Origin of the sequence: Rhodococcus sp. T7 (assembly GCF_009872365.1) — a bacterium.
GTDB lineage: Bacteria > Actinomycetota > Actinomycetes > Mycobacteriales > Mycobacteriaceae > Rhodococcus_F.
Window position 1 is genome coordinate 1 of record NZ_WXYH01000332.1, and the last position, 56089, is coordinate 56089.

Here is a 56089-nt window from a genome sequence, read left to right on the forward strand (position 1 = left end):
GCCTTTTTGGTAGCTGGAGCAACCAGAAAGGCGCACGGGCGGCGAAGCCGCCTACTCCGGTGCGTCGATGTTCAACTCGTCCGGGTGCGCGCCGACGCGGGCGCCGTCGTCCATCGTCTCGATCTCGCTGAGGTCCTGCTCGCTGAGTTCGAAATCGAACACGTCGATGTTCTCGCGGATCCGCGACTCGTGGACCGACTTGGGGATGACGATCAGCCCGCTCTGCAGATGCCAGCGGATCAGCACCTGGGCCGGGGATTTGCTGTGCCGGTCGCCGATGCGGGTGATGATCGGATCGGTGAGCAGGATGTTCGGCTTGGAGTCGTCGCCCCAGCCCGAGTTGCTGGTGCCGCCGAGCGGGCTCCACGATTCGACGGCGATGCCGTGCTCGACGGCGAATCCCCGGACCTCTTGCTGGGCCAGATGCGGATGCAACTCCACCTGGTCGACCGCCGGGACGACGCCGCCCCGGTCGATCAGCAACTGCAGGTGACGCGGCTCGAAATTGCACACGCCGATCGCCTTGGCGCGCCCGGACTCGGCGATCTTCTCCAGCGCATCCCAGGTGCGGAGGATGCGGTCGTCGTCCTGCAGCGGCCAGTGGATCAGGTACAGGTCGACGTAGTCGACACCGAGGCGTCCGAGGCTGGCGTCGAACGCCTTCAACGCCGGCTCGTAGCCCTGGTCCGAGTTCCACAACTTGGTGGTGAGGAAAATGTCCTCGCGCGGGACTCCCGAGTTCGCGATGCCGCGGCCGACGCCCTCCTCGTTGCCGTACGCGGCGGCTGTGTCGATGTGCCGGTAGCCCGCCTCGTCCAGGGCGAACCCGACGGCGTGTTCGGTCTCGTCGTTGTCGGCCTGCCAGACCCCCAAGCCGAGTTGGGGGACGATGGTTCCGGAATTCAGCACGATGCTGGGTACTCGAGGACTCATGCTGTCCAGGCTATCGACTGGGTACATGCGCCGCCTGGCATCATGCGGAGGTGACCCGAATTCGGCTACTGGCGACGGACCTCGACGGCACCCTGCTGCGATCGGACCGCACGATCTCCCCGCGCACCGCCCAGGCCATGGAGGATGCGCGACGGTCGGGGGTCGAGGTGGTGTGGGCCACGGCCCGTGCCCGGCATTCGGTGCACGAACTCGCGCAGTCGTGCGGATTCCGCGGCAAGGCGATCTGCGCGAACGGTGCCGTCGTCCTCGACCTGGCCGACGGAACCCCGGTGATCACGGCGACGACGACCATCGCGATGGCGTCGGCCGCGGCGGCGATGGACCGGGTGCGGACGCTGATGCCCGGCGTGGTGTTCGCGAACGTCGGCCCGACGCGGTTCGTCGCCGAACCGGCGTACGCGGCGTTGTGCGAGTTCGCCGACCACCACCGGCATCCGCACGAGATGACGCTGTCGGAACTGCTGCCCGACATGGACGAGCCGATGGTGAAGATCGTCGCCCGGCACCCCGAGGTGCCCAGCGCCGCCCTGTTCCGCGCGGCGGTGGCCGCCGGCGTCGACGGCGTCGAGCTGACGCATTCCGGTGCGCCGTACGTCGAGATGGCGGCGTCCGGTGTGTCCAAGGCGAGCGCCCTCGCCGCACTGTGCGCCGTCGACGGGATCACCACGGCAGAGGTCGCGGTCGCCGGCGACGCCATCAACGACGTCCCGATGCTGACGTGGGCAGGCACGGCACTGTGCCCGTCGAACGCGCTGCCCGAAGTCCTCGCCCTCGCCGACCACGTCCTGCCCAGCAACGACGAGGACGGGGTCGCCAGCTATCTGGAGGGGCTGGCGGGCGCTCCGCACCCGTGAGCCTTTCTGGTTGCTGGAGCTACCAAAAAGGCGCACGGGCGGCGGAGCCGCCTACAGCCCCGCCGCCGTCGCCAGGTGGGGGAGGAACTCCCGCGGCTGCCCGAAGAGCTGTGCACTCCCGTGGGCGCGTTTGAAGTACAACTGCGCGTCGTGCTCCCAGGTGATGGCGATGCCGCCGTGCAGTTGGATGGCCTCGGCCGCGACCTGTTGCAGCGCCTCGGAGCAGTACACCTTCGCGACGACGGCATCGTCGTGCGTCCCCGACAGCGCCGCCGCGTACGACATCGACCGGGCCGTCTCGACGAGCGCGTACATGTCGGCCATGCGGTGCTTCAGCGCCTGGAACGATCCGATGGCACGCCCGAACTGCTTGCGCGACTTCGCATATTCGACCGTCTGTTCCAGCGCCGCCGTCGCCGCGCCGACCTGCTCGGCCGACAGCGCGACCAGTGCGATCGTGCGCACCTGCTCGACGAGGTCGGTGGGGGAGACCAACCGACGCGCCGCGACACCGTCGAACGTCACCTCCGACAGCGACCGCGTCGGGTCCATCGCCGGCACCCGACGCCGGGTGACACCGTCGGCCGCCGGGTCGACCTCGAACAGTCCGTCGGACGTGAGGACCAGCAGCACGTCCGCGACGTCACCGCCGAGGACGTACGACGCCGTCCCGGACAGCGTCTCGCCCGACGCCGTCACGCCGAAGTCGCTCCACCCGTCCGGACCTGCCCAGCACAGTGCCGCCACCGAGCCCGCCGCGATGGCGGGGAGTAGCCGGGCGCACGCGTCGTCGTCCCCCGACAGCACCAGCGCCTGCGCGGCCAGCACAGCGCTGCCGAGCATCGGCGACGGCGTCAGCCTGCGACCCAGTTCCTCCTGCACCACATGGACTTCCAGCAGTGATGCGCCGACACCGTCGTATTTCTCCGGGACCGCGAGCGCGGCGACGCCGATCTGCTCGCACAATTTCGACCACAGGGACTCGTCGTAACCGTGTTCGGTGGTGATCGCCCGGCGGACGGCGGCGGAGTCGGAATGCTTGCCGAGCAGGTCCCGCACCGACTCCCGCAGCGCGGCCCGTTCCTCGTTGTCGAAACTCACGATGCCTCCACCAGTGAATCGACGACGCGCCCGCGGTGGAAGGCCGGTGTGCCCCACGCGGACACGAGCGCGCGGACCTTCGTCAGCCACAGCGACAGGTCGTGCTCCTGCGTGTACCCGATGGCGCCGTGCACTTGGAGCGCCACCCGCGCCGCCCGGTACGCGGCATCCCCGCACGCCACCTTCGCGGCCGACACGTCCCGCGACGCGTCGGCGGACCCGTCCCGCACGGCCAGCGCGGCACCGTGCAGCAGCGGCCGCGACATCTCCAGCCCGACAGCCACTTCCGCGAGGTGATGCTTGATGGCCTGGAACTGTCCGATCACCTTGCCGAACTGCTTGCGCTGCTTGGCGTAATCGGTGGTGACGTCGAGCAGGGTCTGCCCGAGACCCTGCAGTTGCGCCGCGGTCGCGAGTGCGCCGAGGTCGAACGCCGGCGCGAAATCGACGTCGCCCAGCGCGTCACCGGCGGTGAGCGGGAACAGTCGCCTCGACTGATCCACGGACCTCTGCGCGTTGCCGGGCGCGCCGATACTCACGGTCGCACCGTCGACGAGCAGGACCATTTCGGCCGAGTCCGCGTCCACGGCGAACGGCACGTGCGGCGCCGCGGCCACGGTGGTGAGGGACCCGGATGCCAATGCCGCCAAACGGTCCGGGGACACCTGCGCGAGAAGGGCCGGTGCGACGGCGAGGGTCTCGGCCACCGGCCCCGGGACCGCATGGCGTCCGAGTTGTTCGACGGCCACCACGAGGTCGACGGCGTCGGCGCCGAGTCCGTCGTGTTCCTCGGACACCAGCAGTCCGTTCACGCCCGTCTCGGCGAGGCGCTGCCACACCTTCAGGCCGGGGCCGGTGTCGCCGGTGTTCCACGACCGGATCACCGCAGGCATGTCGGCCTTCGACAGCAGTGCGTCGATACTCGACGCGAAGTCCGTCCGGGAGGAGTCGAGTGTGAATCTCATCGGTCTGCCTTCGGTAGGCCGAGCAGCCGCTCGGCGATCACGTTCTTCTGAATCTCGTTGGTGCCGGCATAGAGCGGACCGGAGAGGGAGAACAGGTAGCCGTCCATCCAGTTGTCGGCGAGCTCCGCCGACGGGCCCTGCAGCTCGAGCGCGGTCTCGTGGGTGGTGATGTCCCACTCCGACCAGAACACCTTGTTGATCGACGACTCGGCGCCGAGCTGTCCGCCGTCGGCGAGCCAGGTGACGGTCCCGAACGTGCTGAGCTGGTACGCGCGGGCGCCGATCCAGGCGTCGGCGACCCGATTGCGCAGCGCGGTGTCGTCGGTGCGGCCGCTGTCCCGGAACAGCGCGACGAGCCGGTCCACCGTGGCGAGGAACCGTCCGGGGCTGCGCAGCGACAGCCCGCGTTCGTTCGACGCCGTGCTCATCGCGACCCGCCAGCCCTCGTTCACGCCGCCGATCACACCCGACTCTCCGGGGTTCGCAGGGTCGTCCGGGACGAAGACGTCCTCGAGGAAGATCTCCGCGAAGCCGGGTTCGCCGTCGAGCTGATCGATCGGGCGGACGGTGACACCCTGCGACCGCAGGTCGAACATGAAATACGTGATGCCCTTGTGGCGCTGGGCATCCGGGTCGGACCGGAACAGCCCGAAACCCCAGTCCGCGAAGCTCGCGCGCGAACTCCACGTCTTCTGCCCGTTCAGCACCCAGCCGCCGTCAACGCGGCGGGCGGTGGAGCGGAGCGACGCGAGGTCGCTGCCCGACTCGGGTTCCGACCACGCCTGCGCCCAGATGTCGTCGGCGCGGGCCATGCGCGGCATGATCCGGGCCAACTGCTCGGTGTCGGCATGCTCGAACAGCGTCGGGGCGAGCAGGAAGATGCCGTTCTGGCTGACGCGTCCCGGCGCGCCGGAGCGGTAGTACTCCTCCTCGAACACCACCCACTCCAGCAGGGACGCGTCCCGGCCGCCGAGTTCCTCCGGCCACGACACCACGGACAGCCGCGCGTCGGCGAGGGTGCGCTCCCACCGGCGGTGCGCCTCGAACCCCTCGGCCGTGTCCATCGACGGCAGCGGTTCGGCGGGAACGTTGGCCTTCAGGAACGCCCGGACCTCGTCGCGGAAGGCGAGGGTGGCGTCGTCGTACTCCAGATCCACTTACTTGGCCCCGTTCTCGTTGCGGGCGCTCGCCGCCATCGACTTGGCGTCCATGCCGCCGAGGGAATCCGAGTCGACCTCGGCGTTGTGTGCGTGCGCGAAGTGATGCAGTCCGAACACCGAATCCATCCCGTTACGCATGCCCATCTGGTCTTCGCACTGGTTGACGGCCTTCTTGGTGAGCGCGAGACCGAACCGGGGCATCGCGGCGATGCGGCCGGCGATCGCCAGGGTCTCCGTTTCGAGGTCCTCGCGCGGCACGACGCGGTTGACCATCCCCACCTCGTACGCGCGCTGCGCGGTGAACCGGTCACCGGTGTAGAGGATTTCCTTCGCGAACCGCGGTCCCAGCATCCACGGGTGCGCGAAGTACTCGACCCCGGGAATGCCCATACGTACGACCGGATCGGAGAAGAAGGCGTCGTCGGACGCGACGATCAGGTCGCACACCCACGCCAGCATCAGACCGCCGGCGATGCAGGCGCCCTGGATCATCGCGATCGTCGGCTTCGGGATCTCCCGCCACCGCCGGCACATCCCCAGGTACACCTCCATCTCGCGGGCGTAGCGCTGGTCGCCGCCGGGCTTGTCGACGTGGTCCCACCACATCACGGCCTTGTTGTCGTAACGGACGTGATGGTCGCGGCCCGGGGTACCGATGTCGTGCCCGGCGCTGAAGTGCTTTCCGTTGCCCGCGAGGACGATCACCTTCACGTTGTCGTCCTCGACGGCCCGCTCGAACGCGGCGTCGAGGGCGTACGTCATCACCGAGTTCTGGGCGTTGCGGTAATCGGGGCGGTTGAGCGTCACGAACGCGACACCGTCGCGCACGTCGTAGGTGACGACGTCACCCTCGTCCGGAACCGTCATTTCTTCTCCTCACGCAGAACGTTTTTCATGACCTTCCCGGAGGGGTTCCGGGGCAGGGAGTCGACGAAGCGCACCGAGCGGGGCACCTTGAAGTTGGCGAGGCGCTCCTTGCAGAACGCGATCACGTCGTCCTCGGCGAGCGCGGTACCCGCCTTCGCCACGACGAACGCGCGCCCGACCTCGCCCATCCGCTGGTCGGGAACACCGATGACGGCAGACTCCGCGACACCGTCGAGCCTGGCAAGGGCGTTCTCCACCTCAGCGGGATACACGTTGAACCCGCCGGAGATGTACATGTCCTTGAGACGGTCGGTGATGTCGACGTACCCGCGGTCGTCGAGCGTCCCGACGTCGCCGGTGTGCAGCCAGCCGTCGGCGTCGATGGTCTTGGCCGTCGATTCGGGGTCGTCGAGATAACCGAGCATCACGTTCTCGCCGCGCACCAGGATCTCGCCGTGGTCGCCGATCCGGACCTCCATCCCGGGGATCGCGCGACCGGACGTGGTCGAGACGGTCACCGGGTCGTCGTCGGTCCGGCACATGGTGACCACCACGGCCTCGGTCTGGCCGTAGGCGGTGAGGACGGCGTCGAAGCTGAGTTCCGACTGCATGCGTTCCACCAGCGCGACGGGCACGGCGGCCGCACCGGTGATCGCGACCCGCAGGCTGGACAGGTCGTACTTCGGGCGGTCGGGGTGGTCGAGGATCGACTGGAAGATCGTCGGGGCACCGGGCAGCACGGTGATCTGCTCGTCGTGCACGGTCGCCATCACCTTCGGCACGTCGAACACGGCCATCGGCACCACCGTGGCGCCGTTCAGCAGGCACACCAGGAAGCCGGCCTTGTAGCCGAAGGTGTGGAAGAACGGGTTGATGATGAGGTAGTTGTCGTCCGACGTCACGTCCGCGCACTCGCCCCACGCCCGGGCGATGCCCACCGACTGCCGGTGCGCGCTCATCACCCCCTTGCTCCGGCCCGTGGTGCCCGAGGTGAACATGACGTCGGAGACGTCGTCGGGGGAGACGGCGGCCGCGCGGGCGTCGGCCTCGGCGCGGGTGTCCTCGTCGGCGAGGGCGAGGAAGTCGTCGAAGTCGACGACACCCGGGGTCGGGGCGTCGCCGCCGTCGACCGGCACGCGGACGACCGTCGGCAGGTCGAGGGTGCTCGACTCGTCGCGCAGCAACGCGTACCGGTCGGTGCCGAGGAAGTTGCCCGCGACGACGAGCGCGGTCGTCTTGGTGCGCTCGAGGATGTCGAGGGTCTCCGGTGCGGTGTACCGGGTGTTGATCGGGACGAGCGTCGCGCCGGCGTAGTGGATGCCGAGCGCCGCGACCACCCAGTGATACGTGTTGGGCGACCACACCGCGACGTGGTCGCCGGGCCGCACGTCCTGTGAGCAGAGTGCGGCGGCGAAATCGCGGACACGGTCATGCAGTTGTGTGAAGGTCAGACGGACGTCGCCGTCGGACACCGCCGGAAGCTCGCCGTATGCACGCGCGGCGTGGATGACGGCGGACGGGATGGTTCTCGGATGTTCGGTCACTGGGCTCCCTACCTACCTAGCAAGTGCTTGGTAGGTTATCTTACAGACGTGGACCAGAGCGAGAGCCCGGACGGGCTGATCACCGACGACGACTTCGCCGAGAGCGTCAGAACGTGGCTGAACAACAACCTGACCGGCGACTTCGCCCGACTGAAGGGCAAGGGTGGCCCCGGCAGCGAGCACGAGTTCTTCGAGGAACGGCTCGCCTGGGACCGGCACCTGGCCGCCGCCGGATGGACGTGCCTCGGCTGGCCGAAGGAACACGGCGGACGCGGCGCCACGCTGGCGCAGCAGGTCGTGTTCCACCAGGAATACGCGAAGGCGGGGGGACCGGCCCGCGTCAGCCACGTCGGCGAGGAACTGCTCGGGCCTACGCTCGTCGCGTTCGGCACCGAGGAACAGAAACGACGCTTCCTGCCCGGGATCAACACCGTCACCGAACTGTGGGCGCAGGGCTACTCCGAGCCCGGCGCCGGCTCCGACCTCGCCAACGTCGCGACCACTGCACGGCTCGACGGCGACAGGTGGGTGATCAACGGCCAGAAGGTATGGACGTCGCTCGCGCACGTCGCGCAGTGGGCGTTCGTGCTGTGCCGCACGGAACCCGGGTCGAAGCGGCACCAGGGACTGAGCTTCCTGCTGGTGCCCCTCGACCAGCCCGGCGTTACTGTCCGGCCCATCCAGCAACTCACCGGCACGTCCGAGTTCAACGAGGTGTTCTTCGACGACGCCGTCACCGACGCCGACCTGGTGGTCGGCGAACCCGGCGACGGCTGGCGGGTCGCGATGGGACTGCTTACCTTCGAACGCGGTGTGTCCACACTCGGGCAGCAGATCGGATTCGCCCGCGAACTGCAGGGCGTCGTCGACCTCGCGAAAGCCACCGGCGCGGCATCCGACCCGAACATTCGCGAGAAGATCGCCCGCGCCTGGGTGGGACTGCGGGTGATGCGCGCCCACGCCCTGCGGACCCTCGAGGCCGTCGACGCCGGAACGTCCGGGCCCGAGGCGTCCGTCGCGAAACTGCTGTGGGCCAATTGGCACCGCGACCTCGGGCAGCTCGCGATGGAGGTGCAGGGCGCGTCGTCACTCCTCGCCCCCGTCGAACCGGCGTCCGACGTCACCGACCCCGAACATCTCGAACTCGGCGAATGGCAACGGCTGTTCCTGTTCACCCGCGCCGACACCATCTACGGCGGATCCAACGAGATCCAGCGCAACATCATCTCCGAGCGCGTGCTCGGACTCCCCCGAGAGGCACGACCGTGACCAAACCCGCACCGCTCGCCACCGCACCCGTCGAGACACCGGGCCACGACCTGCTGAAAGGAAAGAAGGTCGTGGTCACCGCCGCCGCGGGCACCGGCATCGGCTTCGCATCCGCGCGTCGTGCCCTGCTCGAGGGTGCCGACGTCCTGGTGTCGGACTGGCACGAACGCCGCCTCACCGAGACGAAGGAGAAACTGGCCGCGGAATTTCCCGGGCAGGCCGTCGAGGCGCTGACGTGCGACGTGTCGAGCACCGACCAGGTGGACGCGCTGATTTCCGGGGCGGCCGACAGCCTGGGCCGGATCGACGTCCTCGTCAACAACGCCGGACTCGGCGGCGAGACGCCGCTCGTCGACATGACCGACGAGGAATGGGACCGCGTCCTCGACATCACCCTGAACGGCACGTTCCGCGCCACCCGCGCCGCGCTGCGCTACTTCAAGGGCGTGGAGCACAACGGCGTCCTCGTCAACAACGCGTCCGTCCTCGGCTGGCGGGCGCAGCACTCGCAGGCCCACTACGCGGCGGCGAAGGCCGGTGTCATGGCCCTCACCCGGTGCAGCGCGATCGAGGCCGCCGATTACGGGGTCCGGATCAACGCCGTCGCACCGTCCATCGCGCGGCACGCGTTCCTCGCCAAGGTCACCAGCGAGGAATTCCTCGACAAACTGGCGTCCGACGAGGCCTTCGGGCGCGCCGCCGAGGTGTGGGAAATCGCCGCCACCATCGCCATGCTCGCCAGCGACTACACCACCTACCTCACCGGCGAGGTCGTGTCGATCTCGTCGCAGCGGGCGTAGGCCGGCTTCGCCACCCGTGCGCCTTTCTGGTTGTTCCAGCTACCAAAAAGGCGCACGGGGCCGAAGGCCCTAGCAAGCGCTTGGTTGATAGGATGTGACGATGACTCCACCCCCCGAGGACACCACCGGCAAGTCCGGACGCAGGGCCGAACTCCTCGACATCGCGGCCACCCTCTTCGCCGAACGCGGCCTGCGGGCCACCACCGTCCGCGACATCGCCGACGCCGCGGGCATCCTGTCGGGCAGCCTGTACCACCACTTCGACTCCAAGGAGTCGATGGTCGACGAAATCCTACGGGGCTTCCTCGACGACCTGTTCGGCAAGTACCGCGAGATCGTCGCATCCGGACTCGACAGCCGCGCGACCCTCGAAGCGCTGGTCACCACGTCCTACGAGGCGATCGACGCGTCGCACTCGGCGGTCGCGATCTACCAGGACGAGGTGAAGCATCTCGTCGCCAACGAGCGCTTCACGTACCTGTCCGAACTGAACACCGAATTCCGCGACCTGTGGATGGGTGTGCTCGAGGCGGGGGTGAAGGACGGCAGCTTCCGGGCCGACATCGACGTCGAACTCGCCTTCCGCTTCCTCCGCGACACCGCCTGGGTCGCCGTCCGCTGGTACCGGCCCGGCGGTTCCGTCACGGTCGACACCGTGGCCAAGCAGTACCTCTCGATCGTCCTCGACGGACTTGCGAGTCCGTAACACCGACGACTCGGGAGTCCCCAACACTGACTAGGAGTTTCACATGACCGAGGCCTACATCGTCGACGCTGTTCGCACCCCGATCGGCAAGAGGAACGGTGGCCTGTCCGGCGTGCACCCAGCAGACCTGGGTGCGCACGTCATCAAGGCCGTCGTCGAGCGCACGGGCATCGACCCGGCTGGTGTCGACGACGTCGTCTTCGGTTGTGTCGACGCGATCGGCGGGCAGGCGGGCAACATCGCCCGCACCGCGTGGCTCGCCGCCGGCTACCCGGAAGAGGTCCCGGGTGTCACCGTCGACCGGCAGTGCGGGTCGAGCCAGCAGGCCGTCCACTTCGGGGCGCAGGCGATCCTCAGCGGCACCGCCGACCTGATCGTCGCCGGCGGTGTGCAGAACATGAGCCAGATCCCGATCGCCTCGGCGATGGTGGTCGGGCAGCAGTACGGATTCGACACCCCGTTCGGCGGATCGACGGGCTGGGCCGAACGCTACGGCGACCAGGAAGTGTCGCAGTTCCACGGCGCCGAACTGATCGCGGACAAGTGGGACATCAGCCGCGAGGCACTCGAACGCTGGGCGCTGCAGAGCCACGAGCGGGCGCGGACCGCCATCGCCGAAGGTCGCTTCGACCGCGAGATCGTGCCGGTCGGCGACTTCACCACCGACGAGGGTCCGCGGGAGACCAGCCTCGAGAAGATGGCGGCGCTGAAGACCCTCACCGACGGTGGTCGTCTCACCGCCGCGGTCGCGAGCCAGATCTCCGACGGCGCGAGCGCGGTGCTGCTGGCCTCACCGGAAGCGGTCGAGCGGTACGGCCTGACGCCCCGTGCCCGCATCCACCACCTCAGCGCCCGCGGCGCCGACCCGATCTTCATGCTCAGCGCGCCGATTCCCGCGACTCGCTACGCGCTGGAGAAGACCGGCCTGAGCATCGACGACATCGACCTCGTCGAGATCAACGAGGCCTTCGCGCCGGTGGTCCTCGCGTGGCTCGCGGAGACCGGCGCCGACCCGGCGAAGGTCAACGTCAACGGCGGTGCGATCGCCCTCGGCCACCCACTCGGCGCGACCGGCACGAAACTGATGGCGACGCTCCTCAACGAACTCGAACGCACCGGCGGCCGCTACGGCCTGCAGACCATCTGCGAAGGCGGCGGCACCGCGAATGCCACCATCATCGAACGCCTGTGAGTACTTCTTAACCGCCGGCGGTTAACAAGTACTCACGGGTGCGAAGCGCTACGCTCGAACAGGATAGAGACGAGTCCTGAACGGGGCCGTGATGCACGAATTGGCAATCACCCAGAGCGTCGTCAACGCCGTCTGCGAGACCGCCGCGGGACGGACGGTCCACAGCGTGCGGGTGCAGGTGGGGGCGCTGACTGCGGTGGTCGCCGATTCGATGCAGTTCTGTTTCGAACTGGTCACCGAAGGGACCGTCGCGCACGGTGCCCGTCTCGACATCGACCACACTCCGGGCGGTGCGCACTGCCGTGCATGCGGCGACGACTTCGTGCTCACGGACCTGGTGTTGCTGTGCCCGTGCGGAAGTGCGGACGTGGAGGTCACGTCGGGTCGGGAACTACGAATCCTCTCGATGGAAGTGAGCTGACGCAAATGTGTGCCACCTGTGGATGCGGAGACGAGACCGGGACCAGGATCACGGTGCCGCACGACCACGAGCACCCGCACGACCACGAGCACCCGCACGACCACGAGCACACTCACGAGCACCCCCACGACCAAGACCACGACCACGACCACCCACACACTCACGAACACCCCCACGAGCGCGCGACCGAGACGGTCACCCTCGAGCAGAAGGTGCTCGCGAAGAACGACCTCACGGCCGAGCGCAACCGGGGTTGGCTGGCGGGGCGCGGGGTGCTCGCCCTCAACGTGATGAGTTCGCCGGGGTCGGGGAAGACGACGCTGCTCGAACGCACCATCGCCGACATCGGCGGGCAGCGTCGGGTCTCGGTGGTGGAGGGCGATCAGGAGACGATGCTCGACGCCAACCGCATCAAGGCGACGGGATGTGCTGTGGTGCAGGTGAACACGGGAGCCGGGTGTCATCTCGACGCCGAGATGATGCGGGACGCGCTGACCGCCCTCGACCCCGAACCGAATTCGCTGCTGTTCGTCGAGAACGTGGGGAATCTCGTCTGTCCGGCACTGTTCGATCTCGGTGAGAAGAGCCGGGTGGTGGTGATCTCGGTGACCGAGGGGACGGACAAGCCGCTGAAGTATCCGCACATGTTCGCGGCGGCGAACCTGGTGATCGTGAACAAGGCGGACCTGTTGCCGTACGTGGACTTCGACGTCGACCTGTGCACGAAGTACGCCCGGTCGGTGAACCCCGACCTGCAGATGATCACATTGTCGGCGAAGACCGGTCAGGGCATCCAGCAGTGGTACGACTGGATCGCGAAGCAATGACGCCTTTACACGACGCGGCCGGACGACGCGGCGCGACGCGCCGGGGACCGTTGACATCCGCTCGGCGGCGGAGCTAAATAAATATCAGCGCCACGCAGGTGGGCCGACGGTCGACTCCGGTGGCGACAGGAGTTGTGTTCACTCCGGAAAGCGACCTGATATGCCGACACAGGAAGCAATCAACGCCGAGGACACCCTGATTCACGTGCTGTGGATCAATGCGGGACTCAGTTGCGACGGCGATTCGGTGGCCTTGACGGCTGCGACGCAGCCCAGTGTCGAGGAGATTGCCCTGGGAGCCCTGCCGGGCCTGCCCAAAGTGGCCGTGCACTGGCCGCTGATCGACTTCGAGAACGGTCCGGAGGGCGGCGCCGACGACTTCCTGGAGTGGTTCTGGAAGGCGGACCGCGGCGAACTCGAACCCTTCGTGCTGGTGGTGGAGGGTTCCATCCCGAACGAGCAACTTCACGACGAGGGTTACTGGTGCGGCTTCGGCAACAATCCCGAGACCGGTCAGCCGGTGACGACGAGTGAGTGGCTCGACCGTCTGGCACCGAAGGCGACGGCGATCGTCGCGGCGGGCACGTGCGCGACGTACGGCGGTATCCACGCGATGGCGGGCAATCCGACCGGTGCGATGGGTGTTCCCGATTATCTCGGCTGGGACTGGAAGTCGAAGGCGGGCATTCCGATCGTCTGCGTTCCCGGTTGCCCGATCCAGCCGGACAATCTGTCGGAGACGTTGACGTATCTCCTCTACATGGCCACCGAGCAGGCGCCCATGATCCCGCTCGACGACGCGCTGCGTCCGCAGTGGCTGTTCGGTGCCACGGTGCACGAGGGCTGCGACCGCGCCGGCTATTACGAGCAGGGTGATTTCGCCACCGAGTACGGCTCACCGAAGTGCATCGTGAAGCTGGGGTGCTGGGGTCCTGTCGTCAAGTGCAACGTCCCGAAGCGGGGCTGGATCAACGGTGTGGGTGGGTGCCCGAATGTGGGCGGTATCTGCATCGGGTGCACGATGCCGGGCTTCCCGGACAAGTTCATGCCGTTCATGGATGAACCGCCGGGCGGCAAACTCTCGACGACGGCGTCCGGGCTGTACGGCTCGGCCATTCGGAGTTTGCGCAAGATCACCAAGAACACGCTGGACAAAGAGCCGCACTGGCGCAGTCGCGGTACGAAACTGACCACGGGCGCGACACGCACCTGGTAGTCCCGCTCGGGGTCTCGGGCGGTGGTCCGCCGGCCTCGAACACTGAGAGGTACGTCGATGACAACGATCATTCCGGAACCTTCGCACAAGTCGGAATCCGACGGCCTGGTCGAGATGGCGTGGGACCCGATCACGCGCATCGTGGGCAGCCTGGGCATCTATACGAAGATCGACTTCAAGCAGAAGGAAGTCGTGGAGTGCCACAGCACTTCGTCGATCTTCCGAGGCTATTCGATCTTCATGAAGGGTAAGGACCCACGCGACGCCCACTTCATCACGAGCCGTATCTGCGGCATCTGTGGTGACAACCATGCGACGTGTTCGTGCTACACCCAGAACATGGCCTACGGTGTGAAACCCCCGAACATCGGCGAGTGGATCGTCAACCTCGGCGAGGCCGCGGAATACATGTTCGATCACAACATCTTTCAGGAGAACCTCGTCGGTGTGGACTTCTGCGAGAAGATGGTTTCCGAGACGAATCCGGGGGTGCTGGCGCAGGCCGAGAAGACCGAGGCGCCGCACGCCGGGGAACACGGCTACAAGACCATCGCCGACATCATGCGGTCGCTGAACCCGTTCACCGGTGAGTTCTACCGGGAGGCGTTGCAGGTCAGCCGGTGGACCCGAGAGATGTTCTGTCTCATGGAGGGTCGGCACGTTCACCCGTCCACCCTGTACCCGGGTGGCGTGGGAACGGTCGCGACGATTCAGCTGATGACCGACTACACGACGCGTCTGATGCGCTACGTGGAGTTCATGAAGAAGGTCGTGCCCATGCACGACGACCTGTTCGACTTCTTCTACGAGGCGATGCCCGGCTACGAGAAGGTCGGTCTGCGCCGGACCCTGCTCGGCTGCTGGGGGTCGTTCCAGGATCCGGCGGTGTGCAACTTCTCCTACAAGGACATGGAGAAGTGGGGTCGGGCGATGTTCGTGACGCCCGGCGTCGTGGTCGACGGAAAGCTGGTGACGACGTCCCTCGTCGACATCAACCTCGGCATCCGAATCCTGCTCGGCAGTTCGTATTACGACGACTGGACCGACCAGGAGATGTTCGTGAAGAACGATCCGCTGGGGAATCCGATCGACCGCAGGCACCCGTGGAACCAGCACACCAACCCGCACCCGCAGAAACGCGACATGGAGGACAAGTACAGCTGGGTGATGTCGCCGCGGTGGTTCGACGGCACCGATCACCTCGCACTGGACACCGGCGGCGGGCCGCTCGCCCGGCTCTGGAGTACGGCCCTCGCGGGCCTCGTCGACATCGGGTACGTGCAGTCGACGGGTCACAGCGTGAAGATCAACCTGCCGAAGACCGCGCTGAAGGGCCCGGTCGAGCTGGAATGGAAGATCCCGCAGTACGGCAGCAACACGATCGAGCGGGACCGGGCGCGGACCTACTTCCAGGCCTACGCGGCGGCGTGCGCGCTGCACTTCGCGGAGAAGGCGCTCGCCGAGATCCGCGCCGGGCACACGAAGACGTGGGAGAAGTTCGACGTCCCCGACGAGGGCATCGGCTGCGGCTTCACCGAGGCGGTGCGCGGAGTCCTGTCGCACCACATGGTGATTCGCGACGGCAAGATCGCGAACTATCATCCGTATCCGCCGACGCCGTGGAACGCCAACCCCCGCGACAGCTTCGGAACACCGGGGCCGTACGAGGACGCGGTGCAGGGTCAGCCGATCTTCGAGGAGAACGACCGGGAGCACTTCAAGGGCATCGACATCATGCGGACCGTCCGCAGTTTCGACCCCTGCCTGCCCTGCGGCGTGCACATGTATCTCGGTGAGGGAAAGACACTGGAGAAGCTGCATTCGCCGACCCAGTCCGTGACCGGCGAGTGACGGAGTACGCATGGAGAGTGGCGGATCGGAGACGTGGGGGAGTGACGAAGTAGTAGACGACCCCGATCGGTGGCGGACAGCCGGCGAACGGATCGACAGCCTGTTGGACGCGAGTTCGGCAGGTGGCTCGGTGGCCCGCGAGCGCGCCGAGCAACTGGTCCGGGAGGTGGTCGAACTCTACGGCGCCGGGTTGCAGCGTGTCCTGGACATCATCGGCGACCGCGACGACGACCTCATTGAGCGTCTCGCCTCCGACGAACTCGTGGCCAGCCTGCTCCTCGTGAACGGACTTCATCCGCACGACGTCGAGACGCGGGTTGCCACCGCCCTCGACAGCGTGCGCCCCTACCTGGGCTCCCACGGCGGTGACGTCGAACTGCTCGGTGTGGTGGACGGTGTGGTGCGGATACGGCTGACCGGAAGTTGTCAGAGTTGCCCGTCGTCGGCGGTGACGCTGGAACTCGCCGTCAAGGACGCCGTGCTGGCGGCCGCGCCGGAGACGGTGGACATCGAAGTGGTGGGCGCCACCCCCGCCGCCGGGTCCGGGCTGATCGCGGCGGAATCGCTGTTCTCCCATGTTCATCCGAACGGAATGGACGGGTCGACGGGCACCGGGACGTGGGTGTCGGTGCCCGAACTCGAGGAACTCACGCCCGGGGAGGTGGCCGGGTTCTCCGTCGCCGGACTCCCGGTCCTGGTGTGCCGGATCGGGGAGCAGTTGTTCGCCTACCGGGACCGGTGCGCCGCCTGCACCAACTCACTCGCCGGGGCCACGCTGCAACGCAGGGCGGGCGGGCAGGTGGGGGACGCGGTGCTGCGCTGCCCGTCGTGCAGGGCGCATTTCGACCCGCGTCGCGCGGGCCTGCGCCTGGACGGCGACGCGGGCGCCGAAACGCTCTCGCCGCTCCCGGTCCTCGTGCGCGACGGCGTCGTCTCCGTGGCCGTGCCCGCCGCGGAGGTGGCGTGATGAGCCCGTCGGGGAACGGGCTGCGCATTCTGCAGCGCATCGCGTCCGAGCGGCCCACACCGGTGGTCGGGGAACGGTGCGACATGTGTGCCGTGCCGATCGCCGACGCCCACCAGCACGTCGTGAACGTGCAGGACCGGCAACTGATGTGCGTGTGCCGCGGGTGCTACCTGCTGTTCACCGACGAAAAAGCCGAACTGCGGTTCCGGGCCGTCCCGGAACGCTACCTGTCGTTTCCGAACTTCGAACTCGCGCCCGGACGCTGGGACGAACTGCAGATCCCCGTTGGGCTCGCGTTCGTGTTCCGGAACTCGCTGCTGGCCAAGACCGTCGCGTTCTATCCCGGTCCGGCGGGCGCGACCGAATCGGAACTGCCCCTCGACGCCTGGGACGGTGTGCTCGCGGTGAACCCCGCGCTCGGCCAGCTGTCCGCCGACACGGAAGCCCTGTTGCTGCGGGTCCCCGAGCACGGTGAGGGCGACCCCGAGTGCTACCTCGTTCCGATCGACGCCTGTTACCAGTTGGTGGGCGAGTTGCGGCAGGTGTGGCGGGGGTTCGACGGCGGTCAGGACGCTCGCCGGGTCATCGACACGTTTTTCGACGACGTGCGGGCGCGCAGTCGCGTCGCGAAGGAGCCGACGTGACCGAATTGACGTTCCGTGTGGAAGACGTGTTCCCGGAACCGTTCGCGGTTGCGCCGAATCTCACTGCGCGGGTGGAGGTGACGGAGTCGAGCGGCGCTGTCGTGCACGCGATGGCCGTGCGGTGCCAGGTGCGCATCGACCCGCAGCGCCGCCGCTACACCGACACCGAGGTGGAGGGTCTGCTCGATCTGTTCGGGCCCCGCGAGCGGTGGACGTCGACACTCAAACCGTTCCAGTGGATGCAGACCAGCACCGTGGCGCAGGGGTTCACCGGGTCGAGCACGGTGGAGTTGCCGCTGCCGTGCACGTACGACTTCGAGGTGACGGCCTCGAAGTACCTGCACGCCCTGGACGAGGCCGGGTCGACGGTGCCGCTGGTGTTCCTGTTCAGCGGAACGGTCTTCACGCGAGGCGTCGCCGGGTTCGGCGTGGAACGGATTCCGTGGGACCGGGAATCGACGTACGACCTGCCGGTGGCGGTGTGGCGCGAACTCGTCCAGGCGCACTACCCGAACACGGGCTGGGTGCGCCTCGACCACGACACGCTGGCGGCACTGGCGAAATACAAGGCGGCGCACGGACTCCTCGGGCTGGACGTCGCCATCGCAAACCTGCTGCAGGGAGCCGGGGAGGTGATCGCATGATCTCCCCGGCGTCCCTGCAGCGAGTCCGGGCCGTGGCCGACGCGGTCCTCTACGAGGGCTACCTGCTGTATCCGTATCGTGCGAGTTCGTCGAAGAACCAATCGCGCTGGCAGTTCGGCGTCCTCGGACCGCCGGGTGCGGCGGAATCGGGGGTCGGCGAGGAACCGCGGCTGTCCTGTCAGACGCTGATGCGCCCCCGCGCGGGTCAGCGGTCCGGCGTCTCGGTGACCGTCCGCTTCCTGCAACTGCAGATGCGTGAGGTCGAGAAGGTTGCGGGGTCCGGTTTCGAGCCGGTCGAGGAACTCACCGTCGCCGGCCGCAGCTGGCTGTCGTGGGACGAGGCGGTGGAACGCGAGATCGACCTGGGCGCGGCGTACCCGGCCGAGGAGCTCGAGGACTGCCGGCTCGACGTGGACGTCGACGGGGGAGTGGACGTCGAGGAGTTGCGTGAGGAGGACGGCACCCTCGCCGGGCGCGTGGTGCGGACCAGGTGGCCGCTGCGCGCCGTCGTCCGCGTCGGCTCCGACCGGCACGACGGACTGGACGTGCTGCAGGTGTCGATCGAGAACGTGAAGATCGACGCGATCGGCACGTGGTCGAAGGACTCGGCCATCAGGCACTCGCTGATCGGGGCTCACCTGATGCTGGCCGCCGAGGGGGGCGAGTTCGTCTCCCTGCTCGAGCCGCCCGACGACGCCACGGATCTCGCGTCGACTTGCCATCAAGAACGCTGCTACCCCGTCCTGGCCGGGCTGGCGGGGGAGACGGACCTCGTCCTGGTGTCGCCGATCATCCTGTACGACCACCCGGAGGTGGCCGAGCAGAGCGACGGCGCCCTGTTCGACGCCACCGAGATCGACGAGATCCTCACCCTGCGCGTCATGACCCTGACCGAGGAGGAGAAGCGTCAGGCCCGCGCCACCGACCCACTCGCCGCCCAGATCATCGACCGCTGCGAGCAGATGTCGCCGGCGACACTGGCCCAGATGCACGGCGTCCTGCGGAACCCGCACTTCCCGAGCACCGACATCCCGGAGCAGCGCGGCCTCCCGGACATGGGGCTGGTCCCGGAACTGACCGACGACGTGCCGTGGTGGGATCCCGACGCCGACACCGCCGTGCGCCCCGACATCGACGGTGTGATCGTGAACGGCGTCCGGGTGGCGAAGGGCACCGTCGTGCGGATCCACCCCTCGCGCCGCGCCGACGCCCAGGACCTGTTCTTCGCGGGACAACTCGCTCGGGTGGTGACCGTGCACGCGGACGTCGACGGTGGCACCCACGTCGGCGTCGTGCTGGTCGACGACCCCGCCTCCGAGTTGCACGAGTGGTACGGCAGGTATCTGTACTTCGCCCCGGACGAGGTGGAGCCCGTATCGGCAGACACCGGAAAGGATGAACAGTCATGAAGATTCTCGGAGAGGCCACCACCGCCGCGCTGGCGTTGCTTGCGGTCGCCGGAGTGGCGGTCGCCGTCTTCTCGCTTCCCGACATCAAGCGGTACATGCGTATGCGCAAGATGTGAGGCCCCGTGACGGACAGGCGGGTACTGGTTGCCGGTGTGGGCAACATCTTCTTCGGCGACGACGGATTCGGTCCCGAGGTGCTGCGCGGTGTCGCGACGAGGCCGCTGCCGGCGGGAGTCAGGGCCGTCGATTTCGGCATCCGTGGAACACATCTGGCGTACGAACTGCTCGACGGCTGGGGTGCGTTGCTGCTGGTCGACGCGGTTCCCGATCGGGGTGAACCGGGGGCGTTGAGGGCGTTCGAGGTGGGCCCCGATTCGGTGCCCGCGGCGCCGCTCGACGCGCACAGCATGGATCCGGGGGCGGTGTTCGCCAGCCTCCGCGCGCTCGGCGGGACCCTGCCGCGGGCCGTGGTGCTGGGCTGCCAGGTGGAGAACACCGACGAGGGAATCGGGTTGTCACCGCGCGTCGCCGCCGCCGTCGCACCGGCCGTCGACGCCGTCTTCGAAATCGTGGACCAACTCCTGGCGCCTCACGCAGTGACGCTGCAACCGGAGAAGACGGAGGGCTGAATCGTGTGTCTCGGAATTCCCGGCCAGGTGGTGCGCATGCTGGAGGGCTACGGCAACCAACTCGCGCTCGTCGACGTCGTCGGTGAACAGCGCAAGGTGAACATCGGCATGCTGCCCGAGGACGTCAGCCTGGAACCGGGCGACTGGATCGTCATCCACATGGGATTCGCGATGGAGAAGGTGGACGAGGCAGGCGCCGAGAAGGCGATGGCGGGCCTGGAGATGATGGGACGCTCGCGGACGGCGGACGAAGGCTAGCTCTGTGTTTCGGCGTGACGGGGGTCCGGCGGTCCGGCGACGAAGTCACGCGCCCGATTCCAGCGGGCGTGGTAGCGCTCTCCGAAACGTGCCTGGGAGCGGGCGAGCCGGCGCGGCCGGGTCCCGTAGCGGCGGACCGCCCACCAGGAATCGGGCTTGGCCAGGCGGATCGCGCCGACGATCGCGACCGGCTGGAACACGATCCCCACGATCCCCGTCACGAACTTGCCCTTGAGCAGGCAGATGAGCGAGATGCCGAGTGAGATGAGCAGATAGCCGATCGACGTCCACCATTGCGCGGTGCCGATCTGCCCGCTCACGAGTTCGGCGCCCCCGATCATCAGACCGGTGATCATGAGCGCGCAGAAGATCGCGTCCACCGACTTCCGGCCGGACGTGCTCCAGTACACGTCGTCGAGGTGCACCCACAGCGCGAACTCGTCGAAGGTCAGCGCGAGACCGACCCCGAACAGTGCGGCGAAGACGTTGAGTGCGGTGCCCTCCGGGGTGGTCGCGATCAGTGCCAATCCCGCCAGCGTCATGAACATGATTCCGAAAACCTGGTGGTGCAGGTGCACTCCGCCGACCGTGATGTCGCCGATCAGACCGCCCCCAGGGTCCACGGCGTCGTCCGCGGGTTCCGCTCCTCGAGAGCGGATGCGTCGGGTGATGAGCCGGGTGACCACGAACGTCACCAGAACCGCGATGAACAGCCACATCACGGGATAGAGGACCACTATCCGGCTGTCGCCTTCGGTGTCCACGACGATCTCGGCGAGAAGGGCCATCTCGACACTCCGTCAGGTGGGGGAAATCGATCTCTATCCGGGTATACACCCCGACGGCGGACCGCAAACGACGTTCCGTCCACCGACTTCCCGCCGGACCTCGTCACGCCGGGAGGTTGTCGAGGGGACCGTGGCTGAACGTCGCGCCGGTCGCGGTGAGGAGGCGCGTGGGGTCGTACCAGTGGTCGCGGCCGATCAGGTCGAGGTGCCGTTCGGTGAGGCCGTGGCGGGTTCCGGCGGTGACGGCGTCGTCGAAGGTGAGAGAGCTGTCCGGCAGTCGCAGGCGGCCCGAGTCCGCGAGTGCCCGACCGAGTTGGCGGACGGTGACGGGGTCGGGATGGCAGGCGTGGAACACGTCGCCGGAATGTGCCGGGGCATGCGCGGCGAGGGTCGCAAGTAGGCGGGCGAGGTCCGTCGCCGCGACGACCGAGATCCGGGACCGCCCCTCGTCCACCCAGGCGCCCAGCGTCTCGAGGATCCGGATGAATCCGGGGACGAACCAGCGGTCGCCGGGGCCGTGGACGAATCCGGGCCGGACGACGCAACCGCCCGATTCGAGGACGCGGTGTTCAGCGGTCAGCCTGCTCGCGCTCAGCGCCGAAACGGGTGCGGGCGTGGCGTCGAACTCACCGATTCCGCCGTGCGGTCCGGGGCCGTACACGCCGATGGTGCTGACGTAGAGCACCCGGCGGATGCCGTTCCGCGCGGCGGCGGCCAGGAGGTTCTCGGTGCCGCCGACGTTCACCGCGGTGCAGTGCGCCGGGTCGCTGCCGGTGTAGGACGCGGCGTGGATCACGATGTCGGCGCCGGTGAGTGCCGTGGCGAGACTCGCCGGATCGGTCAGATCCGCCTGCACGGACAGAACGCCCGGAATGTCCTGTTTCGCGCGTGTGCGCGCGACCGCGGTGCACGGGGTCCCGGCCGATGCCAAGGCCCGCACGGCGGCGGACCCGATGAAGCCCGTCGCTCCCACGACCGCGACACGTAGAGGCGCAGAGGGTGTTCGACCGCGCTCGCTTTCGGTCGACGCTGGTACCGTCTCTCCGGGCAATGGGCGCGTGTTCCGTGCTTTCATCGTCTTCGTTCTTCTCTCATGCGGCAGGGAAAGGTGTGAACGTGGTTCAGCAGGCGCGTGCTGCGGCGACTCGACAGCAGATCGTCCGCGGGGCGGCGGAGATGTTCGAGAAGTCGGGTTTCGAAGGAGCCAGACTCGGCAACATCGTCGAGAACGCCGGAATCACGAAGGGGGCCTTGTACTTCCATTTCCGTTCGAAAGAGGATCTGGCGCGTTTCATCATCGGTGAGCAACACCGGATCTCCATCGCGTCGGTCGAGGCGATCGGCCGTGAGCAGGTGTCGGCGATCGAGCAGATCGTGATGCTGTGCCACGAAATGGCCCGGCAGATCGTGAACGACCCGATCGTGCGCGCCGGTATCCGGATCACCCTCGAACTCAGCGCCGACGACCAGGGCCCCGCGGATCCCTACCTCGACTGGATCAACAGTTGCGAGATGCTCGCCACCCGGGCCGTCGAGCAGGGTGACCTTCTCGCCGACATCGACCCGCCGCGGCTGGCGCGGTTCGTCATCGGCGCCTTCACCGGTGTCCAGACCGTCTCCCAGGTGTTGACGCAGCGCACGGACCTCGAACAGCGCGTCGACGACATGTGGGGGTTCCTGCTCCCCGGAGTCATGCCCGCGAGCCGGCATCAGGACATCGCCCGGATCCGGCGGGCCCGCTGGGTACCGGACGACGCCGACTAGCTGCGCGCGCACGCGCTCACCGCCGTAGGTGCGAGCGCCGCGGTTCCGCGCACGACCGCCACACCGCCCTGCCGTATCGACCCGGTGACGGACAACGCGCCGTCGTCCACCACGTCCAGCCGGATCGTGGTCCGTTCGTCGAGTTCGGCGAAACGGTGGAACGTGGCACCCAGCGACGCGAGGTGCGCGTCCGGTAGGCCGAGGCCGGCGCAGGCCGCCTGCCGGATCGCCTCGAGCAGCAGCATCCCGGGAATGTGATCGCACGGATGGTCGAACAGCACGGGGTGCGTGTGGTCGATCCGCAACTCCCATTCGTCCCTGGCGCGCTGCGGGCCGAGGACCACGTGCGCATCGTCGACGTGACCGACCAGCGCAGCCGGGCCGGGGGCGGGGCACCACGGCGCACCGATCGCCCGCGGGCCGCGCTCACCCCAGCGGGCGCGTGAGTAGGCGGCCGGGGGGAAAACCACCGCGTGCCCCGTCGCGGTCCCGGCGTCCTGTCCGTCGATCCGGAACCGTAGGTCCACGCGGAATGCGGCCAGCGCCCCGCCGCGGTACGCGTGCTCGGACACGGTCACCTCGACGACCACGTCTGCGGCCGCCGCACCCACCGCCAGCGCGCCGGGCACCGCGTGCACCGCGAGGTGCTGCATGACGAACCGGTTCGGCAGCGGGACGGAGAAGCGGGTGTGTCCCAGGTAGATGGCGGTCTGCCGGAGCGTTTCCGCCAGCAGCATGGTGTCGTAGTGCCCGTCCCTGGCGCGGTAGAAGCCGTGCAGGCGTGGCCACTGCGCGGCGACGACGAACCGATTCGGCATCCGCAGCGAGACGCAGTCGGTGAGGAAGACCTCGGCCACCGATTGGCGGTGCACGTACCTGCGGGGCACGGTCCGCTCGAACGACATCGGAGGAAGGGCATCGGGCACCGGACGGGAAATTCGCGCCACAACCCCATCTCCCCACAGAACCGGCCGGCCCGATGCCGCGGACCGCCCGAACTATAGAACACAGACCGCGCGGTCTGTGATGTGGGGAGTGCGTTGCTACCGGCCCTTCAAGCTGCCGATTCGAAGCGATCCGGGATTGTCGTCCTCGTCGAGGTCCTCTTCGATCTCGCGGACGTACTCCTTCGGGTCCTTGTCCGAGGTGTCCACCTCCGACAGGGTGCGGTGCACGAGGAAGTATTCGGCGAACCGCCGCCCGAGCGACTCGCGTAGGTCATCCGGGGCGGTCCGGAAATCGGCCAGGCCCTCCCGTTCCTCCTCGGCCATGTGCTCGTCGTTGGCGCGGCGCGTCCGGCCGACTGCCGCCCACCACTCCTCGGACAAGATGGGGTTCGCCGCCGCCGCCCGGACGCCGTCGCGGATGTCGTTGTGGTCCCCGATCGCGTCGAGGGTCTCCGCCTCCGCCTCATCGTCCTCGCCGACGCGGAGAAGCTGGGGATAGAAGATTTCCTCCTCCGCTGCAGCGTGCAGATCCAGGCGCTTCGCCAACGGCGTCCACACCGCCTCCACAGCAGTGATCTCCACCCGGCGCCGAGACTTCAATTCGTCCAGTGCGGCGAACTGCCGCCGGAACCACTCGTGGTCGTCGAAAATCAACTCGATGATGTCAGGCATGATCGATCCATCATCGCATCGCGGCCTACCGCTTGTCCTTCTTCGCTTGTTTGCGTGCGCCCGCGGCTATGGTGGACGCTTCGAATTTCTTGCGACCGGACGATTTCCGGGTGGCGTCGACGCGGGCCTTGCCGGAGGAGCCGACCTTGCCGTCGCTGTCGCCGAGTTCGCTGAACGACGGCGCGTCGCTGCGGGCGCGGGCGAGGCGTTCGTCCTTCAGTTCGCGGGCGCTCACGCGTGCGGCGGTCGCCAATTGCCTGCTCACCCGGCTGAGTGCCGCTTCGAAGGCTTCGGCCTTGTCGGCGTTGCGGACGTTCGCCGCCTTACCGGACCCGCGCGCGCCCTTGTCCGCGACCTTCGCCGCGCCTTCCTGGCGGTACAGCTTGACGTGCTTGTTGCGGGCCCGTCGAACTCGGGTGTGCAGCTTGATCAATGTGTCCTCGTCGAGACCGGACATCTGCGATTTCTTCGTTTCGCGGATCAGAACGTACTCGTCCTCGGACAGGGAATTGAGAATCTTCTTCATGTTCGCTCCGATCCGGCCACAGGCCGTGAGTTGTCGTCATGGTAACCGGGAAACGTTCACGTCGGTCTGTTTTGGTGATGCGGTGGGCACCTCCCCGGTGAGGCGCTGATTGGTCTGTGCAAGTTGCCATTCCGTCTGTCGGTGCAACCGCTCGACCTGGTCCGGGTCGAGGCGGTCGCACACGAAATCCCAGTGCACCGCCACCCGGTCACCCACGGCGAGATCGCGCACGAAAGTTCCCTCGGGCACGCGGTAGTCGGCCGGGTCGTCCTGCTCGGGCCCCAGCGACAGCCGCGTCCCGTCCCACGACAGGCGACGCGACCGGACGAGCGCACGATCGGCGTCGACTCCCACCACCTCGCCCCAGCGGATACGGCAGGAGTCGAGAACCTGCAGTGGCTGCGGCATTCCGGTGTCCAGCAGCCGCGACCACGGGTACACCCCGAACACGTGGAAGTTGTGGGTGGGCGCCGCCTCCGCGAGCAGGTCCGCGGTGAGGTGCTTCCAGTAGTGGCCGGCCTGCGACGCGAGCCGGGACAGCAGCGCGTCGCCGAACTCGGCCCGGTCGATGCGGTCGGAGAGTTCGTCCGCGATCCAGTACCCCCGGACAACCCTCTCGTCCAACGGGTCCGCGATTCCGGCGAGCCGGGCGATCACCTCCTGGTACGGCCACGCGCCGCTGAACTGTCTCGCCATCGCCGCCACATCGGTGTCGGGCGCGCCGCCGCACGCGACGACCTGCAGTCGCTCGGAGCCGGGAGGGCCGCAGTAGCCCAGCGCATTCGGGGCGTGCGCGTACTGCGCGAACACGCGGTGCCCGGACGGCATCGGGTGTTCGCGCGCCGTCACCGGTCAGCCTCGCTGACCGAGCAATTGGGCCGTCTCGCGGTGCAGCCTGCCGAAGTTGTAATACGCGGCGCACGCACCCTCGGGGGAGACCATGCACGTGCCGATCGGAGTCTCCGGGGTGCACGCCGTCCCGAACACCTTGCATTCCCAGGGCTTGATGACGCCCTTGAGGACCTCACCGCACTGGCAGGCCTTCGGATCCGCGACGCGCACACCCGGCATCGAGAACTTCTCCTCGGCGTCGAACTCGGCGTAGTTCCGGTGGACCTTGAGCGCGCTCTGCGAGATGAAACCGAGTCCGCGCCATTCGAAGTGCGGGCGCAGTTCGAACGTCTCGGCCATCAGCTTCAGCGCCTGGACGTTGCCCTCCGCGCGCACCACCCGCTTGTACTGGTTCTCGATCTCGCAGCGGCCCTCGCGAATCTGCTGGAGCAGCATGTGCACCGACGCGAGGATGTCGAGCGGCTCGAAGCCCGCGACCACCATCGGTTTCCCGTACACCTCGGACACGAACCGGTACGGCCGCAGCCCCACCACGGTGGACACGTGGCCGGGGCCGAGGAAACCGGACAATCGCAGGTCGGGGGATTCGAGGATCGCCTTGATCGGCGGAACGATCGTGACGTGGTTGCAGAACACGCTGAAGTTCGTCACGCCCAGCGCCCGCGCGCGCACCAGCGTCACCGCGGTGGACGGCGCGGTGGTCTCGAACCCGACGGCGAAGAACACCACCTGGTGGTCGGGGTTGTCGAGGGCCACCTTCAGTGCGTCCAGCGGCGAGTACACGAAGCGCACGTCCGCGCCGCGGGCCTTCGCCTCGATGAGGTTGCCCTTGGACCCGGGCACCCGCATCATGTCGCCGAACGTCGTGAAGATGACGCCGGGTTGCTCGGCCAGCCACATGGCGTCGTCGACGCGGCCCATCGGGATGACGCACACGGGACATCCGGGGCCGTGCACCAACTCCACGGACTCCGGAAGCAGGTGTTCGATGCCGTGCCGGTAGATGGTGTGGGTGTGCCCGCCGCACACCTCCATGAACTTGAACTCGTCACCGTGGGCCAGTTCGGTGATGGATTTGACCAGGGCGCGCGCCGCCGCCGGGTCCCGGAATTCGTCGACGAACTTCATCCCTCTTACCTCGTTCTTGCTGTTGTCACGCGATTTCGGACGAGTTGAACGCGTCGATCTCGTTCACGTAGTCGGCACCCATCTTCTGCACCTGATCCAACGTCAGCTGCGCCTCGATCTCGTCGATCTTCGCCATCGCGAAGCCGACGTGCACGAGCACCCAGTCACCGACGACGAGACCTTCTTCGGCGAGCAGTCGCACACTGATCGTTCTCTGGACGCCGTTCACGTCCACCTTGGCCAGATGCTGTTCGGCGTCGACGATGTCGACCACCTGACCGGGTATCCCCAGACACATCGTGGTTCTCCTTCTCGGGCTGTTCTTCAGCAGATTCGGGGGAGGGGGTCGCCGACGAGCATGTCGACGATCCGGCTGCCGCCGAACGAGGTGCGCAGTGCGACGATGCCCGGCGGCTCGGCCAGGATCTCGCCCACCGCGGTGGCGTCGGCTCCCCGCGGGTGGGCCCGCAGCGCCGCAACGGCCGCGTCCGCCTCGTCCGCCGCGACGATGGCGACGAACTTGCCCTCGTTCGCGACGTACAGCGGGTCGATGCCGAGCATGTCGCAGGCACCGAGCACCTGAGGCTCGATGGGCAGCGACTGCTCGTCGATGATCACGGCGAGTTGTGAGGCGTGGGCCAGTTCGTTGCACACGGTGCCGACGCCGCCGCGGGTGGCGTCCCGCATCCACCGCGTCGACGGGGCCGCCTCCAGCAGCGTCTCCACCAGGGAATTGACGGGGGCCGTGTCGGAGGCGATGTCGGCCTCGATGGCCAGGTCGCCGCGGGCGAGCATCACGGCCATCCCGTGTGCGCCGATGGTGCCCGACAGCAGCACCTTGTCGCCCGCGCGCACGAGGTCGGGCGACAGCCGCCTGCCCTCCGGGATGACACCGACCCCGGCGGTGGAGATGTAGACGCCGTCGGCGGCGCCCTTGCCGACGACCTTGGTGTCGCCGGTGACGATCTGCACCCCGGACAGGACGGCCGCCTCGCTCATGTCGGCGACGATCTCCCGCAGTTCGGCGATCGGGAAACCCTCCTCGATGACGAACGCCGCCGACAGCCACTTGGGGCGCGCACCGGACACGGCGAGATCGTTGACGGTCCCGTGCACGGCGAGATGTCCGATGGAACCGCCGGGAAACCGCAACGGCTGAACCACGTACGAGTCGGTGGAGAACGCGAGCCGCTCCCCCGAGGGCATGGTGAGCGCGGCGGCGTCACCGAGTTGCTCGAGTTCCTCGTTGCGGAACGCCTCCACGAACACCGCGTCGACGAGCGCGGCCGACGACTTTCCGCCGGCGCCGTGCGCCAGCGTCACCACCTCGTCCAGCAGTCGCGGGCGGCGCTGCCGGAACTTGTCGATCCGCTCGAGCACCCGGTCTTCGCGTTCCGCCGACGTGGCCGGTTCGGTCGTGCTCATGAAGCCTCCACAGAATTCGGAGCGGGCCGCGACATGTGTTCCTGGGCCACCGACCACAGCCGGTAGCCGAGCATCGCGTGGCTCTCCTGGATCCGGTGGATGCTCTGTGAATGGACGGTGTAGCAGAAGTCGAGTTCACCGGCGGTCGCCATCGCCGCCATCCGGCCGCCCTCGTGCCCGGCGAACCCGATGGTCAGCAGCCCCCGCTGCTTCGCCTCGGTGAGCGCGGTCATCAGGTCGTCCGAGTTGCCCGACGTCGACAGCGCGATCGCGACGTCTCGTTCCCCGGCGTAGGCGATGATCTGCCGTTTGAAGATCAGATCGAAGCCCACATCGTTGCCCAGCGCCGTCACCACGGCCTGATCGGCGGCCAGCGACCAGGCCGCCACCGGGCGTCCGCGGGCGGGACGGCTGAACAGCGAGGCCAGCGTGGCGGCATCGGTGGAACTGCCGCCGTTGCCGAAGGTGTAGAGGCGGCCGCCGCGGAGGAACCGCTCGGCCATGTCGATCCCGGCCGCCGTGAGGCCGTCCCCGTACTCGTCGAGGGACTCCTTCTGCAGGCGCGCGCTTTCGGCGGCCTTCCCGCGGGCGGAGGCGGCGAGGTCGTCGAGGAGACTCTGGGCGTCGGTTTCCTCCGAGTCGATGAACGGGTAGAGGAAGCTGGTGCTTTCCGAGTCGTGGGTGGTCATCGGTTCGCCTCCTGACCCGTGTCGTCGAGTCGCGTGATCGCCGCGCCTGCGTGCACCAGCACGAGGTCGTTCGGCCGGACGTCGCCGAGGACGCTGACGTCGACCCACTCCTCGCCGCCGGCCGTGCGGACCAGGGCAGGCCCGAGGGGTTCGGCCGGCTCGATCACTACTTCACCGAGACGACCCTCGTCGCTGCACGTGACGCAGACCGTCTCGTCGCACTCCTCGGCGTCGGGCTTCAGAAGTCCCGAGTGCTCGAAGCAGACGTGGGTGAGTTCCCACAGCAGGTGATACATGAGGACGAACCGTCCGGTGGCGGGGACCATCGGATCGTCCGAGTCGACCCACAGGATGTGGTTCGCAGCGCCGGCCGGTGGCCGCGGGCCCGCCCCGATCCACAGCGTCATCGCCCCCCACGCCGGTGCGCGGCGCATGGCGTCGACCACGGCAGGCTCGTTCGCCGACGCCACCGCCAGCAGGATGTCGCCGGGCCTGCTCGCCACCCGGGCCTGCGCCACCGGATCGGGTTCGACGAGGGCCACCGACGGCAGCGCCCGCTTGCCCATGATCACCGGATGGACGAATTCGACGGCGACGTGATGGGCGTGCGGTTCCCACTGCGGTGAGATCACCCAGAGCGTCGCGCCGTCGTGGAATTTGCGGGCGAGTGACAATGCCGCGGCGGCGAGATCCGCGGACAGGTCCGTGTCGACGAGGTGCCCGCCGGCCTCTGCGGTGGTGGTCATTCACTAGCTCCCGTCCCGGGCCGTCCGGTCGGGGGCTGCCGACGTCACGGTCCGCGCATGGTCGCCGCGGCACCGATCACCGCCTGGCCGAGGGAGAGTCCTCCGTCGTTGGGAGGCACCCGGTGGTGGGTGAGGACTCGATAACCGCTGCTCTCCCAGTGTGCTCTCACCAGTGCGAGGAATAAACGGTTTTGAAAGACTCCTCCGGTCAGCCCGATCGTCGACGCACCGGTCGCGGTGGCGGCCCGGTCGACGAGGTCCGCCGTCGCGGCCGCGAGGGCATGGTGGAAGCCGAGCGCGAGCGCCGCAGGCGGAGTCCCGTCGCGCAGCCCGGCGATAATGCCGGACACCAGAAGAGGCAGTGTGAGCTGGTCGTTCTCCACTTCCATGGTGAGGGGCGCGGGGTGCGGGGCGGTCCGGGCGAGGGCCTCGAGTTCGATGGCCGCCTGCGCCTCGTACGTGACGCGGTGCCGGACCCCGAGCAGCGACGCGACGCCGTCGAACAGGCGGCCCGCGCTCGTCGTCCTGATGCATCCGACACCCGAGACGAGTTGCGACTCCACGACCGCGCGTTCCGCGGCGGGGATCGCCGCCACGCAGGGCAGTCCGTCGATGTCGCCGATGCCGCACTCGTGCAGCAGCGCCAGCGCCACCCGCACCGGATTCCGGACGGCGGCGTCGCCGCCCGGCAGCGAGAACGGCTGCACGTGTCCCACCCGCCGCGAGTCGAGGATGTCCGGGCCGACGAGGAGGAGTTCGCCGCCCCACACGGTGGTGTCGCAGCCGTACCCGGTCCCGTCGAACGCGGCCCCGAGCACCGTCGTCCCGACCAGTCCGTGTTCGGCCATCAGCGACGCGACGTGCGCGTGGTGGTGCTGCACGGTGAGTAGCGGGACGCCGGTGCTCTCGCTGTAGCGCCGGGCCCAGTGGTGCGTCGAATACCCGGGGTGCCGGTCGGAGACCACTGCCTCCGGGGTGATGCCGTGAAGATGCGTCAGCTGCCGCACCGACGTCTCGAACGCGCGCTGACTCTCCAGGCTCCCCATGTCCCCGAGGTGCGCCGAACAGAACGCGTAATCCTGGCGGGTCAGGCAGAAGGTGTTCTTGATCTCCGCGCCCACCGCCAGGATCTCCGGACCCTGCGCGGGCAGCACCACCGGCAGCGGCGCGAACCCGCGCGAGCGCCGGATCGGCAGCACCGCCCCGTCCGCCACCGCCAGCACGGAATCCTCGCACGGCACCGCGATCCGGCGGTCGTGGAACAGGAACGCGTCGGCGATGTCCCGCAGCCGGGTGCGGGCGTCGTCGTTGTCGAAACACAGCGGTTCGCCACTGAGGTTGCCGGATGTCATGACCAGCGTTCGCGGTGGGTCGACGTCGCTGCCGGGGGTCCGGGTGAAGAGCAGATGGTGCAGCGGGGTGTACGGCAGCATCACGCCCAGGTCGTCGATCCCGGGCGCGATGCCGTCGGCAATCGTGGCCATATTCCGCTTGCGCAGCAACAGGATCGGCCGGGCCGCATGGCTCAGCAGCGCGCTCTCCGATTCGGAGATCTCGCACAGTTCGGCGGCCACGGACAGGTCCGCGGTCATCACCGCGAACGGCTTGTCCGGGCGGTGCTTGCGCGCCCGGAGAGTCGCCACCGCGGACGCGTCGGCGGCGTCGCACACCAGGTGGAACCCGCCGAGGCCCTTGACCGCCACGATCCGGCCGCCGCGTAACGCCCCCTGCACCGCGGTGAGGACGGCGTCGTCCCCGTCCAACCGGCGACCGTCGATCTCGCCGAACAGGTGCGGACCGCAGTCGGGGCAGCACACCGGTTGCGCGTGGAACCGGCGATCGGTGGGGTCGCGGTACTCGGCCAGGCACGCCGCGCACAGCGGGAACTCGGCCATCGTGGTGTTCGGCCGGTCGTAGGGAAGGTCGGTGATCACCGTGAACCGCGGCCCGCAGTTGGTGCAGTTGACGAACGGATGCCGGTAGCGGCGATCGCGGGGATCCGCCAGTTCGCGAAGACAATCCGCGCACGTCGCCACGTCCGGCGACACCAGAGTCCGCGCGCCGGGGACGTGCCTGCTGTCGATGATCCGGAACGACTCGTCCCCGCGCACCGGCACGGGCTGGACTCTTGCGTCGACGATCACCGCCATCGGCGGCGCGTCCGTGCGGAGCCGTCGCACGAACTCCGACACCGACGCGGATTTGCCCTCGATCTCGATGAACACGCTGATGTCGTCGTTGCCGCAGTGGCCGTGCAGGCCCAGGTCACCGGCGAGTCGCGCGACGAACGGGCGGAAACCGACACCCTGCACGACCCCGTGGACCGTGATGCGCGATCGTTCGACCGTCATCCTCGGATGATTCCCCCGCCGAGGTGCGGGGCGCAAGAGCCGCGGTCGCGGTCCGGCCTGAACAGACGCACTCTTTCTCGGTTCGCGCACCCGAAATTGCGGCCGAAAAAGTGTGCGTGAGCCGAAAAGGTGAGCGGCTGCCGGATCACTCGCCGTCGACGGAGCGCGGGCCGGTGATCGTGTCGATCAGCCCGTAGTCGCGGGCCTCGTCGGCGGTGAGGATCCGGTGGTCCCGCATGTCTGCGATCACCGTGTCGACGGGACGCCGGCAGGAGTCGGCGATCCGCTGCTGGAGTCTGCGCAACTGCTGCTCGTGCTGTTCCGCGGCGATGGCGACGTCCGACGCCGGACCGGTGCAGGACGTGCGCGGTTCGCGGAGGTGGAACGAGGTGTGCGCCGCCGCCGTCCGCCGGTTCGCAGGCGCGAGGAGGGCGATCGCCGTTCCGCGGACGTCGCCGCGGCAGTGCACGTGCAGCGGGACGCCCATCAGGTCGAGGGTGTCGAGGAGCGTGGCGGCCGCGTCGACGTCGGCGTCGACGCCGTGCAGCCAGACCTGGACCTCGTCGTCGCCGGACGCGTCGAGCAGCGCCAGCGACGCTGCCGCACGGTTCACGGCCTCCGCGTGGAGCCGGCCGGTGAGCGAGACGATCCGCTTGTCGAACAGGCGCTCGGCCAACCAGTCGGGACCACCGGCAGAGCCGACGGACGTGACGGGCATCGGTGCGGCCGGTAACCCAGGGTCCGGCTGCCAGGGCGTGTGAAACGGCGGGACCGACGGTGGGGTGGGTGGTGGCCAGATCATGGTGACTCCCGGTGCGGTGAGATCGTCCAGTCGACCGTCCCGCCCACGGCCTCCGCATACCGTTCGAGCGTCGACAGCCGGGGATCGACGTCGCCGCGTTCGAGCCGTGCCACGGCCGACTGCGACGTGCCCATGTGGGCGGCGATCTCCGTCTGCGTCAGACCCCGCTCGCGGCGGGTGGTGACGAGTTCGTCCAGCAGCGCCCGACGGCGATCGGACAGGTGGCCCAGTCCGGGAAAAGACGTGCGTCGAGGGGTGGTCGACATACCATCGATGGTATCTCGAAAACGGTATACGGAGGGGTGCTCATGGCGAAGGTTCGTGCGGCCGTCATCGGCGGCGGCATCATCGGTCTGGCGGTCGCCCGGGAACTTCTGCACCGGATGGACGCCGTCGAGGTGACGCTGTTCGAGAAGGAAACGCGGGTCGCGGCCCACCAGACCGGGCACAACAGTGGCGTCGTCCACGCCGGCCTGTACTACCCGCCGGGCAGCCTCAAGGCGCGCCTGTGCCGCCGCGGCGTCACCCTCCTGCAGCAGTACGCGCAGGACAAGGGTGTGGCCTACGAGGAGTGCGGCAAAGTGGTGGTCGCCCACGACGCGTCCGAGGTGGGGCGGATGGACGCCATCTTCGATCGAGCGGTGGCCAACGGGGTCCCCGGTATCCGCAAGATCGCGGGGGAGGAGATCCCCGAGATCGAACCGCACGCCCGCGGAGTCGCCGCCGTGCACTCGCCGCACACCGCGATCATCGACTACGTGGCGGTCGCGGAGGCCCTCGCCGCGGACATCGCCGCCGCGGGCGGACGCGTGCTGCTCGGCCGGGAGGTCGTGGGCCTGGACAGCCGGACGTCGGAAACGGTGGTCACCACGGGGGACGGCACCGAGGTCTTCGATCTGGTGGTCACGTGCGCCGGACTGCAGTCCGACCGGGTGGCGCTGCTGTCCGGTGAACCGCGAACACCCCGGGTGGTGCCGTTCTTCGGCGACTACTTCCTGCTCGCACCGGAACGGTCTTCGCTCGTGAAGGGGCTGATCTACCCGGTCCCGGATCCTCGGTACCCGTTCCTCGGCGTCCACCTCACGAAGCGGTCCGATGGACGAATCATGCTCGGGCCGAACGCCTTCCTCTCCCTCGGGCGGGAGGCGTACGACCGTCGGGGGTGGTCGGCCGCGGATGTGGTGTCTGCGGTCGGGTTCCCCGGATTCTGGCGGTTCGCGGCGCGAAACACGGCGGCGGCCGCCCGCGAGGCCCGCACCGTCCTCAGCACGGGCCAGTTCGTGAAGGAGGCGCAGAAGTACGTGCCCGACGTGCGGCGCTCCGACGTCACCCGCGGCCCCCGGGGCATCCGCGCCCAGGCGATGAACGCCGACGGCAGCCTCGAGGACGACTTCGTCATCACCGGCGGCCGCCGCGTGATCCACGTGCGGAACGCGCCCTCCCCGGGTGCGACGTCGTCACTCGCCATCGCCGAACACGTCGTGACGGAGGTTCTCGAACGCGCGACCACGTGACGGGCTACGACGTGGTGGCCCGCCCGAGCGGAAGCCCGTTCTCGAGGAATTCCAGCGCGCGCAGGGCGAGCGGCAGATCCCCCGGAAGCTGATCGACGACACCGAGGATCACGCCGACGATCGCCCCGGCGAGCGCGCGGACCTCGAAGTCGTCGGCGGTGCGCCCGACCCTGCGGGCCAGGACGCCGGCGATCATGTCGAGGCTGCGCACCATTTCCTGCATGAGGGCGCGGCGCAGTTCGGGGACCGAGTACAGCAGTTCCTGACGGTTCTGTTCGAACGCCATGTCTGCCTCCGACAGACCGGCGAACACCGACTCGGCGGCCTTCCGGAACGCGGTGATCAGCGGGACGTCCGCCGGTTGCGCCTCGATGGCCTCGATCATGAGCGGATCGAGGTCGTCGGCGAGCACCAGTTGTTCCTTGGTGGGGAAATACCGGAAGAAGGTGCTCGGCGACACGTCCGCGGCGTCCGCGATCTGCTCGATCGTGGTGTCGGCGTAGCCCTGTTCGTGGAACAGCCGAAACGCCTCGGCGCGGATGGCCAGCCGGGTGCGCGCCTTCTTCCGCTCCCGGAGGCCTGGTCGGGCATCAGTGGACATGTATCGATTCTGACTCATCCTGCGCAGGGGCTGGGGTATCGCGGGGCGTGAAACGCGCTGCGAGCACGACCGCGACGGCGCAGATAGCCGCGCAGATCCACAGCATGAGGCTCATCCCGGAGACGAACGACGCCTGGACGTGCGCGAGCATCGACGGGTCGCCGGTCGCCTTGGCCACCGCGACGCCGGCGTTGACGCCGTCGCGAACCGGATTCACGTCCAGTTCGCCCAGTTCGGACCGGTACCGGGTGGCGAGGACGGTGCCGAGCACCGCGACCCCGATCGTGCCGCCCGCCTGTCGCAGCGCCTGGATCAGTGCCGAGCCGGAACCGGACCGTTCGGTGGACAACGCGCCCAGGGCGGCCCCCATCGCCGCGGGCATCACGAAACCCATTCCCGCGCCGACGAGTGCGATCCACGTCGCGGTGAACCAGTACGCGGACTCGACAGACGTCAGGGCGCCGGTCGCGAGACCCACGGTGAGCAGGGCGAACCCGATGACGATGACCGGCCGGGCGCCAGCCCGCCGAAGCAGTTGGTCGCAGAGCCGGGTGCCGACCAGCAGTCCGCCGATCAACGGCAGCAGACGGAGGCCGCTGCCCAGCGCGTCCACCCCGAGCACGGCCTGAAAGTACTGCGGCACCGTGAAGAACAGTCCGAACATCCCGAAGTTGACGAGGGTCGTGAAGATCGTGCCCCAGCGGAATCCGGGGCTGGCGAACAACGACGTGTCGATCAGCGGGTGCCGCGACCGCCGTTCCCACATCGCGAACAGCCCGAGCACGACCACCGACGCCGCGATCGATGTCAAGGCGAGTGCGTCGCCCCAGCCGTCCTGGCCGGCCTTAATGAAACCATAAGTGAGGCTGAGTAATCCGAGAGACGACAGCACGGCGCCGAGGTAGTCGGTGGTCGAGCGCTCCTCGCTGCGCGATTCCGGCACCAGGGTGGCGACGGCGATCGCGCCGACGACGACCAGCGGCACGTTGATCAGGAACACCGATCCCCACCAGAAGTGCCCGAGCAGCCACCCGCCGAGAATCGGGCCCAGGGGCAGGCCGATCGCGGTGGACGTCACCCAGATGGTCAGTGCCCGCGACCGTTCGTCCGCGTCGGGGAACAGGACGGGCAGCACCGCCATCGACAGCGGCATCATCACCGCGGCTCCCAGTCCGAGGAGGGTGCGGCCGGCGATCAGCTGACCCGACGTGCTCGCGTAGCTGCAGAGCAGCGACGCGGCACCGAACAGGACGAGGGCGCCGAGCAGCAGCTTCTTGCGGCCGTACCGGTCGCCGAGTGCCCCGGCAGGCAGCAGCGCCGCGGCGAGGACCAGGGTGTACGCCGAACTGAACCACTGCAGTTGCGAGTTGTCGGCGCCGAGATCGACCGCGAGGGTCGGTAGCGCCACCGTCAGGACCGTGATGTCGAGTCCGATGGTCAGCATGGCCACGGACAGGGCGCCGAGCGCCCACCAGCGGCGCGGGAGGACTTCGATGACCGTCGTTCCACTCATGACAGCTCCACTCGAAAGAAAGTTACTATATTTTGATAGTAACTTTCACTTTGTGACTGTCAAGGGGTCGACAGTGGTCAGCGTCGGCGCAACTGCAGCGTGAAGCCCTCCGGCATGAGAGTGAGCCGCTCGGCGACCTTCAGCCGATAGTCGGGGTCGCCCGCGATGTCGTACCGCCGCAGGATTGTGCCGAGCACCAGGACCGCCTCGTGGATGGCAAACTGCCGTCCGATGCAGGCCCGCTCGCCGGTCCCGAACGGTTTGTACACGTGCGCGGGACGGGACCGGATGCGCTCGGGCAGGAAATGGTCGGGGTCGAACGCCTCCGGGTTCTCACCCCACACGGGGTCGCGGTGCAGGGCGGGGATGAGGACGAGCACCCAGTCGCCGACCTTCATCGGATACTTGCCGACGAGGGTCGTGTCGACCGTCGCCTCCCGGCCGTACGCGGGCGCCGTCGGCCACAGCCGCAACGATTCGTCCAGCACCCGGCGCACGTAGCGAAGTTTGGCGACCTGCTCGAACGCGGGTTCCTCGTCGCCCCACACCGCATCGACCTCCGCCTGCGCCTTCGCGAGGACGTCGGGATGCCGCGACAAGTAGTACAGGGCGAACGACAGTGCACCGGAAGTGGTTTCGTGCCCCGCAACCAGGAACGTCACCACCTGGTGGCGGATGTTCAGCTCGTCGATCCGGTTGGGGTCGTCCTCCCGGGCCGCCCGCAGCATGAGTTCGAGCAGGTCTTCGGGGCCGGCCTCGGCGCTGTCGCGGCGGGCGCGGATCACCTCGTCGACGACCTCGGCCATGTGTTCCAGGTTGGCGACGTTGCGGCGATCCGACCGCCGCACCAGCAGCCGTCCGAGCGGCGTGGACTTCACGAACGTGGTGCGCTGCGAATGACTCAACGCGCCGACCATCGCCTGCACGAACGGGTGCGGCCGTTCCCGGGTGAACGAGTCGAAGGAGTAGCTGAATCCGGTCCGGCCGATGGTCTCGAGCGTCAGTTTCGTCATGTCGGAGGACACGTCGACGGGGATGCCGCCCGTGCGGGTGTCCCAGTGTTCCGTCAGTTCGCCTGCGACGTCGAGCATCGTGCGGTGATACGACCGCATCGCGGATTTCGTGAACGCCGGGGCGAGCAGGTTGTGCGCCTTGCCCCAGTTCGGCTCGTGGTTGTACGCGGTGAACAACCCGTCGCCGCCGACCTCGCGCAGCGACGCGACGCCGGGCGCCAGGTGCTTCGCGAACCGCGATTCGTCGGACAGTTCCGCGACCATGTCTGCACCGGACGCGAACACGAACTTGTTGCCGAGGACGTTGCGCTCGAAGATGGGCCCGAGTCTGCGGCCGATCTCCATCGAATTCTGCACGGGAGTGCGGATGCTGAGCCCGAACACGTCGCCGACGACGGGAAGCCGCCATCGGGGATGCGGGATCGTCGCCTCGGCTGTGGTGTGCAGTGATTCGACGCTCATTGTCGACCCCCGTGTCGATGTGGCCCGCGTTACTGAATTGATGTCTAGTACGCAAGGTACGCCTTACTGAACCGGTGTCAAGCAGTACGGTGGCTGGCATGACCAGCGCCCGCCGTCGACTCGCCCCCGAGCAGCGCCGCGCGCAGTTGCTCGACATCGGCGCGCGGCTGTTCGCGGACCGCCCGTACGAGGACGTGTGGATCGAGGAGGTCGCGGAACTCGCCGAGGTGTCGCGCGGATTGATGTACCACTACTTCCCGACGAAGCGGGACTTCTTCGCCGCGATCGTCGAACGCGAATCCGAACGACTGCTCGAGGTGACGGCCCCCGACGCCGATCTGCCCGTCGAGGAACAGGTCGCCGCCGGTCTCGCCGCGTACTTCGAGCACGTCGCCGGACACCGGCAGGGAGTCCGGGCCATCAACCATGGCGCGCTGTCGGCCGACGCCGACATCCGCGCCATCGTCGAACGGGAACTCGACGCCCAGCAGCGCCGCATCGTCGACGCGCTCGATCCGCCCGCCGGCGAGCGTGAACTCGTCGGTGTCGCGGTGCGCGGCTGGATCGCCTTCGTCCGCGCCGTCTGCATGGACTGGCTCGACCACCCCTCGATCGCCGAGAGCGAGTTACGGGAACTCTGCCTCCGCTCACTGCGGGGCATGCTGGGTGGACGGCTCGACTGAGCCGCCCACCGGTCAGCGTTCAGCGGTGGGGGAGCCCAGCTCCGCCGACAGTGCGCGGCAACGTTCGACCAGGACGAGACCGTGCTGCGCGCACAGTGCGTCGTCGAGGCGGAACGTCGGACCGATGACGCTGAGGGCGCCCACGATCCGGCCCACCGCGTCGTAGATGGGGGCGGCCACACCCGTCGAGTGGTCCTCGAGGGTGTCGTGGGCGATCGCGTATCCCTCGCTCTGCAGGTCGCCCCGCAGCGCTGCGCCGACGGCCGTGCCCACGAGCGGCACCGTCTGACCCACCCAGCCCATGTGCCGGATCGCGTGGGTGCCCTCGATCTGCGCGAGGTAGAGGGCGGTGCCCTTCGGCCCGTGCGTCGACAGGTACGTGGATTCGCGGGTTTCCTCCGCGATCGCGACCATCGCGGGCCGGGCCCGGGACAGCAGTTGGTTGTCGCTGATCGCCCGGGCGCCGATCTGCAGAAGCCGCGGTCCGGCCCGGTACACGTTGTCGTCGCCGCGCACGAGGAACTCGCTCTGCTCCATGCTCCGGATGAGGCGCAGCGCGGTACTCGTGGCGAGGCCGGCTGCCTTCGCGGCGTCGCCGAGTGTCAGCCCGCCCTGCTCGGTGATCGCGCCGAGCAGTTCGAAGGTGCGGCTCGCGCTGCGGGTCACATCTCCGGGGGCCATGGGTCGTCTCCTGACGGTCGCGGGTGTCGGCGTGAATCTACCGCGAGGAGATCTCGGACAGCAGGGGCTGCCGGTGTTCGTCGAGCAGCGGGCTGCGGCGGACCCCGGGGCGTGCGCTGTCGCCGAACACGACCGGCTGCCGCACGTAGTCGATGGTTCCGGCGACCGGATGCTCGAACGATTCGACGAGTCCCCGGTGCCTGCTCTGCTCGGACGACAACGCCTGTTCGACGTTCCAGATCTCGGAGCTCGCCAGTCCGGCCGCGCCGAGGATCGCGACCACCTCGGCGACCGTCTTGTCCTTCGCCCAGATCTCGATCTCGGTGCGCAGGGCGGGTTCGTGATCGGTGCGGGAGGTGTCGTCGGCGAACCGGTTGTCGCCGAGAAGGTCTGCGCGATCCATGGTGTGCGCGAGCTTCTCGAACCCGGACTGGCTGGCGACGGCGAGGACGAACAGGCCGTCCGACGCCCGGTACGTGTCGAACGGGGTGGAGACGGGATGCCGATTGCCCACCCCGGCCGGCGCGACCCCGGACGCCTGCAGCTGACTGTGCGCGGTGGGGAGCATCGCCAGCATGCTGTCGAACATGGCGACGTCGAGATGGTGTCCCACACCCGATTCGCGGGTTCCGACCAGTGCGGAGCTGATGCCCCAGGCCGCGAACAGTCCCGCGACGAGGTCGCCGAACGATTCACCGAGCCGGGTCGGGCCGGATTCGGGTGAACCGGTGATACTCATGATCCCCGACATCGCCTGCACGACGAGGTCGTAGGCGGCCGCGCCCGCGAGCGGTCCGTCCTGCCCGAAACCGGAGATGGACGCGTAGACGAGCCGGGGATTGCGGGCGTGGACGGTGTCGTAGTCGATGCCGAGCCGGGTGGTCACGCCGGGCCGGAAATTCTCGACGAGGACGTCCGCCGTGTCGATCAGGTCGAGCAGGACGGCCCGATCTGCCTCATCCTTGAGATTGAGTGCCAGCGAGCGTTTTCCGCGGTTCAGCACGTTGAAATAGATGCTCTCGCCGTCACGGAACGGGCCGAGGTGCCGCGAATCCTCGCCGGCGGCGGGCTCGATCTTGACGACGTCGGCGCCGGCGTCCGCGAGCAGCGCGGTGCAGTACGGCCCGGCCAGAACGCGGGAGAGATCGACGACGCGGATGCCGTCGAGGGGAGGGAGGGGAGGCATGGCGGTCGGCCCTTCTCAGAATTCGGTCGAACGCGGCGACGGCGCGTTGGAGGCGATGGTGAGCAGCTGGATCTGCGACGTGCCCTCGAAGATCCGGAGGATCCGGCAGTCGCGGTAGAGACGTTCGATCTCGGATTCACGCATGAATCCGGCGCCGCCGTGAATCTGCACGGTCTGGTCGACGATCGAGAAGCAGGCCTCCGTCGCCACGTACTTCGACACCGAGGCGGCACGGCGCAGGTCGGCGCCGGCATCCTTCACGTCCGCCGCCCAGTCCGCGGTGACCCGGGAGGCGACGAGTTGGGCGTCGCACGCACCCAGCAGCAGCTGGATCGCCTGGAACTCGGCGATGGGGTGCCCGAACTGTTTGCGCTCGGCCGCGTAGGAGCGGCCCAGTTCCCAAGCGCGCAGCGCGATTCCGTTCGCCATCGCGGCCACGTCGATGCGGGCGCGGTTGAGGGCGGTGAGCGCGATGTTGCCGCCGCGGCCCTCCGTTCCCACCACCGCGTCGTGGGGCAGCACCACGTCGTCGAGGTACACGGTGTACGTGGGCGCCGATCGGATGCCCAGCTTGTCCTGGGGCTCCGAGTAACTCACGCCGGGAGTGCCCTGGGGGAGGACGAACGCGGTGATGCCGCGGAAACCCGCCGACGGGTCGGTCTTGGCGAACAGGACGATGAGGTCGGCCTCCTTGGCGTTGGAGATGTACGTCTTCGACCCCGACAGGTGCCACCCGTCGTCCTCGCGCCGCGCCGTCGTGCGCATCGACGCGATGTCGGAGCCGGCATCCGGTTCGGTGAGGGCGAACCCGGCGAGCAGTTCACCGGACGCGAGGCGGGGCAGCCACCGGCGCTTCTGCTCCTCGGTGCCGCCGACGAGGATCGGCTCGAGCCCCAGGTAGTGCGCGGTGTAGATCGAGGCGAGCGCGGCGTCGGTGCGGGCCACCTCCTCGACGGCGATCAGCTGCGTCTTGGTGGACATGCCCAGTCCGCCGAATTCCTCGGGCACCGAGATACCCATGAGGTCCTGTTCGCCCAGTCGCTTCACCAGTTCCGCCGGGAACTCCCGCGTCTCGTCGCGGAACGCCGCGCCGGGGTGGATCTCACGGTTGGCGAAGGCGCGCACTGCGCCGCGGAACTCGGCGGCATCGAGCAGCTGATCGGTCACGGGAACTCCTGTCGAAGATCGAGATTGCCATCTAGTGAAATAGCAATGCCACTTGGTGGCATTTCGACTATGAAGGAGAACGCCGAATTTGTCCAGGGGTCCCGGTGTCCACGGCAGTGAAGCGGGTACTCGACCACGGACCGGCCACCCGGTCGACGCGACCGGGCCGGCTACCACTGCGGAGGGAGGAATGATGCGCGCGATCACCCGAGGGATCGTCATCGCGGGAGCTGCGATCGGTGCCGCACTCGGCGGCGCAGGGACCTGTGTGGCCGAACCCGCGGTACCGTCCGGCACCTATCAGGGAACGACCACCGCACCCGCGGGAGAGTTGATCTGGAAGGGGAAGACCTTTCAGGGCGACACGGTCGTCAACAACTTCGTGTTCGGACTGACCGGACTCGCGGGCACGACTTCGCAGGACGGGAACGGAAACACCGTCATCGATTACAGCCCATCGGGTCTGGGGTTCCTGACCGACAGGATCTCCCCCAACGCCGACGGGAGCTACACCGGGGCCGTCTACGTGGGCGGCAGCCAGGTGGGAAGTTTCGGCCTCTCGAGATAGCTCTCCCGGGGCCTGCTACGACAACGAGGCCGCACCTCTCGGGTGCGACCTCGTCGTCACAGTGTTATCGGGTCGTCGCTCAGACGGCCCGCACGTTCTGGGCCTGCGGGCCCTTCTGGCCCTGTCCGACCTCGAACTCCACCCGCTGGTTCTCCTCCAGCGACTTGTAGCCGCTGCCCGAGATCTCGGAGTAGTGAACGAACACGTCCGCGCTACCGTCGTCCGGCGCGATGAATCCGAAGCCCTTCTCGCTGTTGAACCACTTCACAACACCCTGCGCCATACCGTTCACTCCCTGAGTTGCCGCCCGGGATCTCACATCGAGATCCCGTTCGCGTAAATCTCATCCTGTCATCTAGCCGCTTGTGCTTCCAGTGGTAGGCCCACGAATCCTCCGGATCCGGGGCTCCTGGGAGGTCATGGGCAAGAAATTTCCTCCACAGGACCGATGATTCTGCCCGTCGGGGGCGGTCCTACCTGCGACCGACAATCACCTGCAACGAGGAGAACTCGATGAATTCCGCATCGACCGCCACCGCCCACGCCCGTATACTCGACGTTCCCGGCGCCGCGCTGTACTACGAGGTACGCGGGTCGGGGCCCGTCGTGGTGCTCGTCGGCGCCCCGATGGACGCCGACGCCTTCGCGCCCGCGGCCGATCTGCTGGCCGCCGAATACACCGTGCTCACGACGGACCCGCGGGGCATCCGCCGCAGCCCGGTCGACGACCGCGACCGCGATTCGACCCCGGAGATGCGCGCCGACGACCTCGCCCGGCTGCTGACGCACCTCGACGCAGGTCCTGCCGTGGTGTTCGGTTCCAGCGGCGGCGCCGTCAGCGCGCTGGCGCTCGTGCAGGCGCATCCGGAACTGGTGCACACCGTGGTGGCTCACGAGCCGCCGCTGGACGAACTGCTCGACGACCGCGAGGAACTGCGCGTGAAGACCGACGAGATCATCGACGCCCACCTCGGCGGCGACGTCGTGGGGGGGTGGAGGAAGTTCCTGGATCTGGCGAACATCCACCTGCCCGAGGAGGTGTTCCAGCAGATGTTCGCGGGCGAGCGGGACGAGCAGGCCGAGGCCGACGAGTACTTCCAGCACGCGCACATGCTGCGCCCGACCACTCGCTGGTGCCCGGACGTCGCCGCGTTGCGCTCGGCGTCCACCCGCGTCGTGGTCGGTATCGGCGAGGAGTCGGGAGGTCAACTCTGCGACCGGACGTCGCGGGCGCTCGCCGTCGAACTGGGCGTCGAGCCCACACTGTTCCAGGGTGATCACATCGGTTTCGCCCACGACCCGGCCGCGTTCGTCACCCGCCTGCGCGCAGTGCTGCGGGAGGGCTGAGCGCAGGCTGCCCGGGAGACCTCAGCCGACGATCGGAATGCGCTTCGTGGCGATCCGGTGGATGAACCGGGCGGCGGTGCGGGCGGTGCGGTTGTCGATGTCGAACGACGGATTGAGCTCGGCGACATCGACGACCGCGAGTTTTCCGCTGGCGGCGACGGCGTCGCACACGAACTGGATCGTCTCCGCGGGAACACCGTACGCGGCGGGAGCGCTCACGCCCGGCGCGACCGCGGCGGGCAGGACGTCGAGGTCGATGGTGAGGTAGACGAGATCGACGTCCGACAGGAACTCGCTGACGAACACGGCCACCCGGTGCCGGTCGGACACCGAGCACTCGTCGTCCAGGAGGTACCGGACGTCGTATCCGCGTGCGGTGTCGAACAGCGCGGTGGTGTTGCTGGGCTGGCTGATGCCGAGCACGGAGTACTGCAGGGTGGTGCCCGCCGCGTGTTCCCGTTCGAGGATCTGCCGGAACGGTGTGCCCGAACTCGGCACCGGATCGGACCGCAGGTCGAAGTGCGCGTCCAGGTTCAGGATCCCGACCCGTTTGCGCGGGGTCCGGACCGCCGCCTGCGCCAGACCGAGGTACGTCCCGAACGCCACCTCGTGGCCGCCGCCGAGGACCACGGGGAACTGGCCGGCGTCGAGCGTCGCGGCAACCACCGCGCCCAGCGCCTCCTGCCCGGATTCGAGACGATTGTCGGTGACCGCGACGGTGCCGGCGTCATAGGCGCGGAGCGGTTCGGCGAGCGCCATCGACGACAGCGCGCTCCGCAGCGCGTCCGGACCGCGGGACGCGCCGCGGCGTCCCTTGTTCCGTTCCACGCCCTCGTCGCTGGAGAATCCGATGAACACGCAGGCGCCCGGCTCCGCGCCGTCCCGTAGCGGGGACACCGCCTGGTGCCAGCGGAGGTGGTGACTCGACGTGCCGTCCATCCTGCCGACCCAGGGGGGTGGCGGTATCAACAGGTTCTCCATCATCGCAATGCCCTCGCTTTCTCGTGACCGACGTGCGCGGACCAGGCGAGTTCGCCGCCCCGCCACACGTCGCTGACCAGGGGGACGCCGGGCCGGTAGGCCAGGTGCAGGTACGACGGCGCGTCGAGGGCGAGGGCATCGGCCCGCGCTCCGGGACGCAGGACCCCGACGTCGGCGCGTTGCAGCGCGCGGGCGCCGCCCGCCGTCGCCGCCCAGATGGCTTCGTCCGGGGTCATGTGCATGTCCCGCACCGCGATCGCGATGCAGAACGGCAGGCTGGTGGTGTAGCTGGTGCCGGGGTTGCAATCCGCACCGAGCGCGACCGTGACACCGGCGTCGAGCAGGGCCCGTGCATCGGGGTACTTGTTGCGGGTCGAGAAGTCCGCGCCGGGCAGGAGGGTCGCCACCGTCGAACTCTGCGCCAGCGCGTCGATGTCGGCCTGCGTGGTGTAGCAGACGTGGTCGACGGACGCGGCGCCGAGTTCGACGGCGAGCTGAACTCCGGGCCCCTCGCGGAGCTGGTTGCCGTGGACGCGGGGGATCAGCCCCTTCGCCATTCCGGCGGTGAGCACGGCGTGCGCCTGATCGCGGTCGAACGCGCCGGTCTCGCAGAACACGTCGATCCATTTCGCCTGCGGTGCACAGGCGTCGATCATCTCCGAGCAGACCATGGCGACGTAGTCGTCGGCGCGGCCCGCGTATTCCGGCGGCGGAACGTGCGCGGCGAGCAGCGTCACCTCGTCGGTGAGGGACGCCGCGATCCGCGTGCTGCGCAGTTCGTGCGCGACCGTCTGGCCGTAGCCGGTCTTGCATTCCACGGTGGTGCTGCCCGACCGCAGCGACTCGTCCAGCAGCCGGTGCGTGTTCGCCTGCAGTTCTTCGTCGGTGGCGTTCCGCGTCGCCTCGATCGTGTTGCGGATGCCCCCCGCCGCGTACGGCTGCCCGGCCATGCGGGCGGCGAATTCCTCCGCGCGTTCCCCGCCGAACACCAGGTGCGAGTGGCTTTCGACGAAGCCCGGCAGCACGGCGCGGCCGTCGAGATCGTGCCCGACGTCCGCGGCCGGCGCCGCGTCGGTGCTGCCGACCCAGGCCACCACGCCGCCGTCGAAGACGACGGCGGCGTCGCGGATCAGCCCGAGCGGTCCTTCCCCCACTGTCGGGTCGTTGGTCACCAGGGTGCCGATGCCGGTCAGCGCTGTGGAGCGGGAGGTGTTCGCTGTCACTGCTGTTCCTTCCAGTGGTTCGAAGATACGGTCGCTCGGGCGGTTGGTCATCCCTCGGACATCGGCACGCGGACGCCGCGCTCGCGGGCGACGTCGGCGGCGTGGTCGTAGCCTGCGTCGACGTGCCGGATGACGCCCATGCCGGGATCGTTGGTCAGGACCCGCTCCAACTTCTCCGCGGCCAGGTCGGTGCCGTCCGCGATGCACACCTGACCGGCGTGGATGGACCGGCCCATACCGACCCCGCCGCCCTGGTGGATGGACACCCACGACGCGCCCGACGCGGTGTTGACGAGTGCGTTGAGCAGCGGCCAGTCGGCGATCGCGTCGGAGCCGTCGAGCATCGACTCGGTCTCGCGGTACGGCGACGCGACCGATCCGGAGTCGAGGTGGTCGCGGCCGATGGCGACGGGCGCGGACAGCTCACCGGACGCCACCATCTCGTTGAACTTCAGGCCGGCCTTGTGCCGTTCGCCGTAGCCGAGCCAGCAGATCCGGGCCGGCAGACCCTCGAACGCCACCTTTTCGCCTGCCATCGTGATCCAGCGCTTCAGGTGCTCGTTCTCGGGGAACAGTTCGAGGATCGCCTTGTCGGTGGCCTCGATGTCCTTCGGGTCGCCCGACAGCGCGGCCCAGCGGAACGGGCCGAGGCCCTCCTCGAACAGCGGACGGATGTAGGCGGGAACGAATCCGGGGAAGTCGAACGCGCGGTCGTAGCCGGCCTTGCGGGCCTCGTCGCGGATGGAGTTGCCGTAGTCGAACACCTCGGCGCCCTTGTCGAGGAAGCCGACCATCGCGGCGACGTGGCGGGCCATCGACGCGCGGGAGTCCTCGGTGAACTTCACCGGGTCCTTGTCGGCCATCGCCTTCATGTCGGCGAAGTCGATGCCGAGCGGCAGGTACGACAGCGGGTCGTGTGCCGACGTCTGGTCGGTGACGATGTCGATGGGGGCGTTCATGGCCAGCAGTTCGGGGAAGATCTCCGCGGCGTTGCCCTCGAGGCCGATGGACAGCGGACGCTTCGCGTCGCGGGCCTCGGTCGCCAGACGCAGGGCGTCGTGGATGTCGGTGGCCTTGGTGTCGAGGTACTTGTGCGCGATGCGGCGGTCGATGCGGGTGACATCGCAGTCGACGCAGATCGCGACGCCGTCGTTCATCGTGACGGCGAGGGGCTGGGCGCCGCCCATGCCGCCGAGTCCCGCGGTCAGGGTGATGGTGCCGGCGAGCGAGCCACCGAAGCGCTTGCGGGCGACGGCGCCGAACGTCTCGTACGTGCCCTGCAGGATGCCCTGCGTGCCGATGTAGATCCAGGATCCGGCGGTCATCTGCCCGTACATGATCAGGCCGAGGGCGTCGAGCTTGCGGAACTCTTCCCAGTTGGCCCAGTCGCCCACCAGGTTCGAGTTCGCGAGCAGGACGCGGGGCGCCCACTCGCTGGTGCGGAACACGCCGACCGGCTTACCGGACTGCACCAGCATCGTCTCGTCCGACTTCAGGGTCTTCAGCGTCCGGACCATCGCGTCGAACGCTTCCCAGCTGCGCGCGGCCTTGCCGGTGCCGCCGTAGACGACGAGGGAGTCGGGGTGCTCGGCGACCTCGGGGTCGAGGTTGTTCATCAGCATGCGCAGGGCGCCTTCTTGCTGCCAGCCGAGGGTCGTCAGTTCGGTGCCGCGGGGCGCCGACACGTGGCGGGGTCCGGAAACCGGAGGCGTCGTGGTGGTCATGTCGTGTACTCCTTGATGGTCGAACGAGAGAGGTGGAAGAGTCTGGGGTTCAGCGTGATTCACTGTCGTGTATCAGCCATGGCGGTGTGTTCCGGGTAGATCATCGCCGGGGGCGGGTTGCTGCTGCGCTTCGCGAGCGGGTAGTAGATCGCGGCGGTGAAGACGATGCCGACGATCCAGGAGATATCCGCGCCGCCCAGCATGTCCGTCACCGGGCCGGTGTAGAGCTTCTGGGCGAGGAACGGGATCTGCGCGACGACGCCGATGGCGTAGCAGCTCATCGCGGTCTTGTTCCAGCGGCCGTAGCGGCCCGCCGGGTCGTACAGGGCCGGGATGTCCACGCGCTCCTTGGAGATGAGGTAGTAGTCGATCAGGTTGATGGCGCTCCACGGGGTGAAGACCATCAGCAGCACGAGGACGAAGTTCTTGAAGTTGTTGAGGAAGTCGGCGCTGGCACCGATCGCGATCAGCATCGACACGGCGACGAACCCGATGATGTACAGGCTGCGGGCGCGGGTCGAGATGCGCGACTGTCCGTTGAATGCGGTCACGGTGGTGAGGATCGACATGAATCCGCCGTACGCGTTGAGGCAGTTGACGGTGAGCTTTCCGACGAGGATCACCAGGTAGATCATCAGGGCGATGACGGCGGGTCCGGCGAGTTCGCCGATGAAGCCGACCTGGTCGCTGAGGAACGCGTCGCCGGCGACGGCGGCGACGAGCGCGCCCAGCGTCATCGACCACTGCGAGCCGATCACGCTGCCCGCGAACGTCGACCAGAAGGTCTTCCGCTCGCTCGTCGAGCGCGGCAGGTAGCGGGAGTAGTCGGCGACGTACGGTCCGAACGTCAGCTGCCAGCCGGCTCCGAGCGAGATCGCGAGGAGGAACGTGACGATGTCGAAGCCCTTGATCCCGACGAACGCGGCCACGTCGTACTCGGCGAACAGGCGGATCAGGAGGTAGGTGAAGCCGATGATGCCGACGATGGTCGCGACCTTGCCGACGACGTGGATGAGTTTGTACCCGGTCACCGCGACGAACGCGGTCATCGCGCCGAAGATGAGGATGCCGACGGTGGCGTTGTCGATGTGGAGGATCTCGTTCACGGCCTGACCGGCGAGGACGCTGCCGGTCGCGGCGAAGCCGAGATACATGAGGACGACGAGGACGAGTGGGAGCACGGCTCCGAGGACGCCGAACTGGGCCCGGCTCGAGATCATCTGCGGCAGGCCGAGGCGCGGCCCCTGAGCGGAGTGCAGGGCCATGACGGCACCGCCGAAGACGTTGCCGATCAGCAGGCCGACGATGGCCCACAGCGCGTCGGCGCCGAAGACGACCGCCAGGGCGCCGTCCACGATCGCGGTGATCTGCATGTTGGCGCCGAACCAGAGCGTGAACTGGCTGCGCGGAGATCCGTGGCGCTCGTCGTCCGGAACGACGTCGATGGTGCGACGCTCCGGCGCGAGGCTGATCTCGGGAGGTCCCTCGTGTGTCATGGCCTGTGTCTCTCTGTGACGAGTCCGGCAGCTTCTGGTCGGTCCCGGGTGCTCTGTCCCATGTCCTGAATCCAGTGTGCTCTGACTCACGTTTTTTATCGCCTTAGATGTATAGTCCTGTATAGACAACCCCCTGTCAAGCGTTCTCCAAGGACCCAGCCGAGAAGCGTGCCGGCCCGCCACTGCACCAGCCGGGAGTCCCGATGCTCCCGACGGAAGGTACTGACATGAGAGTAATTTCGACGTCCTCGCACCCGCTCGAGGGCGATGAGCAGCTGTTTTCCGACCAGGAGGCGCGTGAGCGTTTCCTCGACCTCTACCTCCGCACCGCAGGTCACCCCTACGCAGACAACGCGGATCCCGCGGCGCGCGATCGGATCGCGAACACACATCTCGAGACGGGACGGCACCGGAACCCCGGGACCGCGGTCGTGCGCGGCATCGACGCCACGGACCCCAGCGGGATCGGACCCGCCGTGCAGATCGTCACCGACGACATGGCGCTGCTCGTCGAATCGGTACTCCTCACCGCGGCCAGGGTCGGTGCTCCCATCGAGGAGGCACTGCACCCGGTCGTCGCCGCCCGCCGCAAGGAGTCGGGCACCCTCACCGACGTGCGTCCGGGCACCGACGCGGGGACGGCGGAGTCCTGGATCCACGTGGGGCTTCGCTCCGACACCGACAGCACGGTCGTCGCCGCACTCGTCGAATCCCTGACGGCCGTCCTCGCCGACGTGCGCCGAGTCAACGCGGATCTGGCGCGCATGCGCGAACTGCAGATCCAGGTGTCCGAGCAACTCGCCGCGCAATCAGGGCAGGACGCGCAGTCCGAAGAACTCCGGGAGGCCGCCGACTTCCTGCGCTGGTGCGAAGCGGGCAACTTCACCGTCCTCGGATACGCGCGGTACGACGCCGACGGCGCACCCCGGGAGAGCCTCGGCGTTCTTCACGACCGGGAGGGCGATCGTGCGCCGGCCACCGAATCCGGTCCGGTCCTTGCGATCGGGCAGGCGGCGCTCCCGGTGTCCGTGCACCGTTCGTCGTATCCGTCCTTTGTCGGCGTCCGGGCCGCGGGGGTGGAGCACCGCTTCGTCGGCGTGTTCACGCCCGCGGGCAGGCACGAGAACGTCCTGGACATTCCGGGTGCGGGCCGCCGGGTGCGGGCCCTGCTCGACCGCGCCGGCTTCGACATCGACTCCTTCTCCGGGCAGGCCGTGCTGCAGGTCGTGCAGGCGCTGCCGCTGACCGAGTTGTTCGCCGCGAGCCCGGACTCGTTGCATTCGGCGCTCACCGAGGTCGCCGGCATCACCGCGCGCGAACACATTCATCTCTTCCTCCGCACGGAAGTTCCCGGCGACAGCATGTCGGCGCTGGTGTTCATACCCCGCGACCGGTACAACACGCGGACGCGCCTGGCGGCCCAGCGGGTCCTCCTGGACGAGTTGAACGGCACCGCCGTCGAATACACCACGAACGTGTCCGAGTACCCGCTGGCGATGGTGCATTTCACGATGCGCGTCCCCGCGGACACCGAGGTGACGGACTCACGGCGACTGGAGATTCAGCGCCGGATCGCCCGGACCTGCCGGACCTGGGAAGACCGATTCCGCACGGGCGGCGAAGACGACGAACTCAGCGCCGCGTTCGAACGCGAACTCCTCGCGCACTATTCGGAGAATTTCCCGGCGGTGTACAAGCACGACTTCGACGCCCTGCGCGCCCGGACGGACGTGGCGGTGTTCGAGACACTGACGGACGGCGCGATCGAGACGCGGCTCGACACGCAGGCCGCCGACTGGCGCTTCACCTTCTTCGTCGGCGGCGCTCCGGCCTCCCTCAGCGATGTGCTCCCGATCCTGCAGAGCATGGGCGTCGCGGTTCTCGACGAGCGCCCGTACACGGTCGCGAACAGTCGCGGAACCGTGTGCTGGATGTACGAATTCGGGATTCGCCACGCAGCGGCCGGGCCGGTGGACGACGCGCTGCCGCACCGCTTCACGGAGACGTTCGCCGCGGCCTGGGAATCGCGGGCGGAGACGGACAGTTTCAACGAACTCGTGCTCCGGGCCGGCCTCGACTGGCGGGAGGTGGAGGTGCTGCGGGCCTACGCGCGCTACCTCCGGCAGGGCGGGTTCCCGTACAGCCAGAACCACATCGCGACGGTCCTCGGGGATCACCCGGAGATCTCGCAGGCGCTGATCCGGTTGTTCGCCGCGAGGTTCGATCCGGATGCCTCGGCGGAATCCGGCGAACTGACCGGATCGTTGGAAACGGCGATCGGCGACGTGCTCGGCCTCGACGCCGATCGCATCCTGCGCGCCTACCTCAACGTGGTCCTGGCGACCCTGCGCACCAACCGCTACGTCCGCGCGGACCGGGAACGGTCGGTCCTGTCGTTCAAATTCGATCCGCAGCGGATCCCCGAATTGCCGCAGCCGCGGCCCCGCTTCGAGATCTACGTCTACTCGCCGTGGGTCGAGGGTGTGCACATGCGGTTCGGCGCCGTCGCGCGGGGTGGCCTGCGGTGGTCCGACCGCAAGGAGGACTTCCGCACCGAGGTGCTTGGCCTGGTGAAGGCGCAGGCGGTCAAGAACTCGGTGATCGTGCCCGTCGGCGCGAAGGGCGGGTTCGTCGTCGCCCGCCCACCGGCCCCCACCGGGGACGCGGCGCGGGACCGGGACGCGCAGCGCGCCGAGGGTGTGCGCTGCTACCGCAGTTTCATCAGCGGACTGCTCGACGTCACCGACAACGTGGACCTCGCGAGCGGCGCCGTGATCCCGGCGCCGCGGGTGGTGCGGCACGACGGCGACGACACCTACCTCGTCGTCGCCGCGGACAAGGGCACCGCGACGTTCTCCGACATCGCGAACGACGTTGCGGCACAGTATGGATTCTGGCTCGGGGACGCGTTCGCGTCCGGCGGATCGGTCGGCTACGACCACAAGGCGCTCGGCATCACCGCCCGCGGCGCGTGGGAGAGCGTGAAACGGCACTTCCGGGAAATGGGGATCGACACCCAGTCCGAGGAGTTCACGGCCGTCGGGATCGGCGACATGAGCGGCGACGTGTTCGGCAACGGAATGCTGGCCAGCCCACACATCCGGCTCGTCGCCGCGTTCGACCACCGGCACGTGTTCCTCGACCCGAACCCCGACGCGGCCACCTCCTTCGCGGAACGGGAACGGCTGTTCGCGATGCCGCGGTCGTCGTGGGCGGACTACACACCCGACCTGATCAGCGCGGGCGGCGGTGTGTGGGAACGATCGAGGAAGAGCGTTCCGGTCAGTGAGGAGGCGCGACGCGCGCTCGGGCTGGCGCCCGGGACCACCGAACTGTCGCCACCCGACCTGGTGCGCGCGATCCTGCGGGCGCCGGTGGATCTGCTGTGGAACGGCGGTATCGGCACGTACGTGAAGGCGGGCACCGAAACCCACCTCGACGTCGGAGACAAGGGCAACGACGGCGTCCGGGTGGACGGCGCCGACGTCCGGGCGCGGGTGATCGGTGAGGGCGGCAACCTCGGCCTCACCCAGCTGGGACGCATCGAATTCTCCTGCAACGGCGGTCGGATCAACACGGACGCGCTCGACAACTCGGCGGGCGTGGACTGCTCCGATCACGAGGTCAACATCAAGGTCCTGCTCGACGCCCTCGTCAGCGGCGGCCGTCTCGCCGCGGAGGACCGCGCGGGTCTGCTCGCCGAGATGTCCGGGGAGGTGTCGCGTCTCGTGCTGTCCGACAACGTCGCCCAGAACGACGTGCTGGGCACGAGCCGGGCCGACGCCGCCGCGTCGCTCGCGGTGCACGGACGGCTCATCGGCCACCTGGAGGGCCGCTACGGTCTGGACCGCGCGATCGAGGTGCTGCCGTCCCGGAAGGAGATCGCCGCCCGGGAACGCGCGGAGGCGGGACTCACCTCGCCGGAACTCGCGACGCTCATGGCGCACGTCAAACTGGCGCTGAAATCGGATCTGCTGGCCGGCGACCTGCCCGACAGCCCGGCGTTCTCTGATGCCCTCGCCGGGTACTTCCCGCGCAGACTGCGGGAGTCGTTCGGCGACGCCATCGGTGAACACCCGCTGCGCCGGGAGATCGTCGCGACGGTCCTCACCAACGACGTCGTCGACAACGGCGGCATCACGTACGCCTTCCGGCTGGGGGAGGAGGCCGGTGCCGGTGGTGCCGACGCCGTGCGCGCGTTCGCGGTGGTCTCGGAGGTGTTCGACCTGCCGTCGCTGCGCCGCGACATCCGGGACGCAGACCTCGACGCCGCGCTGTCGGACGAGTTGACGCTGTTCACCCGGCGGTTGCTCGACCGGGCGTCGCGGTGGATGCTCACCCGCAGGCCCCAGCCGCTGGCGGTCGGGGCGGAGATCAGCCGATTCCGTGACCGGGTCGCGGACCTGACACCGCATGTCGCGGGCTGGCTGTGCGGCGAGGACGCGGAAAGCCTCCGCAGTCGCACGGCCGCGCTGGTGGCCCGCGGTGTCCCCGCCGACCTGGCCGGGCGTGTCCAACTGCTGCTCGACCGGTTCGCGCTGCTCGACATCGTCGAGATCGCCGACATCACCCAACGCGACCCCCGCGAGGTGGCCGAGGTGTACTACCGGCTCGGGGAGTGCCTCGGTCTGGTCCACCTCCTGGTGGGGGTCTCGCAGCTGGGTCGGAGCACGCGGTGGAACGCGCTGGCCCGGTTGTCGTTGCGCGACGAGTTGTACGACACGGTGCGGGCCCTGTGCCTCGATGTGATCGCGGGCAGCGAGATCGCGGACACGGCGGAACAGAAGATCGGGGAGTGGGAGGACCGCAATGCCGCCCGGCTGGCGCGGGCCCGCCACACCCTCGACGCCGTTACGGAATCGGGTGAGCACGACCTGGCCGCTCTCTCCGTCGCGACCAGGCAGCTCCGCAGCATGGTGAGGTGACATCGGGCGCACCGCGCGATTGCGGCTTACCCGTGCAGTCGGCCGATAGACTGCAAAAGGCCGACTGCACGGGAAGTTCGTCGGTGCCGCAGAGGAATGGGTGTCAGTGGTAGAGATCGCAGTAGTCGACGCGGAGCTTGCTGCGTTGTACAACGGACCGGGGACGGAGTCGGCCCCGGCGTACGAACGCGTCAAGCACCTGATCGTGTCGCAGATCAACGCCGGCCGCTGGCAGGAGGGCGATCAGCTGCCCTCGGAGAACCAGCTCGTCGGCGCTCTGGGGCTGTCCCGCATGACCATCAATCGTGCACTGCGCGAACTCAGCGCCGAGGGTCTCGTGGTGCGCCTGATGGGGGTGGGCACGTTCGTGGCGGCCACGAAGACGGCGTCGCCGCTGTTCGAGGTCAAGAACATCGCGGACGAGATCCAGCAACGCGGCCACCGCCACCGGACCGAAGTGGTGTACGTGCGTGAGGAAGACGCCGATCCGGCCAACGCCTTCATCCGGGATTCGATCCGCGGCAAGGTGTTCCACTCCCTGATGATCCACTACGAGGACGACACACCGATCCAGCTCGAAGACCGGTTCGTCAATCCCGCCGAGGCGCCCGGGTATCTCGATCAGGACTTCACCCAGCAGACGCCCAATCACTATCTGAGCGTGGAGGCTCCGCTGACGCGAGGCGAGCACGTCGTCGAGGCGATCCTCGGATCACCCGAGGAATGCCGGCTCCTCCACATCGAGCGTTCCGAACCCTGCCTGCTGATCCGGCGCCGCACCTGGTCGTCCCGAGGACTCGTCAGCGCAGCGCGTCTCGTGCACCCCGGTTCGCGGAACCGGCTCGAAGGGACGTTCGGGACGGGCTGATCGGGGATCCGGAGGGCCCTGCGTGTTGTGTCGAGCAGGTGCTCGTTCGAACGTCGGAACAGAAGAATTGATGCGGGTCGGTGGGGCTAATGCCCGGGAACCATCGACCCGCACCATCTGCACCGTTTGACGCACCGATCTGACAATCGTCATCGGACGGGGTAAACGGGGAACGCACTGGTCAGGGAGTTCCGGTCAACGGCCGGCATTTGGGACGTTCCGATCAGCGTTCGGCAATCGGGCGAGGCCTGCGCCGAGCACCATGGGGCAGCGATCATCGCGGCCCGGAAGCGGACTTCCGCCGGTGCGGCCGCCCGGCGAACGTTCGTAAGTACTGAAATCGCTAGGTACCGGAATCTGAGTATCCGTCGTGTTGAGGTCGGCGGGCGCGTTTGATCGCCCGGTATACCGTCGACCTGCCAACCGAGAACAAGTCGGCCAGTTCTGCGGTCGAGTACTCGCCCGACGAGTGAAGCTCGACCAGGTGCCGTTCCTGGCGTGGGTTGAGCTTAGGCTTCTTGCCCTTCAGGTGTCCCTTCGCCTTCGCGATCCGCATCCCCTCCCTCGTTCGCGCCCGAATCAGGTCGCCCTCGAATTCGGCGACCATCGCCAAAACGTTGAACAACAGGCGACCGACCGGGTCGGCCGGATCATGCAGTGTGGCTCCGATCTGCAGGCAGGCATTCCGGGCGGTGAGCTCGTCGACGATGTCCCGGGCATCGGGCAACGAACGGGCCAGACGATCCAACTTGGTCACCACGAGGGTGTCGGCGTTCCGGCACGCTGCAAGGGCGTTCTGCAGACCGGGCCGCTGACGATTGGTACCGGTCAAGCCGTGATCGACGTAGATCCGTTCCGGTGGCACCCCGAGCCCGAGCAGCGCCTGCTGCTGTGCTGTCAGGTCTTGCTGGTCGGTGGACACTCGTGCATACCCGATGTACATCGCTGATTCCCATCTCTCGAACGCGCAACGCCGGCGGCGTGGTGCTTGGGACTCAACGGTCAAATAGCACGACGAGGGCGGCTAGACCCGCTCCCGATGAGCTAGTGCCGCAGTGCATAGCCGTAGGCAAGTCCACTGGCGACGCGTACCCCCTGCGTGTCAGGGTGAGTTGAGTCCAACGGTTCATAGCAACCCCGCCAGCAGGGCGAGAGACGGATCAACCCCA

At 68.3% G+C, this 56089-nt stretch carries 55 protein-coding genes; 23 read left to right on the forward strand and 32 right to left on the reverse strand.

Going from position 1 to position 56089, the window contains the following annotated elements; genetic code table 11:
* Positions 1 to 51: 51 nt before the first annotated feature.
* Positions 52 to 933 (reverse strand): aldo/keto reductase, encoded by an 882-nt coding sequence (locus MLGJGCBP_RS29055; protein WP_160099950.1) that lies wholly within the window; start codon positions 931 to 933, stop codon positions 52 to 54.
* A 50-nt stretch (positions 934 to 983) separates the two neighbouring features.
* On the opposite strand from MLGJGCBP_RS29055, the gene MLGJGCBP_RS29060 reads away from it, so the two are divergent.
* A complete protein-coding gene (locus MLGJGCBP_RS29060; protein WP_160099876.1) occupies positions 984 to 1808 on the forward strand; it encodes an HAD family hydrolase in 825 nt (274 codons plus the stop codon).
* Positions 1809 to 1859: 51 nt separating this feature from the next.
* Here the strand turns inward: MLGJGCBP_RS29060 and MLGJGCBP_RS29065 are convergent, their stop codons facing one another.
* From MLGJGCBP_RS29065 to fadD3, 5 genes are read right to left on the reverse strand one after another with little or no spacing between them, the layout of a single operon-like run.
* Positions 1860 to 2909 (reverse strand): acyl-CoA dehydrogenase family protein, encoded by a 1050-nt coding sequence (locus MLGJGCBP_RS29065; RefSeq protein ID WP_160099878.1) that lies wholly within the window; start codon positions 2907 to 2909, stop codon positions 1860 to 1862.
* Positions 2906 to 3874 (reverse strand): acyl-CoA dehydrogenase family protein, encoded by a 969-nt coding sequence (locus MLGJGCBP_RS29070; protein WP_160099880.1) that lies wholly within the window; start codon positions 3872 to 3874, stop codon positions 2906 to 2908. The genes MLGJGCBP_RS29065 and MLGJGCBP_RS29070 overlap by 4 nt, the downstream gene beginning before the upstream one ends.
* Entirely contained in the window at positions 3871 to 5031 is a 1161-nt protein-coding gene (locus MLGJGCBP_RS29075) for an acyl-CoA dehydrogenase family protein (RefSeq protein WP_160099882.1), read from the reverse strand. Before MLGJGCBP_RS29075 ends, MLGJGCBP_RS29070 begins: the two co-directional genes overlap by 4 nt.
* Positions 5032 to 5901, reverse strand: coding sequence for an enoyl-CoA hydratase (locus tag MLGJGCBP_RS29080; RefSeq protein WP_087558209.1), 870 nt, complete (start codon positions 5899 to 5901; stop codon positions 5032 to 5034).
* Positions 5898 to 7445: a 3-[(3aS,4S,7aS)-7a-methyl-1,5-dioxo-octahydro-1H-inden-4-yl]propanoyl:CoA ligase gene (gene fadD3, locus MLGJGCBP_RS29085; protein ID WP_160099884.1), complete on the reverse strand. Its 1548-nt coding sequence runs from the start codon at positions 7443 to 7445 to the stop codon at positions 5898 to 5900. The genes MLGJGCBP_RS29080 and fadD3 overlap by 4 nt, the downstream gene beginning before the upstream one ends.
* A 48-nt stretch (positions 7446 to 7493) precedes the next feature.
* Here fadD3 and MLGJGCBP_RS29090 point away from each other — a divergent pair, with 48 nt between their 5' ends.
* From MLGJGCBP_RS29090 to MLGJGCBP_RS29155, 15 genes are all read left to right on the forward strand, one after another.
* Entirely contained in the window at positions 7494 to 8714 is a 1221-nt protein-coding gene (locus MLGJGCBP_RS29090) for an acyl-CoA dehydrogenase family protein (RefSeq protein ID WP_160099886.1), read from the forward strand.
* Positions 8711 to 9514 (forward strand): SDR family oxidoreductase, encoded by an 804-nt coding sequence (locus MLGJGCBP_RS29095; protein ID WP_160099888.1) that lies wholly within the window; start codon positions 8711 to 8713, stop codon positions 9512 to 9514. The genes MLGJGCBP_RS29090 and MLGJGCBP_RS29095 overlap by 4 nt, the downstream gene beginning before the upstream one ends.
* A gap of 100 nt (positions 9515 to 9614) precedes the next feature.
* The gene (locus MLGJGCBP_RS29100; protein WP_124392148.1) at positions 9615 to 10220 is read left to right on the forward strand and encodes a TetR/AcrR family transcriptional regulator; all 606 of its coding nucleotides are present in this window, start codon (positions 9615 to 9617) and stop codon (positions 10218 to 10220) included.
* Positions 10221 to 10263: 43 nt separating this feature from the next.
* A complete protein-coding gene (locus MLGJGCBP_RS29105) occupies positions 10264 to 11412 on the forward strand; it encodes an acetyl-CoA C-acetyltransferase (protein WP_160099890.1) in 1149 nt (382 codons plus the stop codon).
* 91 nt (positions 11413 to 11503) lie between these two features.
* Positions 11504 to 11833: a hydrogenase maturation nickel metallochaperone HypA/HybF gene (locus tag MLGJGCBP_RS29110; protein ID WP_160099892.1), complete on the forward strand. Its 330-nt coding sequence runs from the start codon at positions 11504 to 11506 to the stop codon at positions 11831 to 11833.
* A 5-nt stretch (positions 11834 to 11838) separates the two neighbouring features.
* A complete protein-coding gene (gene hypB / locus MLGJGCBP_RS29115) occupies positions 11839 to 12660 on the forward strand; it encodes a hydrogenase nickel incorporation protein HypB (RefSeq protein WP_160099894.1) in 822 nt (273 codons plus the stop codon).
* Between the two features lie 160 nt (positions 12661 to 12820).
* A complete protein-coding gene (locus tag MLGJGCBP_RS29120) occupies positions 12821 to 13876 on the forward strand; it encodes a hydrogenase expression protein HypE (RefSeq protein ID WP_012691718.1) in 1056 nt (351 codons plus the stop codon).
* A gap of 57 nt (positions 13877 to 13933) precedes the next feature.
* Positions 13934 to 15727, forward strand: coding sequence for a nickel-dependent hydrogenase large subunit (locus tag MLGJGCBP_RS29125; protein WP_087558201.1), 1794 nt, complete (start codon positions 13934 to 13936; stop codon positions 15725 to 15727).
* A gap of 10 nt (positions 15728 to 15737) precedes the next feature.
* Entirely contained in the window at positions 15738 to 16694 is a 957-nt protein-coding gene (locus tag MLGJGCBP_RS29130; RefSeq protein WP_201453229.1) for a NifU family protein, read from the forward strand.
* The gene (locus MLGJGCBP_RS29135) at positions 16694 to 17338 is read left to right on the forward strand and encodes a DUF5947 family protein (RefSeq protein ID WP_160099896.1); all 645 of its coding nucleotides are present in this window, start codon (positions 16694 to 16696) and stop codon (positions 17336 to 17338) included. The genes MLGJGCBP_RS29130 and MLGJGCBP_RS29135 overlap by 1 nt, the downstream gene beginning before the upstream one ends.
* Complete coding sequence (locus tag MLGJGCBP_RS29140) at positions 17335 to 17982, forward strand: DUF6084 family protein (RefSeq protein ID WP_160099898.1); 648 nt, start codon at positions 17335 to 17337, stop codon at positions 17980 to 17982. The genes MLGJGCBP_RS29135 and MLGJGCBP_RS29140 overlap by 4 nt, the downstream gene beginning before the upstream one ends.
* On the forward strand, positions 17979 to 19391 hold the full coding sequence (locus tag MLGJGCBP_RS29145) for a hypothetical protein (protein ID WP_160099900.1): 1413 nt from the start codon (positions 17979 to 17981) through the stop codon (positions 19389 to 19391). Before MLGJGCBP_RS29140 ends, MLGJGCBP_RS29145 begins: the two co-directional genes overlap by 4 nt.
* Positions 19388 to 19507, forward strand: a complete 120-nt coding sequence (locus tag MLGJGCBP_RS54390) for a DUF6893 family small protein (RefSeq protein WP_373413944.1) — start codon at positions 19388 to 19390, stop codon at positions 19505 to 19507. The genes MLGJGCBP_RS29145 and MLGJGCBP_RS54390 overlap by 4 nt, the downstream gene beginning before the upstream one ends.
* Before the next feature lie 6 nt (positions 19508 to 19513).
* The gene (locus MLGJGCBP_RS29150) at positions 19514 to 20020 is read left to right on the forward strand and encodes a hydrogenase maturation protease (protein WP_160099902.1); all 507 of its coding nucleotides are present in this window, start codon (positions 19514 to 19516) and stop codon (positions 20018 to 20020) included.
* A 3-nt stretch (positions 20021 to 20023) separates the two neighbouring features.
* Positions 20024 to 20278: a HypC/HybG/HupF family hydrogenase formation chaperone gene (locus MLGJGCBP_RS29155; protein ID WP_087558196.1), complete on the forward strand. Its 255-nt coding sequence runs from the start codon at positions 20024 to 20026 to the stop codon at positions 20276 to 20278.
* Here the strand turns inward: MLGJGCBP_RS29155 and MLGJGCBP_RS29160 are convergent.
* Together MLGJGCBP_RS29160 and MLGJGCBP_RS29165 are read right to left on the reverse strand one after the other, a co-directional pair.
* Positions 20275 to 21066: a hypothetical protein gene (locus MLGJGCBP_RS29160; RefSeq protein ID WP_160099904.1), complete on the reverse strand. Its 792-nt coding sequence runs from the start codon at positions 21064 to 21066 to the stop codon at positions 20275 to 20277. The genes MLGJGCBP_RS29155 and MLGJGCBP_RS29160 overlap by 4 nt on opposite strands.
* Positions 21067 to 21169: 103 nt before the next feature.
* Entirely contained in the window at positions 21170 to 22141 is a 972-nt protein-coding gene (locus tag MLGJGCBP_RS29165; protein ID WP_160099906.1) for an NAD-dependent epimerase/dehydratase family protein, read from the reverse strand.
* 41 nt (positions 22142 to 22182) lie between these two features.
* On the opposite strand from MLGJGCBP_RS29165, the gene MLGJGCBP_RS29170 reads away from it, so the two are divergent.
* The gene (locus MLGJGCBP_RS29170) at positions 22183 to 22830 is read left to right on the forward strand and encodes a ScbR family autoregulator-binding transcription factor (RefSeq protein ID WP_087558344.1); all 648 of its coding nucleotides are present in this window, start codon (positions 22183 to 22185) and stop codon (positions 22828 to 22830) included.
* On the opposite strand, the gene MLGJGCBP_RS29175 is transcribed toward MLGJGCBP_RS29170, so the two are convergent.
* From MLGJGCBP_RS29175 to MLGJGCBP_RS29230, 12 genes are all read right to left on the reverse strand, one after another.
* A complete protein-coding gene (locus MLGJGCBP_RS29175) occupies positions 22827 to 23777 on the reverse strand; it encodes a ScbA/BarX family gamma-butyrolactone biosynthesis protein (RefSeq protein WP_160099908.1) in 951 nt (316 codons plus the stop codon). The genes MLGJGCBP_RS29170 and MLGJGCBP_RS29175 overlap by 4 nt on opposite strands.
* 96 nt (positions 23778 to 23873) lie before the next feature.
* Positions 23874 to 24449, reverse strand: coding sequence for a hemerythrin domain-containing protein (locus MLGJGCBP_RS29180; RefSeq protein WP_160099910.1), 576 nt, complete (start codon positions 24447 to 24449; stop codon positions 23874 to 23876).
* Positions 24450 to 24474: 25 nt separating this feature from the next.
* Positions 24475 to 24975: a hypothetical protein gene (locus MLGJGCBP_RS29185; RefSeq protein WP_160099912.1), complete on the reverse strand. Its 501-nt coding sequence runs from the start codon at positions 24973 to 24975 to the stop codon at positions 24475 to 24477.
* Between the two features lie 36 nt (positions 24976 to 25011).
* Positions 25012 to 25803 (reverse strand): DUF6390 family protein, encoded by a 792-nt coding sequence (locus MLGJGCBP_RS29190; protein ID WP_160099954.1) that lies wholly within the window; start codon positions 25801 to 25803, stop codon positions 25012 to 25014.
* Positions 25804 to 25827: 24 nt separating this feature from the next.
* On the reverse strand, positions 25828 to 26955 hold the full coding sequence (hypD, locus tag MLGJGCBP_RS29195) for a hydrogenase formation protein HypD (protein ID WP_160099914.1): 1128 nt from the start codon (positions 26953 to 26955) through the stop codon (positions 25828 to 25830).
* A gap of 25 nt (positions 26956 to 26980) precedes the next feature.
* Positions 26981 to 27253, reverse strand: a complete 273-nt coding sequence (locus MLGJGCBP_RS29200) for a HypC/HybG/HupF family hydrogenase formation chaperone (RefSeq protein ID WP_005244643.1) — start codon at positions 27251 to 27253, stop codon at positions 26981 to 26983.
* Between the two features lie 26 nt (positions 27254 to 27279).
* Positions 27280 to 28380 carry a hydrogenase expression/formation protein HypE gene (gene hypE, locus MLGJGCBP_RS29205; RefSeq protein ID WP_124392173.1) on the reverse strand — a complete coding sequence of 367 codons (1101 nt, stop codon included), beginning with the start codon at positions 28378 to 28380 and terminating at the stop codon, positions 27280 to 27282.
* Positions 28377 to 29069, reverse strand: coding sequence for a D-sedoheptulose-7-phosphate isomerase (locus tag MLGJGCBP_RS29210; RefSeq protein ID WP_087558185.1), 693 nt, complete (start codon positions 29067 to 29069; stop codon positions 28377 to 28379). Before MLGJGCBP_RS29210 ends, hypE begins: the two co-directional genes overlap by 4 nt.
* On the reverse strand, positions 29066 to 29815 hold the full coding sequence (locus MLGJGCBP_RS29215; RefSeq protein WP_160099916.1) for a HypC/HybG/HupF family hydrogenase formation chaperone: 750 nt from the start codon (positions 29813 to 29815) through the stop codon (positions 29066 to 29068). Before MLGJGCBP_RS29215 ends, MLGJGCBP_RS29210 begins: the two co-directional genes overlap by 4 nt.
* 44 nt (positions 29816 to 29859) lie before the next feature.
* Positions 29860 to 32166 (reverse strand): carbamoyltransferase HypF, encoded by a 2307-nt coding sequence (gene hypF, locus MLGJGCBP_RS29220; RefSeq protein WP_160099918.1) that lies wholly within the window; start codon positions 32164 to 32166, stop codon positions 29860 to 29862.
* 145 nt (positions 32167 to 32311) lie between these two features.
* Positions 32312 to 32884, reverse strand: a complete 573-nt coding sequence (locus tag MLGJGCBP_RS29225; protein ID WP_160099920.1) for an ATP-dependent Clp protease proteolytic subunit — start codon at positions 32882 to 32884, stop codon at positions 32312 to 32314.
* Positions 32885 to 32964: 80 nt separating this feature from the next.
* On the reverse strand, positions 32965 to 33234 hold the full coding sequence (locus MLGJGCBP_RS29230) for a helix-turn-helix domain-containing protein (protein ID WP_087558181.1): 270 nt from the start codon (positions 33232 to 33234) through the stop codon (positions 32965 to 32967).
* A 42-nt stretch (positions 33235 to 33276) separates the two neighbouring features.
* Here MLGJGCBP_RS29230 and lhgO point away from each other — a divergent pair, with 42 nt between their 5' ends.
* Positions 33277 to 34482, forward strand: a complete 1206-nt coding sequence (gene lhgO / locus MLGJGCBP_RS29235) for an L-2-hydroxyglutarate oxidase (protein ID WP_160099922.1) — start codon at positions 33277 to 33279, stop codon at positions 34480 to 34482.
* A 4-nt stretch (positions 34483 to 34486) separates the two neighbouring features.
* On the opposite strand, the gene MLGJGCBP_RS29240 is transcribed toward lhgO, so the two are convergent.
* The 3 genes from MLGJGCBP_RS29240 to MLGJGCBP_RS29250 all read right to left on the reverse strand — a co-directional run bounded on the left by MLGJGCBP_RS29240 (position 34487) and on the right by MLGJGCBP_RS29250 (position 38071).
* On the reverse strand, positions 34487 to 35083 hold the full coding sequence (locus MLGJGCBP_RS29240) for an acyl-CoA-like ligand-binding transcription factor (RefSeq protein WP_160099924.1): 597 nt from the start codon (positions 35081 to 35083) through the stop codon (positions 34487 to 34489).
* Entirely contained in the window at positions 35073 to 36596 is a 1524-nt protein-coding gene (locus MLGJGCBP_RS29245) for an MFS transporter (RefSeq protein WP_160099926.1), read from the reverse strand. The genes MLGJGCBP_RS29240 and MLGJGCBP_RS29245 overlap by 11 nt, the downstream gene beginning before the upstream one ends.
* A 77-nt stretch (positions 36597 to 36673) precedes the next feature.
* Positions 36674 to 38071 (reverse strand): cytochrome P450, encoded by a 1398-nt coding sequence (locus tag MLGJGCBP_RS29250; protein ID WP_160099928.1) that lies wholly within the window; start codon positions 38069 to 38071, stop codon positions 36674 to 36676.
* 98 nt (positions 38072 to 38169) lie between these two features.
* On the opposite strand from MLGJGCBP_RS29250, the gene MLGJGCBP_RS29255 reads away from it, so the two are divergent.
* Positions 38170 to 38754 carry a TetR/AcrR family transcriptional regulator gene (locus tag MLGJGCBP_RS29255; protein WP_160099930.1) on the forward strand — a complete coding sequence of 195 codons (585 nt, stop codon included), beginning with the start codon at positions 38170 to 38172 and terminating at the stop codon, positions 38752 to 38754.
* Positions 38755 to 38766: 12 nt separating this feature from the next.
* On the opposite strand, the gene MLGJGCBP_RS29260 is transcribed toward MLGJGCBP_RS29255, so the two are convergent.
* From MLGJGCBP_RS29260 to MLGJGCBP_RS29270, 3 genes are read right to left on the reverse strand one after another with little or no spacing between them, the layout of a single operon-like run.
* A complete protein-coding gene (locus MLGJGCBP_RS29260; protein ID WP_160099932.1) occupies positions 38767 to 39435 on the reverse strand; it encodes an IclR family transcriptional regulator in 669 nt (222 codons plus the stop codon).
* Positions 39436 to 39472: 37 nt separating this feature from the next.
* Positions 39473 to 40621 carry a CaiB/BaiF CoA transferase family protein gene (locus MLGJGCBP_RS29265; RefSeq protein WP_160099934.1) on the reverse strand — a complete coding sequence of 383 codons (1149 nt, stop codon included), beginning with the start codon at positions 40619 to 40621 and terminating at the stop codon, positions 39473 to 39475.
* A gap of 15 nt (positions 40622 to 40636) precedes the next feature.
* A complete protein-coding gene (locus MLGJGCBP_RS29270; protein ID WP_160099936.1) occupies positions 40637 to 41788 on the reverse strand; it encodes an acyl-CoA dehydrogenase family protein in 1152 nt (383 codons plus the stop codon).
* A gap of 190 nt (positions 41789 to 41978) precedes the next feature.
* On the opposite strand from MLGJGCBP_RS29270, the gene MLGJGCBP_RS29275 reads away from it, so the two are divergent.
* Positions 41979 to 42356 (forward strand): hypothetical protein, encoded by a 378-nt coding sequence (locus MLGJGCBP_RS29275; RefSeq protein WP_236581433.1) that lies wholly within the window; start codon positions 41979 to 41981, stop codon positions 42354 to 42356.
* Between the two features lie 79 nt (positions 42357 to 42435).
* On the opposite strand, the gene cspE is transcribed toward MLGJGCBP_RS29275, so the two are convergent.
* On the reverse strand, positions 42436 to 42639 hold the full coding sequence (gene cspE, locus MLGJGCBP_RS29280; protein WP_005244612.1) for a transcription antiterminator/RNA stability regulator CspE: 204 nt from the start codon (positions 42637 to 42639) through the stop codon (positions 42436 to 42438).
* A gap of 230 nt (positions 42640 to 42869) precedes the next feature.
* On the opposite strand from cspE, the gene MLGJGCBP_RS29285 reads away from it, so the two are divergent.
* A complete protein-coding gene (locus tag MLGJGCBP_RS29285) occupies positions 42870 to 43703 on the forward strand; it encodes an alpha/beta fold hydrolase (RefSeq protein ID WP_160099938.1) in 834 nt (277 codons plus the stop codon).
* Between the two features lie 21 nt (positions 43704 to 43724).
* Here the strand turns inward: MLGJGCBP_RS29285 and hutG are convergent, their stop codons facing one another.
* The 4 genes from hutG to MLGJGCBP_RS29305 are packed head-to-tail and all read right to left on the reverse strand — an operon-like array spanning position 43725 to position 49127.
* The gene (gene hutG / locus MLGJGCBP_RS29290; protein WP_087558172.1) at positions 43725 to 44687 is read right to left on the reverse strand and encodes a formimidoylglutamase; all 963 of its coding nucleotides are present in this window, start codon (positions 44685 to 44687) and stop codon (positions 43725 to 43727) included.
* Positions 44684 to 45907 (reverse strand): imidazolonepropionase, encoded by a 1224-nt coding sequence (hutI, locus tag MLGJGCBP_RS29295; protein ID WP_160099940.1) that lies wholly within the window; start codon positions 45905 to 45907, stop codon positions 44684 to 44686. The genes hutG and hutI overlap by 4 nt, the downstream gene beginning before the upstream one ends.
* A 47-nt stretch (positions 45908 to 45954) precedes the next feature.
* On the reverse strand, positions 45955 to 47631 hold the full coding sequence (hutU, locus tag MLGJGCBP_RS29300; protein WP_160099942.1) for a urocanate hydratase: 1677 nt from the start codon (positions 47629 to 47631) through the stop codon (positions 45955 to 45957).
* 59 nt (positions 47632 to 47690) lie between these two features.
* Positions 47691 to 49127 carry a purine-cytosine permease family protein gene (locus tag MLGJGCBP_RS29305; RefSeq protein WP_160099944.1) on the reverse strand — a complete coding sequence of 479 codons (1437 nt, stop codon included), beginning with the start codon at positions 49125 to 49127 and terminating at the stop codon, positions 47691 to 47693.
* A 227-nt stretch (positions 49128 to 49354) separates the two neighbouring features.
* Between MLGJGCBP_RS29305 and MLGJGCBP_RS29310 the strand changes: the two genes are divergently transcribed.
* A complete protein-coding gene (locus MLGJGCBP_RS29310; protein ID WP_160099946.1) occupies positions 49355 to 54052 on the forward strand; it encodes an NAD-glutamate dehydrogenase in 4698 nt (1565 codons plus the stop codon).
* A gap of 100 nt (positions 54053 to 54152) precedes the next feature.
* The gene (hutC, locus tag MLGJGCBP_RS29315; protein WP_072938860.1) at positions 54153 to 54920 is read left to right on the forward strand and encodes a histidine utilization repressor; all 768 of its coding nucleotides are present in this window, start codon (positions 54153 to 54155) and stop codon (positions 54918 to 54920) included.
* Positions 54921 to 55263: 343 nt separating this feature from the next.
* Here hutC and MLGJGCBP_RS29320 read toward each other — a convergent pair whose 3' ends face one another.
* A complete protein-coding gene (locus tag MLGJGCBP_RS29320) occupies positions 55264 to 55863 on the reverse strand; it encodes a recombinase family protein (RefSeq protein WP_160099948.1) in 600 nt (199 codons plus the stop codon).
* Positions 55864 to 56089 lie beyond the last annotated feature (226 nt).

What these genes read in the sequence shown, in the direction of transcription:
- MLGJGCBP_RS29245 (WP_160099926.1), bottom strand. Translation starts at nt 36,596, where the DNA reads ATGAGTGGAACGACGGTCATCGAAGTCCTCCCGCGCCGCTGGTGGGCG.
- MLGJGCBP_RS29180 (WP_160099910.1), bottom strand. Translation starts at nt 24,449, where the DNA reads ATGCCTGACATCATCGAGTTGATTTTCGACGACCACGAGTGGTTCCGG.
- MLGJGCBP_RS29200 (WP_005244643.1), bottom strand. Translation starts at nt 27,253, where the DNA reads ATGTGTCTGGGGATACCCGGTCAGGTGGTCGACATCGTCGACGCCGAA.
- MLGJGCBP_RS29265 (WP_160099934.1), bottom strand. Translation starts at nt 40,621, where the DNA reads ATGCCTCCCCTCCCTCCCCTCGACGGCATCCGCGTCGTCGATCTCTCC.
- MLGJGCBP_RS29240 (WP_160099924.1), bottom strand. Translation starts at nt 35,083, where the DNA reads ATGTCCACTGATGCCCGACCAGGCCTCCGGGAGCGGAAGAAGGCGCGC.
- MLGJGCBP_RS29055 (WP_160099950.1), bottom strand. Translation starts at nt 933, where the DNA reads ATGAGTCCTCGAGTACCCAGCATCGTGCTGAATTCCGGAACCATCGTC.
- MLGJGCBP_RS29125 (WP_087558201.1), top strand. Translation starts at nt 13,934, where the DNA reads ATGACAACGATCATTCCGGAACCTTCGCACAAGTCGGAATCCGACGGC.
- hutG (WP_087558172.1), bottom strand. Translation starts at nt 44,687, where the DNA reads ATGATGGAGAACCTGTTGATACCGCCACCCCCCTGGGTCGGCAGGATG.
- MLGJGCBP_RS29130 (WP_201453229.1), top strand. Translation starts at nt 15,738, where the DNA reads ATGGAGAGTGGCGGATCGGAGACGTGGGGGAGTGACGAAGTAGTAGAC.
- MLGJGCBP_RS29070 (WP_160099880.1), bottom strand. Translation starts at nt 3,874, where the DNA reads ATGAGATTCACACTCGACTCCTCCCGGACGGACTTCGCGTCGAGTATC.
- MLGJGCBP_RS29260 (WP_160099932.1), bottom strand. Translation starts at nt 39,435, where the DNA reads ATGGCCCCCGGAGATGTGACCCGCAGCGCGAGCCGCACCTTCGAACTG.
- MLGJGCBP_RS29100 (WP_124392148.1), top strand. Translation starts at nt 9,615, where the DNA reads ATGACTCCACCCCCCGAGGACACCACCGGCAAGTCCGGACGCAGGGCC.
- lhgO (WP_160099922.1), top strand. Translation starts at nt 33,277, where the DNA reads ATGGCGAAGGTTCGTGCGGCCGTCATCGGCGGCGGCATCATCGGTCTG.
- MLGJGCBP_RS29120 (WP_012691718.1), top strand. Translation starts at nt 12,821, where the DNA reads ATGCCGACACAGGAAGCAATCAACGCCGAGGACACCCTGATTCACGTG.
- hypF (WP_160099918.1), bottom strand. Translation starts at nt 32,166, where the DNA reads ATGACGGTCGAACGATCGCGCATCACGGTCCACGGGGTCGTGCAGGGT.
- MLGJGCBP_RS29310 (WP_160099946.1), top strand. Translation starts at nt 49,355, where the DNA reads ATGAGAGTAATTTCGACGTCCTCGCACCCGCTCGAGGGCGATGAGCAG.
- MLGJGCBP_RS29225 (WP_160099920.1), bottom strand. Translation starts at nt 32,884, where the DNA reads ATGCCCGTCACGTCCGTCGGCTCTGCCGGTGGTCCCGACTGGTTGGCC.
- hypD (WP_160099914.1), bottom strand. Translation starts at nt 26,955, where the DNA reads ATGAAGTTCGTCGACGAATTCCGGGACCCGGCGGCGGCGCGCGCCCTG.
- MLGJGCBP_RS29190 (WP_160099954.1), bottom strand. Translation starts at nt 25,803, where the DNA reads ATGCCGTCCGGGCACCGCGTGTTCGCGCAGTACGCGCACGCCCCGAAT.
- MLGJGCBP_RS29110 (WP_160099892.1), top strand. Translation starts at nt 11,504, where the DNA reads ATGCACGAATTGGCAATCACCCAGAGCGTCGTCAACGCCGTCTGCGAG.
- cspE (WP_005244612.1), bottom strand. Translation starts at nt 42,639, where the DNA reads ATGGCGCAGGGTGTTGTGAAGTGGTTCAACAGCGAGAAGGGCTTCGGA.
- hypE (WP_124392173.1), bottom strand. Translation starts at nt 28,380, where the DNA reads ATGAGCACGACCGAACCGGCCACGTCGGCGGAACGCGAAGACCGGGTG.
- MLGJGCBP_RS29145 (WP_160099900.1), top strand. Translation starts at nt 17,979, where the DNA reads ATGATCTCCCCGGCGTCCCTGCAGCGAGTCCGGGCCGTGGCCGACGCG.
- MLGJGCBP_RS29250 (WP_160099928.1), bottom strand. Translation starts at nt 38,071, where the DNA reads ATGAGCGTCGAATCACTGCACACCACAGCCGAGGCGACGATCCCGCAT.
- MLGJGCBP_RS29305 (WP_160099944.1), bottom strand. Translation starts at nt 49,127, where the DNA reads ATGACACACGAGGGACCTCCCGAGATCAGCCTCGCGCCGGAGCGTCGC.
- hutU (WP_160099942.1), bottom strand. Translation starts at nt 47,631, where the DNA reads ATGACCACCACGACGCCTCCGGTTTCCGGACCCCGCCACGTGTCGGCG.
- MLGJGCBP_RS29210 (WP_087558185.1), bottom strand. Translation starts at nt 29,069, where the DNA reads ATGACCACCCACGACTCGGAAAGCACCAGCTTCCTCTACCCGTTCATC.
- MLGJGCBP_RS29165 (WP_160099906.1), bottom strand. Translation starts at nt 22,141, where the DNA reads ATGAAAGCACGGAACACGCGCCCATTGCCCGGAGAGACGGTACCAGCG.
- MLGJGCBP_RS29135 (WP_160099896.1), top strand. Translation starts at nt 16,694, where the DNA reads ATGAGCCCGTCGGGGAACGGGCTGCGCATTCTGCAGCGCATCGCGTCC.
- MLGJGCBP_RS29215 (WP_160099916.1), bottom strand. Translation starts at nt 29,815, where the DNA reads ATGACCACCACCGCAGAGGCCGGCGGGCACCTCGTCGACACGGACCTG.
- MLGJGCBP_RS29185 (WP_160099912.1), bottom strand. Translation starts at nt 24,975, where the DNA reads ATGAAGAAGATTCTCAATTCCCTGTCCGAGGACGAGTACGTTCTGATC.
- MLGJGCBP_RS29230 (WP_087558181.1), bottom strand. Translation starts at nt 33,234, where the DNA reads ATGTCGACCACCCCTCGACGCACGTCTTTTCCCGGACTGGGCCACCTG.
- hypB (WP_160099894.1), top strand. Translation starts at nt 11,839, where the DNA reads ATGTGTGCCACCTGTGGATGCGGAGACGAGACCGGGACCAGGATCACG.
- MLGJGCBP_RS54390 (WP_373413944.1), top strand. Translation starts at nt 19,388, where the DNA reads ATGAAGATTCTCGGAGAGGCCACCACCGCCGCGCTGGCGTTGCTTGCG.
- MLGJGCBP_RS29105 (WP_160099890.1), top strand. Translation starts at nt 10,264, where the DNA reads ATGACCGAGGCCTACATCGTCGACGCTGTTCGCACCCCGATCGGCAAG.
- MLGJGCBP_RS29160 (WP_160099904.1), bottom strand. Translation starts at nt 21,066, where the DNA reads ATGGCCCTTCTCGCCGAGATCGTCGTGGACACCGAAGGCGACAGCCGG.
- MLGJGCBP_RS29275 (WP_236581433.1), top strand. Translation starts at nt 41,979, where the DNA reads ATGATGCGCGCGATCACCCGAGGGATCGTCATCGCGGGAGCTGCGATC.
- MLGJGCBP_RS29255 (WP_160099930.1), top strand. Translation starts at nt 38,170, where the DNA reads ATGACCAGCGCCCGCCGTCGACTCGCCCCCGAGCAGCGCCGCGCGCAG.
- MLGJGCBP_RS29080 (WP_087558209.1), bottom strand. Translation starts at nt 5,901, where the DNA reads ATGACGGTTCCGGACGAGGGTGACGTCGTCACCTACGACGTGCGCGAC.
- MLGJGCBP_RS29320 (WP_160099948.1), bottom strand. Translation starts at nt 55,863, where the DNA reads ATGTACATCGGGTATGCACGAGTGTCCACCGACCAGCAAGACCTGACA.
- MLGJGCBP_RS29285 (WP_160099938.1), top strand. Translation starts at nt 42,870, where the DNA reads ATGAATTCCGCATCGACCGCCACCGCCCACGCCCGTATACTCGACGTT.